This window comes from Enterococcus sp. 2G9_DIV0600 (assembly GCF_002140615.1).
In the GTDB taxonomy this organism is placed as follows: domain Bacteria; phylum Bacillota; class Bacilli; order Lactobacillales; family Enterococcaceae; genus Enterococcus_D; species Enterococcus_D innesii.
In genome coordinates this window covers 2645259-2691245 of the sequence record NZ_NGLL01000001.1, presented here as the reverse complement: position 1 = coordinate 2691245, position 45987 = coordinate 2645259, and the positions used below count along the sequence as shown (strand labels likewise).

The following is a 45987-nucleotide window of genomic DNA, read 5'->3' as shown; positions in this document are numbered from 1 at the left end:
TGAAAAGGTAAAATCTCATACTTATAGTCTTGGTATACAGTCAAAAAGAAATGGAGAAATGTCTATGGGACTTTTACATTTGCTTTATGTAATATTGTATTCAATTATAGTAATTAGCTTACTTATTTCCTATGATTTATTTGGGGAGCGTCAATAATTTTGTGTAAATGATTCTTCCCTACTGCAGATTGTTTCTAATTCTCAATCAGTTGGCTTAGCATTTGTTCGAGCTCGCCTTCGGCCAGTTGGAAACCTTTATGACTGCGACCTAGGAATTTTTGGTTGTGAGTATCAAAAGACGAGACTAAGAAACGTTCCATCGACTCTTCATTTTGGAACTGTTCCTTGCGGTGGCTGTATTTCTTGATTTGCTTATTAAAGGATTCAATCAAGTTCGTAGAGTAAATAGTCTTGCGTATGGCTAATGGGAAATCATAGAAAGTGAGCAAGTGATCGTTCGAAAGAATCGATTCAACCACTTTTGGATAGCTGGTTTTCCATTTTTCCGCAAAAGCACCACGTGCTTCCAACGCCACCTCTTTAGATGAGGCTTGATACACCATTTTAAAATCATCACAGACTTCCTTACGATCATCGACACGCACTTTGTGACTGATATTACGGGAAACGTGTACACAACAATGTTGAAAACGAGCTTTGGGATAGAACCGACTAATCGCTCCTACCATCCCCTTTAAGCCATCCGTGATGAACAGGAGGACATTTTTCAAACCGCGCTCTTGAAGGTCCAATAAAATTTCCTCCCAAATCGTGATGGATTCAGTCGGTGCAATCGCATAGCTCAATACTTCCTTTGATCCGTCCGGGCGAATGCCAACTGCGATATGAATAGCTTCCTTGGCGACGGTTTTCCGCTTTAACGGAATATACGTTGCGTCCATATAAATAGCAGAATAACGGTCATGAAGCTCCCGCCCTTTAAACGCCGTTACCTCTTCTGTAAATGATTTTGTTATATTGGACATGGTTTGGGGCGTGTAGTGATGCCCATACATTTTCTCAATCAAGTCTGCGATTTCCGACATGGTAATACCTTTTCGGAAGAGGTGAATGACGGTCTCCTCTAACGTGTCATTCATCCGTCTATAAGCAGGAACAGTCTGTTGCTTGAACTCACCATTGCGGTCGCGCGGAATCTAGAGATGAAGTTCCCCATACTCGGTCTTGACCGTACGGTCATAGGAGCCGTTACGAGAATTACCCGTGTTAAAACCAATGCGATCATACTTTTCGTAATCTAGGAAAGCCGTTAACTCCGTTTTGAGAAGCGTATTGACTGCTTTCTCCAAATGGACACGGAATAATTCATTCAAATCGCCTTTGTTCGCTAGAGTCTTTAGAATTTCTGTAGTAAAATCATTCATAGGGAAGTCCTCTCTTCTGTGAATGTGTTGTGGTAACTCTATTCTACAGAAGGGACTTCCTTTTTTCTATTTACACAAAATATTTTACACTCTCAGATTTTCCACCAACACTAAATATTATAGAACCTAAAAAATTAAAGTATTTTACCCGTGGTGCTAGTTAATTTTTTCCTAGAGGAAAATGTCTAAACATGTTGGTAAATCAACAAAAAAACGCATATAGTAGTCTCAAAACTCCCAAGAAATGAGGACTACATATGCGTTCATCAAAATATACTGAACATTATACAGATACTTTTATAACATTCAAGGAAATTATGAGAACTGTTTCTAACATATACCACAATTGTGTACCAGATAAGATTAAAAACCGAAGAAATACTGATCAACTGAAGCAACGCGATACAGTGATTATTGCTTGTGTTATATGGGGCATAATTAATGGCTATACTAGCCAAAGAGCCACGTATAGAGCGGTTTGTTCCGTCTTATTTCCTAATGGTGACTTTCCTAGTAGGAGTCGATTCACTCGCTTAAGTTCAAACTTAGCTTACACTATCAAGATTATTCGATACTTTTTCATCAAGAAGCTCACCAAAAGTGAACTAGTCGGAATTATAGATAGTTTTCCTAGTCCATTATGTAAACCAGTTAGAAATAGACAAGCAAAACTATTGAATCAAATAGCCAAAATTGGCTATAACTCAACAAAAAATCTTATTTTTATGGTCTTAAAATTCATATGATCGTTACTAAGACTGGCTTTCCGATTACTTACTCAATCACGAATCCAGGTGTCCATGACGTGAAAGTGTTAGAGACTTTATCGGAAGAAGCGAATCTTCCCAATATCCTAGGGGACAAAGGATATATTAGCCATAAAATCCATGAAAAGCTTGCCCTTAAGGGCATTACTATATCCGTTCCGCCACGTAAAAACATGAATAAATCATAAAAACTAGACCACAGCTTACTTGGAAAACAAAGAAAAACAGTTGAGACTGTTTTTTCTTCCTTAGAAAAATTAGGTTGTCAAAATTTCAACTCACGTTCTGTTAAAGGGCTAAAGAGTAGATTTGAAAGCATATTACTGGCTTACAGTGTTCTATTAAGTCGAGCACAACGACGTTTTGAAGGAACTTTGAGATATTCTTTAGGATATTAAAATTAACTAGCACCACGGGTGATTTATAGTATACTATGTCAAAAGGAGGAGTTAGATGAACAATCAAATCACACTAGCGTATTTAGATTATGATGATCTAGATGCTTTACAAGTTGTAAGTGTTGTCAGTTTTTATGAATCGTTTATCGATGGCGCAGATCCACTTGATATGCAAGGATATTTACAGACACAATTGACAACTGAAATATTGGCAGTAGAATTGGCACAGTCAACCAGTAAATTTATTGGTATTAAGGATCATCAAATACTCATTGGTTATATGAAAGTCAATGATGAAAAAGATGCTATAGAGATTCAACGGCTCTATCTGCTCAAAGATTATCAAAACAAAGGGTTAGGGCAACGGTTACTCGATGAAGCGAATCGTTATGCTAAAACGAAACAAAAACGTTATTTACGTTTGACTGTTTATGAAAAAAATCATGCAGGTATTCGTTTTTATGAACGTCATGGATTTAAAAAAATCGGGATCAAACATTTTCCTTTAGGAAAACAAGATCGTATTTGTCCGATTTTAGAAAAAGAAATCTAAAAAAACGTCCTCACTTTTGATGCTGAGGACGTTTTTTTAGACTGGTAATGGAACCATAATTCGCTTTCCTTTTTGATAAATCGCTAATTCCGTCACACCTTTTGCTTTTAACAGAGCAAAAAGATCATCGAAATGGAAACGGAAATGTTCAAGGTAATGCCTATCTGATCCAACACTAAACAAGGTACCACCACGTGAAAGATATAAATCGATGACATATTCATATAACGCTAAATTGCCATACAAGTAAGCGCTCTTAGCATTTAATTCGAATGCCAATTTATTTTTGATTACTTGATCTAGAATCGGTAAAAACTGCGCTTCATATTGTTTAAATTCAGCAACGGATAGACCAAATACCCGAAAACCATAGTCAAAATGAGCAAAGACATCTGCTTCTATAACAACTAGTGCTTCTGAAAGTTGTGCAAAATACTGAGGAATCACAATAGCAGGATCCATATCTTTGACTTCGTCATCTAAATAATCAAATTGACCATTATGATGCACACTGAGTAATTTTAAATCGTAATCTTTATCGGCTAAATAGTCGATGATCCGATCCTTTTCAGAAGCGATGTAACCGATTTCGATGCCTTTTAAAACACGATTGCCAAAACGCTTATTTAAGCTATCGATTGTTTGACTGTACATTTCATAATCGGGGATATCATCGACTTTATTAACAGGATTGGCTAAGTCAAAATGTTCAGTTGTCACGACGTAACCATCGTAGTTTGTTAAATAGTCCTCATTTCTTGGGAGTTTTGAGACTACTATATGCGTTTTTTTGTTGATTTACCAACATGTTTAGACATTTTCCTCTAGGAAAAAATTAACTAGCACCACGGGTAGTATTTTATATTCTTATATTAAAAAGAAAGATGCCGTTTGCATCTTTCTTTTTTTAGTTAAAAGGGAGAATTTATAAAATTAATGAAGTTTTAGTAATGAATCTATTGAAAAATTTTTTTCCATTAGTAATATTGTCTAATAATCAGAATATTCAGAAAAAGGAGGGGCAATATGTCGGAATTTTTTCAGTGGAAATTAGTTTGGGAATATTTTCCAAAGGTTTTAAGTGCTTTGCCGGTTACGTTGATGATAGTAGCAGTGGCGTCGATTACAGGATTGCTTTTAGGGATTTTACTTGCATTTATTCGTGTCGAAAAAGTGCCATTTCTGAGTCAACTGGCGGCAGTCTTCGTTTCATTTATTCGAGGCACACCGATATTGGTTCAACTGTATGTTGTGTATTATGGTGTACCCGCCTTATTACAAATGATTCAAATCGATGTTTCCTCATGGAATAAAATTATTTTCATCTATATCACCTACGGATTAAATACTGCTGCCTTTCAGTCTGAAACTTTCCGGGCTGCGATTCTAAGTGTACCGGTCACACAGAAGGAAGCGAGTATTGCTTGCGGATTGACGAAAACACAAATGTATCGACAAGTGATTTTACCGCAAGTTGTCCGTGTCGTATTACCTGCATTTGGTACAACTACGATTGCACTGCTGCAAGACACATCGCTGGCTTTTACCATTGGGGTAGTGGATGTTGTCGGCAAAGCGCGAGCGATAGGCGCAGTGACCTTCCATACACTTGAAGGCTATGTCGGTGCGGCGATCTTGTTTATTACCTTAAGCTTCCTCTTAGAACGTGTTTTCACCGGTCTGGAACGTCGGATGAGTTTTTCGAAAACAAAACAACAAACAGCAAAAGTACCACTGATATCATGGACCAAAAAACAGCAAAAAATCAAAACAACATAGGAAAATTTTGGGTAGAGGGAAAGGGAGGAATTCAAATGAAAAAAACGATTTTAGGTGCAATTACATTGGTGACACTTTTGGTTTTAGGGGCTTGCGGAAGCAGTTCTGCCGACACTGCAAGCAGTGGAGCAAGTGATGCAACAGAAATCAAGGTGGGTACTGGGAATGAAGCATTGCCATATGCTTATTTAGACGAAAATGGTGAATATGATGGCTATGATGTCGCCGTCGTTAAAGCAATCGACGAAAAATTACTTGATTATACCTTTACCTTTGAAGGAGCGGATTTCCCAACGACGTTATCAAATTTAGAAAGCAATAAAGTCCAGATGGCTGCCTATGAATATGAAGTCAATGATGAACGGAAAGAAAAATTCGTCTATGGGGATGTTGGGTATGTGGTCTGGGATACGTATATTGTCTCTGATCCAGATGCCGGTACGGTCTACGATAGCTTCGAAGATTTAGCAGGAAAAAAAGTCTATGTGACGACTGCTACTAACCAAGCAGCAATGGCTGAGGCTTATCTGGCAGAAAATCCCGATGCTTTTGAATTGGTTTATGGGGAATACAACAACGAGCAAATCGTACAAGCAGTCACTTCAGGTGCGGTCGATGCAACGTTAGCACCAGAATATCAAGTCGATAATTGGAACAATTCATTTAGTGAAAATCTAGAGATCGGCAGCGAACCAGTCCACAACTCAGATGCCTACTTATTGTTCAACAAAGAAGCTGACCAAGACTTTATTGATGCGGTCAATACAGCATTAGAGGAATTGAAAGCAGATGGAACGATCAAAGAATTATCAGAAAAATATCTAGATGGGGATTACGTCCCAGAATAGGGAGGAATAGCGATGAGTTTTCAATTGTCTATTATGATCGAAGCGCTGAAAACAGCAAGTCATTATATTGGTACGACGCTTTTTATGGCGTTGACCGCACTAGTCATTGGCGCGGTGGTTGGGTTGATCATCGCCTTGATTCGTCTGTATAGGATCAAGATCCTCGCACCAGTGCTGCAAGTGATTGTCACGGTCTTAAAAGGGGTCCCAGTGGTTTTAGTGATTTTAGCGTTATATCTTATTTCTGCTAAACAGTTTGATATTTGGGCGGAGTCGATGCATTGGACTTTGCGATTTAAAGATTTCAACATGGTTTGGATAGCGATCGCCGCCTTGAGTTTAATGTCTGCTATCAATAGCAGCGAGATTTTCAGGGGCGCATTTGCGGCAGTCAAAAAAGGGCAGTTCGATGCAGCCAAATCGATCGGCATGACGAACTTACAAGTCATCCGTCGTGTGCTGCTCCCGCAAGCCTGGCCGATTTCATTGCCCATGTTCAGTAATTTGCTGATCTCGTTGGTTAAAGCGTCGGCCTTAGCTTCCATGGTCAGTGTTGTCGATGTTTTTGCGGCAGCTAAAATCACGGCCCAGCAAAATTATCGGTTTTTAGAAGCGTATGTGGCTGTTGCGATCATTTATTGGCTGATTAGTTTGGTCATCGAAAAAGGGGCACAATTACTGGAAAATCGGCTGTTGCGCAAACTAAGGAGGGCCGCATTATGATGAAAGTAACGGATATCCATAAGCGATTCGGCAAACAAGAAGTGTTAAAAGGGATTGATCTTGATGTCGCTAAAGGCGAAGTAGTCGTCTTATTGGGGCCTTCCGGTTCGGGAAAAACGACCTTCTTGCGTTGTCTCAATTTTTTGGAACGAGCAGATCAAGGTGTGATTCAATTGGGAGAAACCACCACCACATTGCACAAAGCAAGTAAAAAAGAAATATTGACCCATCAACGGCAAACAGCGATGGTTTTCCAAAATTATGCCTTGTTTCAAAATAAAACAGCCAAAGAAAATATCATGATGCCATTGATCGTGACCAAAAAACAAAGCAAAGAAGCTGCCCTGCGAACAGCAGAGGCTTTGTTGGATCAAGTCGGTTTGTCTGAACGACAAGATTTTTATCCTAGCCAACTGTCAGGTGGACAACAACAGCGTATCGGGATCGCCCGTGCGTTGGCGTTGAATCCTAAGGTCATCTTGTTTGATGAACCTACCTCGGCATTGGACCCGGAACTAGTGGGACAGACATTGGCGCTGCTCAGAGAAATTGCGGAAGCCGGTGCGACCATGGTATTGGTGACCCATGAAATGAAATTCGCGTATGAAGTAGCAGACAAAGTCGTTTTCATGGAGAATGGACATATTGTTGAACAAGGCACACCGCAACAAGTATTCGAGGAAACCAAAGAAGAACGAACCAAAGCCTTTTTAGCCCGCTTTACCACACAGCTGGCCGGCTAACAACTATGCAGGGAGGAAATAGAATGGCCTATCAATTCGCACAACGTATCATGACATTAGAAGCATCTCCATTAAGAGAGAATGCAAAAAAAAATATGGAGTCTGCAGCAGCTATTTCCTTTGCTTACGGATTTCCACCGACAGAAGCATTTCCAATGGCTACATTGAAAGAGATCTCGCAAAAATTATATAACGAAGCGGACCCAGAGTCTTTCTTGCAGTATGGGGCATCAGAGGGGTATCCGCGCTTACGGACCTTGATCAAAGAACGTTTGCGTCAATTGTCAAATATCGATAACGAAGAGGAGGTGCTGGTGGTTTCGGGATCGACCCAAGCCATGGATTTGGCGGTAAAAGTCTTTTGTAATGAAGGCGATGTGGTGTTATGCGAGGAGCAAACATTTTCCGGTGCGGTGAATGCTATCAAAGGATATGGGGCGATACCAGTGCCGGTACCGATGGATCTTGCAGCAGAATCAATGGATCTTGACGCTTTAGAAACAATCCTCAAAACAGACGCAAGAGTGAAAATGTTGTATCTGATCCCCACTTTCCAAAACCCTTTAGGCACATCAATGCCATTGGAAAAACGTAAAGCCATTTATGCATTGGCATGTCAATATGATGTGCTGATTTTTGAAGACGATCCTTACGGTGAGTTGTTGTATGAAGGTACACCGATCCCTAAGATGAAAACATTAGATACCGAAGGACGAATCATTTATGCGGGATCTTTTTCAAAAATTTTGGCACCCAGCAGCCGGATTGGTTTTATGATGGCTGCTGGTCCTGCAATGGAAAAATTGATTTTGGCCAAGCAATCCGCCGATTCCCACACCAATTTTTATTGGCAAGTGGTATTGGCCGAATATATGGATCATCATGATTTCGAAGGTCATGTGGCCCAATTGACCTTGTTGTATCAAGAGAAATATGCCCGCATGCTGCAAGCATTACAGGCACTGCCAACGGATAAGCTTACCTTTATCAAACCAACAGGCGGCTATTTTATCACCTGTTTCCTATCGACTGAGATGGACGCAGAGCGGTTCTATGATTACCTTGATGAGGCGAAAGTTGCGGTCATTCCAGGCAACATCATGAGTGTTGCGGGAAAAGGCTATGAGCATTCATTTCGGCTGAATTTTACGAAGCCGACATTGGCACAGATCGATCAAGGGATCGCTTTATTAGGTGATGCGTTGGAATACGCTATGCCGCCAGCATATGAAGGGGTCATTTAGGAGGTGTTGCCAATGAAATTGATTTATTACGGGGTAAGTGAAGAGGAAATTGCTTATATCGAACGGTGGCAATTTATCCACAAAACACCAGTGACGATCGTAATGGAGGGCTTGTCTTGGGAGAATATCCATTTGGCAGCAGGGCACGACGGCATCTGTTTGTATCCTAGTCTGGCTATGCAGCAAGATGAGTCCCTGTACCAACGCTTGCATATTTTAGGGATGAAGCAGTTATCGATCAAATCAACGGGGGTCGACGGTGTTCGTTTTGACTGGGCGCAAAAGCATCAGTTGACGGTCACCAATGTCCCTTCTTATAGCCCAACATCGGTGGGCCATTACACTGTGATGTCGATCTTGATGGCTTTACGCAATATTCCAGCAATGATCAAAGGAAAACTTGATCGACGGTCTGTGATTGGTCGGGAGCTACAAGACGTAACAGTCGGTTTGTTAGGCACTGGTCGAATCGGTGCTCTAGTCGCAGAAGCGATTTATCATATGGGGGGACATGTGATTGCCACTAGTAGGAGTGAAAATCCTCGGTTGAAGGGGATTGTCGAATATGTGTCCTTTGAGACCTTGATTGCTGCATCGGACGTCTTGTCGATCCATATCCCGCTGACAAAAGCATCAGAAGGGCTATTTTCGGCCTCTGTTTTTGCACAGATGAAGCCTGGCAGTTGTCTGGTCAATACGGCACGTGGGGGAATCGTTGATACGGATGCGTTGATTGCCGCACTCGCGCAAGGGCGTTTGTCTGGTGCTGTATTAGACGCTATCGCCAATGAAGAACGGTATTTTTCAGTTGGGTGGGATCAAAATCCTTATTATCAACAGCTGAATCAACTGCCAAATGTGCTTTTGACCCCGCATATTGCGTATTATACCCAATTGGCTGTACAAGAAATTGCAGAAACAGCTTTGAACAATGCAAGAGATATTTTGCTAGAAGGACAATCTGCCAATACGATCGCGCTTTGAGCGATAGAAAAGAAAGGGTGGGAGTATGCTGCAAGCAGAAATCAAAGGATTGAAGAAGTCTTTCGATAAACAAGTCATCTTAAAAAATGTTGGCTTACAAATTGAACGTGGGGAAGTTGTATGCATCATTGGTCCTAGCGGCTCTGGAAAAACGACCTTTTTGCGTTGCTTGAATTTGTTGGAGCAGCCTGATGCGGGGAGTTATTCTATCGGTGACTTCCAGTATGATCTCGCACATATTGGCAAAACCCAACGATTGGAGATCGCCCGCAAAACAGCGATGGTCTTTCAATCCTATGAGCTGTTCAGCCACATGAATGTGTTGCAAAATGTGGCGGAAGGACTACGCACACCACGGCGTTTCCCAAAAAAACTGGCAGAAAAAGCAGCGTTATCTGCCTTAGAAAAAGTGGGTTTGGCAGATAAAGCTATGATGTATCCTAGTCAACTGTCTGGCGGACAGCAACAACGTGTAGGTATCGCCAGAGCGATGGCTTTGACGCCAGAATTATTACTGTTTGATGAACCAACTTCAGCGCTCGATCCAGAACTTGTCGGTGATGTCCTAAATGTCATGAAGCAACTGGCTGATAGTGGGCAAACGATGATCATCGTGACGCATGAAATGCAATTTGCACAAGAAGTCGCGGATAAAGTGATATTCATGGCGGATGGTGTGGTGGTAGAAGCGGGAACACCAGAAGAAATTTTTGAGGATCCGCAAGAAGAACGTACACAGCAATTTTTGACACAAGTACGTTTTCAATTAGCTGTATAGAAGCGAGGCACAATATGGAAAAGGTGAACAGCTCTAGTCGGCTTTGGTCGAAAGATTTTTACTTAGTGATGGTGGTCACGGCACTAGCAATGACAGCCATCACGACCCAAATGGGGACCATGCCGTTATATGTTGCTTCTTTAGGTGGTTCTAAAGCAGTATCTGGCGCCATTGTAGGTGTCTTGGGTCTATCTGCTTTGTTTTGCCGTTTGCCAATCGGTGTGGCATTGGATCGATATGGACGCAAAGTCTTGCTTTGTATGGGATTAGCCATTCTGTTGATTGATTTTAGTTTATTGAATCTGCTGCAGGGGCTATTGATGCTTTTTTGTCTGCGCATCTTGCAAGGGGTGGGCAATAGTTTGCAAGCGACAGCAGCAGCGACGATGGCAGTTGATACGATTCCTGAAGGCAAATTAGCAGTCGGATTGGGGGATTTCAGTATCGCCCAGGCTGTGCCGAGTGCCATCGGCCCGTTGATAGGACTTGCTGTTGTAGAAAATTATGGATTTCCTGTACTTTTTCGGATGGCTGTCTTGTTGAGCGGAACAGCTTTTTTGTTGAGTTTCTTTTTGAAAGAACAGCCCTTTTCACGGAGGAATACGCACTCTGGCGAAGCGAAATCATCGTTACGAGAACTGCTTCGCATCAAAGCGGTTGTGTTTCCTAGCGGTATCCTTTTTTTGATATGCTTTGCCAATTCTGGCGTGGTGGCGTTTATTGCACAATATGCCCTTGAACGTGAGATTATCGGCGCAGGCTATTATTTTACGGTCATGTCGATCATGACGGTCACAACACGGGTCGTATTTCCACGTTTGCTCGCCAAAATCCAAACGGCTACATTGATTTATGGCAGTTTATTATTGATTTTGGTTTCTTTTTGTCTGTTGCCATTTACGACACAGCTCAGCGGCTTGCTTCTGGCCGCGAGTTGTTATGGTGTCGGTTATGCCGGCTTATTGCCTGTGATGAATACGATTGTATTAGAATCGGTGTCTGAGGCGCAGCGAGGGCAAGGGACAGCGGTATTTTCAGCAGCCTTAGATGTAGCTTATGGAGGTGGGGCTTTTTTGTGGGGAATCATCGCCAGTCTTTTTGGCTTTGACATGATGTTTTTTGGGTGTGGTCTGTTTGCTTGTGGGGCGATGATTGTTTATCGCTATTTCCAATTATCTCAGCGTTGATGTTAGGAAATTTAACATACGATGTAATCTGCAACTTGCGCTTCTGTTGTTTTCTCGATAAACTGAGAGAATAATGAGAACGGGGGATGATTATGGATAACTTAGACCGCAAGATACTGAACATCATGCAGCAAAATGCCCGAGTCACTGTCAAACAGATCGCAGAGCAATGCTTTATTTCATCGCCATCTGTTTCTGTGCGGGTACAAAACCTTGAAACCCTTGGGTATATCCGTTCTTATCAGGCACTGATCGACTACCAAAAACTTGGTTATCTGATCAAAGCGTATGTCCATTGCGCAGTGAATGCCAAAGATAAAGAAGCCTTCTATGCCTATATCGCAGACATCCCAAATGTGATCGAGTGTGACTGTATCACTGGAGATTATTCTATGCTCTTGAAGGTTTATTTTAGTGATACGGTCGTCTTGGATCGGTTTATCACAGATTTGCAATTTTATGGGGATACCAAAACCCACATTGTATTTTCAACGAATGTCGGACCACGAGGGTTGCAAGTGCCAGTCGATGACCAGTGACCCCTGTATATAAAAAAAGCGTGCCTGTCTATGTGAGATAAGCGCGCTTTTTGGGTTTTCAGAATTGATATCCTCGAGAGGGAACTGGCGTCGAGAAAACGATTTGGGTGTTGGTTCGACCGAATTTTTGCAAGTCATTGATAAAGCTGTCCAATGATTTCGTAGAAGGGAAAACGACTTTGATTAACATTGAATAAGGGCCGGTGACACAATCACATTCCAACACATTGGGGATCGCCTGTATGAAAGGATAGAAACTTGCTTTTTGCTGTGGTTCGATCGACAGGTGGATAAATGCTTTGATCGGCAAGCCGGCTTGTTCATAGTCAATCGTCGCTTGATAATACAACAATTGCTCGGTTTCTTCTAAATGTTTTATTCGTTGGGAAACAGCAGGTGCAGTGATGAATAACGCTTCACTTAACTTTTTGATCGATAACCGACCATTTTGCTGCAACAGATTCAACAACTTTTTATCTAGTTCATCCAAATACTTTCCTCTTTTCTGTTTTTGTACTGTTTCTCTTTGTTTTTCAAAGTGAAAGGAATCAATTTCAAGGATTAACAAAGAGGTGGCTGAAAAGGCTCGTGTCTTTTTCTCTTATGTGATATTTTATCACATATAATACAAAAAGGGGCGTTTAAATCATGATGAGGATCGAATCAGATACAATTGGCAGTCTACCTATATACGAGGGGGCTTATTATGGTATTCATAGTTATCGCGCAAAAGAAAATTTTGCTTTCACTGATCAAAAAGTTGATCTGACGATGATCAAACAAGTAGCACGTATCAAAGCCGCAGCTGCGCTAGCCAATCAACAATCTGGCACGCTATCCAAAGAAAAAGCACAAATCATTGTGACTGCTGCGGAAGAAATCATCATGGGCAAGTGGGATGAAGAATTTATTGTTGATACATTTCAGGGGGGAGCAGGAACATCCACCAACATGAATGTGAATGAAGTGATCGCCAATCGCGGGTTAGAATTGATGGGGCATAAGAAAGGGGAATATCAATATCTTCATCCCTTAGACGATGTCAATCAAAGCCAATCCACCAATGATGTCTATCCTAGTGCTGGGAAACTGGCTTTGCTTGTATATATTGAACAATTGGCTGAAGCGCTGGTACAGTTGATTGACAGATGGCATATGAAAGCGAAAGAATTTCAGCACGTGGCAAAAATGGGGCGAACCCAACTGCAAGAGGCGGTGCCAATGACAGTAGGGGAAAGTTTCGCTGCATATGCCCACAGTTTGACGCGTTGCCGTGAACGGCTGCACCACTTATCGGCAGAACTATTGACCTTAAATATGGGTGGGACAGCCATTGGGACAGGTCTTAATGCGTCCTATCGCTATCAAGAATACCTCTATCAAGAATTGAACCGACGTTTTCCAAGACCTTTACGGCCAGCGAATGACCTGATTGATAGTACACAGCATACCGACAGTTTCGCCTCGATTTCAGGTGGATTAAAAACGATTGCCATCACATTGAACAAAAGCGCCAATGATCTGCGTCTCTTAGCCAGCGGTCCGCGAACTGGTTTTCATGAACTCAACTTGCCAGCAAGACAAGCAGGCTCATCGATCATGCCGGGCAAAGTCAATCCAGTCATTCCAGAAGTTATCAGTCAAATTGCATTTCAAGTGATTGGAAATGACGGTGCCATCACCTTTGCGGCAGCTTCCGGAGAATTGGAATTGAATGCTTTTGAGCCGGTGATGTTCCATAATTTATTTGAATCATGTCAACTGTTGACCAAAGCGTGTCAAATTTTTGCCGATAAATGTGTGGCAGGTATTACCGTCAATGAAACAGCTTGTTCGAAAGCTGTAAATAACAGTACAGGGACTATTACAGCCCTTTCACCGCAAATTGGTTATGAAAAAGCCACTGCTTTTGTCAAAGAAGCATTGGAAAAAAATTGTTCCATCGAGGAGCTATTAAAGCAAGAAGAATTCTTGCGGACAGAAACTTATCAGTAAGGAAAAACTGAAATATCCATATACCTAAAAGCCTAAAAGCATAAAAAAATAAAAAACTTATCTGTAGTAGGGATTTGTGTCTGGTAAAAGACACTCAATCTCGCTGAGGATAAGTTTTTTAGATTTTTGTCAATGAGTCAAACAAAAGTATGGTAATCCATCTTAAAATTTATATAGACAGAATGATATTCAGTTTAACTCAGGAGAGTGTAAAATATTTTGTGTAAATAGAAAAAAGGAAGTCCCTTCTGTAGAATAGAGTTACCACAACACATTCACAGAAGAGAGGACTTCCCTATGAACGATTTTACTACAGAAATTCTAAAGACTCTAGCGAACAAAGGCGATTTGAATGAATTATTCCGTGTCCATTTGGAGAAAGCAGTCAATACGCTTCTCAAAACGGAGTTAACGGCTTTCCTAGATTACGAAAAGTATGATCGCATTGGTTTTAACACGGGTAATTCTCGTAACGGCTCCTATGACCGTACGGTCAAGACCGAGTATGGGGAACTTCATCTCCAGATTCCGCGCGACCGCAATGGTGAGTTCAAGCAACAGACTGTTCCTGCTTATAGACGGACGAATGACACGTTAGAGGAGACCGTCATTCACCTCTTCCGAAAAGGTATTACCATGTCGGAAATCGCAGACTTGATTGAGAAAATGTAGGGGCATCACTACACGCCCCAAACCATGTCCAATATAACAAAATCATTTACAGAAGAGGTAACGGCGTTTAAAGGGCGGGAGCTTCATGACCGTTATTCTGCTATTTATATGGACGCAACGTATATTCCGTTAAAGCGGAAAACCGTCGCCAAGGAAGCTATTCATATCGCAGTTGGCATTCGCCCGGACGGATCAAAGGAAGTATTGAGCTATGCGATTGCACCGACTGAATCCATCACGATTTGGGAGGAAATTTTATTGGACCTTCAAGAGCGCGGTTTGAAAAATGTCCTCCTGTTCATCACGGATGGCTTAAAGGGGATGGTAGGAGCGATTAGTCGGTTCTATCCCAAAGCTCGTTTTCAACATTGTTGTGTACACGTTTCCCGTAATATCAGTCACAAAGTGCGTGTCGATGATCGTAAGGAAGTCTGTGATGATTTTAAAATGGTGTATCAAGCCTCATCTAAAGAGGTGGCGTTGGAAGCACGTGGTGCTTTTGCGGAAAAATGGAAAACCAGCTATCCAAAAGTGGTTGAATCGATTCTTTCGAACGATCACTTGCTCACTTTCTATGATTTCCCCTTGGCCATACGCAAGAGTATTTATTCTACGAACTTGATTGAATCCTTTAATAAGCAAATCAAGAAATACAGCCACCGCAAGGAATAGTTCCAAAACGAAGAGTCGATGGAACGTTTCTTAGTCTCGTCTTTTGATACTTACAACCAAAAATTCCTAGGTCGCAGTCATAAAGGCTTTCAACAGGCCGAAGGCGAACTTGAACAAATGCTAAGCCAACTGATTGAGAATTAGAAACAATCTGCAGTAGGGAAGAATCATTTACACAAAATTATTGACGCTCCCCTCAAAATTCTTAATCTTGTTCTTTATTTATATTTAAAAATGAATACAAGATAACTTAATTTTGAAAACATTATAAATGAAAGCGCTATTGACAAATATAATTGTTAGATGGTAACATAATTAAGTAAACGTTTACGTTGTTTTTGGTTTTGTTTCTTCATTTTTTTTAGCATTTTAAGTAAACGGTTACGTAAAATTATTAAAAGGAGCAGAGTAAATGAAAAAGATGCATAAATTTTTAACAGGTTCAATTGTATTAGGTAGCATGTTTGCTCTCACCGCCTGCGACGGTGAAACAAACAAAGAAGCCAAAACCGATGCTGATGGAAATATTGTTATGACCATAGGTCAACAAACACAGCCCAACTCTAAACTTCCTGAAGGAGATTCTTACGCGGATAATGCTTACAGAAGACTGATTAAAGAAGAATTAGGGGTTAGTATTGAAAGTGCATTTGAGGCAAATGGCGATGATTTTACAAGACAAGTGTCACTTGCTATCGCTTCGGGTGATCTTCCAGACGTAATGGTTGTTAGTAGAGATGAAATGGAAGAATTGGCAGATAATGATTTAATTGCTGACTTGACCGATGTGTATGAGGAATATGCTAGTGATAACATCAAAAGTATTTACGAATCTTTTGACAATGTGCAAATTGATTCTGCAAAAATTGATGATCAATTAATGGGGCTTCCAGGCACCGCAAATGATTTCGGCCCAAATTTGGTTTGGCTTAGACAAGATTGGTTAGATGACCTAAATATCAAATTGGATGAAGATGGCAACCATGCAATTACGTTGGATGAGTTAGAAACTACAGCGAAAACATTTAAAGAAAAAGACGCAGGGGGAACAGGGAAAACACAAGGTTTAGCATTTGCCAATTGGCTAACTTCGGATAGCCATGGAGGGTCTGGATATACAGCAACAGCCATATTCAATTCCTTCAATTCTTACCCTAAAAATTATTTAGTTGGTGAAGATGGACAATTAGTCTATGGATCAAATACAGAAGAAACGAAAGAAAGTTTGAGTTATGTCAAACAGCTGTTTGATGAAGGTGTCTTAGATGATCAGTTTGGCACTAGAACCTACGACGATATCAATGCCATGATGATCAATGGAGAGCTTGGCATTATACCTGGACCATGGCATTTATCTGATTGGGCATTGGTTCAAGCCAAAACAGCCAATCCTGATGCCACATTTACGCCATATGCAATTGAGAGTAGTGATGGACAAGTAAATGGTGTGAGTAAGCCTGGTGTAGGTGGTTATGTTGTTGTAAGTAAAGATTTTTCTAATCCTGAATTAGTTGTAAAAATTATTAACTTGTTATTTGATGAAGTACCAAATTCAGCAGATATGGAAAAAGATTATCCTGAAATTTATGCCTATGCTCAACAAGCTGTAGATGGCTCAGTTCGACCAGTAAATATTGAAATGTTTAAAAATTTAAGTGAAATATCTGATGCAGTAGAAGCGTCTCAAGCGGCTGAAGGTGAGATAAATATTGATGATATTTCAAGCTTCACTGTAAAAAATAATGCGGAAAAGATCAAAGCCTATCTAGATGATCCAAGCAATGCAGATCCAACAGATTGGGCCGTTTATGCATCTAGATTATTGGCTGTAGATAATGTAATGAACAGTGTACGAGAAGAAAATATCTACAATGAAGTTACGCCATTTACGACATTTGAGACAATCAAAGCAAGTGAGCGCAATGGTGCCCAAATTTCGAAACTAGAAGAAGAGACCTTTATCAAGTTTGTCACAGGAGAAGAATCTTTAGATAATTTTTCTTCTTATGTAGACACGTGGAACAGTCAAGGAGGACAAGCAATTTTAGAAGAGATGCAAAAGCTCGCGGATAAATAAGCGTTTTTTTTAATAAAGGTAGAGCATTTGTTCATTACTACAAATGCTTTACTATTCTTATCAAGTAAGGAGAAAGTGTATGGACAAGCTGGCAGTAAAAAAGAAGAAATTGTTCTCTAAGGACCAATGGCTATTTATCGCAATGATTGCCCCAGGAATAATTTTTCTATTAATCTTCTCATATGCACCAATGTTTGGTCTCGTTATGGCATTTCAAGATTTTGTGCCCGCTCGCGGTTTCTTAGGCTCTGATTTTGTAGGATTAAATAATTTTATCTATATTTTCAATTTGCCAGATATTTGGCAAGTAACATACAATACGGTGTTTATCGCAGTAGGAAAAATTATCCTGAATACAATTATTCCAATTATTTTTGCCATATTGTTAAATGAAATTCGAATCAAATGGATGAAAAAAACAATGCAAACGATTGTGTATCTACCTTATTTTTTATCATGGGTAATCTTAGCTTCAGTCATTCTCAATTTATTTAATTTAGATGGTACGGTGAATCAAGTATTGCAAAATCTGGGCTTTGATCGAATCAACTTTTTGGGTAGCAATACGGTGTTTCCGCATTTGTTGATTTGGACAGACGTATGGAAAGGCTTTGGCTACAATTCCATTATTTTCTTAGCTGCGATTACATCTATTGATCCCGGTTTATATGAAGCAGCAACAATGGATGGCGCTAGCTGGTTTCAACGAGTGAAGCATGTCACGATTCCGGGCATGATGTCCTTTATTATTTTGATAACAATCTTGGCTTTGCCAGGTATTCTAAGTGCCGGATTTGATCAGGTGTACAACTTATATTCTCCGCCAGTTTATGCAAGTGGGGATGTACTAGATACCTATATTTATAGAATTGGATTAATCGGTCGTGATTATAGTTTAGGGGCTGCAGTAGGTCTTGTTCGATCAATCATCGGTTTAATTTTGATTTATGTATCGAATAAAGCTGCCGAAAAAGCAACCAATCGCGTGATGTTTTAATTCGCTGAAGGGAGAAAAAAATGAAGGAAAAATTTGGTATTCGTCAATTTGTGATCTATGTAATTGTTATTCTATTAACCCTATCTTGTTTAGTCCCTTTATTAAACGTATTGTCCCTTTCATTAAGTAGTTCTCAAGCGGCTGCAGGAAATCAAGTTGGGCTTTGGCCAGTTGATTTCACGTGGGCAGCGTACGAAAGAATCATTAATGATACACAGTTTTGGCGGTCATTTGGCATTTCTGTTTTTCGAGTATTTGTTGCGTTGATTTTGAATTTAGTCATGATTGTTACCTTAGCCTATCCGTTATCCAAATCAAAAAAAGTGTTTCGGACAAGAAGATTCTTTATGGGTTTAATGGTGTTTGCGATGTTGTTTAACGGTGGGATGATTCCAACGTATTTGATTGTTCGCAATCTGGGGTTAATCAACAGCGTTTGGTCGTTAATATTACCTGGAGCTGTGCCTATAGGTAGTGTCATTTTGGTGATGAACTTTTTCCGTGGTGTTCCTAAATCACTTGAAGAGTCTGCGTTGCTAGATGGAGCAAATGCATTTGATGTGTTGCGCAAAATCTATATTCCAATATCTTTGCCTTCGCTAGCAACTGTATCTTTATTTAGTATTGTTGGCAGTTGGAATGATTTCTTTGGTGGCTTAATTTATATGACAAAAATTGAAAATTACCCGTTAATGACGTATATTCAATCGCTATCTGTCAATATTGCAGAAACCTTGCAAAATGCTAGTGGTATGACGTCAGAGCAGTTGCAAAGCCTATTGGCTGTGTCGGATCGTAATTTGAATGCAGCCAAAATTATTGTTGCAATTGTCCCATTGTTAGTTATTTATCCATTTTTACAGAAATACTTTGTCCAAGGAATTGTCGTTGGCGCTGTAAAAGAATAATATGAAGCATAATACGGGGATGAAAAAACAAATCAATGGCTTGAACTAAGAACGTAAGAAAGAAAGGAAGTAAATCAATGAACTCTTTTTTTCGAATAGATGGTCCTGTATATAACGTCTTGATGAAGTTATGGAGTCTGCTCGTTCTCAATTTGTGTATGTTAATTGGAAGCATCCCGATTATCACGATTGGTGTAACGATCAGTGCGGCTTATTCAGTTTGTTTTAAATTGCAAGAAGCGAATGATACGCGTATCTTAGGAAATTTTATTTTGGCCTATAAACAGAATTTCAAGCAAGCAATAGGCTTTAGTATTCTTCAAACAATGGTTTTTTTCATTGTTCTAGTTGATTTGAATTACATGATTCATTCAGAACAAAAAAATGTCATTGGGTTAATAGGCGTATCCATTGTTGGTCTGATTCTTTTGTTAAGCAGCCAATACACGTATGGATATATCGCGCGTTTTAGAGATTCAGCGAGGTCTATCTTCATGAACTCTATGAAGCTTTTTATAGCAAACTTTTGGATGAGCGTGATACTGTCTCTCATAACGTTGTTCTTATGCGTTTTGGTGGGAACATCACCCATTGCATTTGTGTTTATTTTGTTTATAAGTATCTTTATTGGCTGTAGTTTTCTTATATTCTTAAAGTCATTATTAGTGTTAAGTGTGTTTAAAAAATATGAATTGTCAAAGGAGCGGTAACATGAGTGCATGGTGGCAAAAAGCAGTGGTATATCAAATTTATCCGAGAAGTTTTCAGGATAGCAACGGTGACGGGATTGGAGACATTCCAGGTATTATTTCGCGGTTAGATTATTTGCAATTTTTAGGAATTACGGCCATTTGGCTATCTCCTGTATATCAATCGCCCAACGATGATAATGGGTATGATATTAGTGATTATGAAGATATTATGAGTGAGTTTGGTTCGATGGATGATATGAAAAAACTAATTCATGAGGCCGATAAAAGAGAAATAAAATTAGTGATGGACCTTGTTGTCAACCACACTTCTGATGAGCACGCTTGGTTTGTAGAAGCAAAAAAAGGCAAGGACAATCCATACCGTGATTATTATGTATGGAGAGACCCAATCAATGGTGGGGTTCCCAATGACTTGCACTCAACATTTAGTGGAAGTGCATGGACATTGGATGAACAATCAGGACAATACTATTTACATCTTTTCAGTAAGAAACAGCCAGATCTGAACTGGGAAAACGAAAAAGTTCGTCAAGAAGTGTATGACATGATGAATTTCTGGTTAGACATGGGGATTGGCGGTTTCCGAATGGATGTGATTGATTTAATCGGAAAACTACCAGATCAAGGCATCACAGGGAATGGTCCACTTTTACATACCTACCTACAAGAAATGAATCAAGCAACATTTGGCTCTCTTGATGTGATGACTGTGGGGGAAACATGGGGGGCAACACCCGAGATTGCAAAATTATATTCGGATCCTGAGCGAAAAGAGCTTTCGATGGTTTTTCAATTTGAACACATCGGGTTAGATCAACAAGAGGGGAAAGATAAATGGGATCTAAAGACACTATCTATAGGTCAATTAAAGAAGGTTTTATCCAAGTGGCAAACATCGTTGGGCCATCAAGGATGGAATAGCCTCTTTTGGAATAATCACGACTTACCAAGAATTGTTTCTCGCTGGGGAAATGATAAAGAGTATCGTGTTGAAAGTGCAAAAATGTTTGCTATTCTTTTGCACATGATGAAAGGAACACCTTATATTTATCAAGGTGAAGAAATTGGAATGACAAACTGTCCAATTTCTTCTATTGAAGAGGTAGATGATATCGAGAGTATTAATATGTATAACGAGCGCTTGGCTCAAGGGTATACTAAAGAATCCATTCTATCATCGATTAATGCTAAGGGACGTGACAATGCACGAACACCGATGCAATGGGATGAAAGTGAGAATGCTGGGTTTACAAAGGGAACACCATGGTTACATGTAAATCCAAATTATCCAATGATTAATGTTAAGGAGAATTTAGCAGATACGAATTCAATTTTTTACACATATAAAAAATTAATTGAAATGCGTAAAGAGCATGAGATTGTAGTATGGGGCGAATATGAACTAATAGAAGGAACACCGGAAGAAGTATTTGCCTATTATAGATTATTGGACGGAGAAAAATGGTTAATCGTTGCGAATTTTTCAGCATATAAGAAAACGTTTATGTTATCAGAAGCAATTGAAGAAGTACTTATTCATAATTATCAAGATACATTACCTAAAATAGGCGAACTATCATTGAAGCCTTATGAAGCATTTGTTGCAAAAATTTAAAAATTATTAGAAGGAGACTAGAATGACTCAAACAGTTTTTCAGGGGAAATATTACCGAATAACTCTTTTAACGAATCAGTTAGCTCGTATGGAATACAGTGTAGAATGACAATTTGAAAACCGACCTACCCATACCATTGTCAATCGAATATTTGAATAACCGGAAGTCTCATTTTCTGAGACCGAAGACCAATTAGACATTCATACGCCGAATATAGACCTGTTTTATGAGAAAGAGAAGGAATCTAATGAATATACTGTCTCAATGGATGTACGTTTTGCAACAGGGTATATTCATCATTGGCGCTTTGGTGACAATGAATGGAATTTAAAAGGAACTACTCGAACACTGGACGGAGCAGACGGGGAAGTGCCCCTGGAAAATGGTATCCTGAGTCGGAATGGAGTCACAATGCTTGATGATGCAATATCCTTTGCGTTAGATGAAAGGCATCACCCTGTAAAGCGGCAAGGAAGTGAAGTGGACTATTATCTTTTTGCTTATGGGCATGATTATTTCCAAGCACTAAAAGATTTTTATCATTTGACTGGAGAAACGCCATTGTTGCCGCGTTATGCGTTAGGAAATTGGTGGAGCCGTTATTGGAAATATACGGAAGAGAGTTACCTCAGCCTGATTGAGCAATTTAAAGACGAAAAGATCCCTTTGTCTGTTTCGGTTATTGATATGGATTGGCATTTAACAGAAGTTCCTGAACGGTTTGGGAACGGTTGGACAGGGTACTCATGGAATCAACAACTATTTCCAAATCCAAAACGCTTTTTGAAAGCACTGCGTGACCGTGGCCTTGCTATTACATTAAATGTTCATCCAGCTGATGGCATTCGCGCATTCGAGCATGCCTATCCACGGGTAGCGACACGCTTACATCTTGACCAAGAAATAGAAGAGTCTGCTCGATTTGATTTAAATGATGAAAACTTCCGCGTGAGTTACTTCGAGGATGTACACCATCCAATGGAAGAAGATGGTGTTGATTTTTGGTGGATTGATTGGCAACAAGGAACAACAAGTGAAGTTGCTGGTTTAGATCCGCTTTGGCAGTTGAACCATTATCATTTTCTTGATCAAGCAAATCGTAAGCACGATCCATTGATTTTATCACGTTATGCCGGCCCTGGGAGTCATCGTTACCCTATTGGTTTCTCAGGAGATACCGTTATCACTTGGGCATCTCTTGATTTTCAACCGTATATGACAATAACAGCTTCTAATATCGGCTATTCATGGTGGAGTCATGATATTGGTGGCCATATGTCAGGATACAAGGATGAAGAATTATCGTTACGGTGGTTACAGTTTTGGTGTCTTTAGTCCAATCAATCGATTGCATAGTTCGTCCAGCGCGTTTACTAGTAAAGAGCCGTGGAACTTTGAACCGACAATTGCCACAATTATGAAAGATTATTTACAACTTCGTCATGCTCTGTTGCCTTATTTATATACGGCAAATGTACACACACACGAACAAGGTGAGCCGTTGATGCAGCCTATGTATTACCGCTATACGGAAATAGATGATGCCTATCGTACACGTAATCAGTACTTCTTTGGGTCAGAATTGTTGATTGCACCAATTACTCAACAAATGGATAAAGCGACAAAGCTAGGAAAAGTAGATGTCTTTTTACCACAAGGGGACTGGTTTGATTTTTTCAGAAATTGTCGTTATGAAGGCGATACGACGATCACCATGGATCGTCCGTTAAATAACATTCCTGTTTTAGCAAAAGCAGGGGCAATTTTGCCACTGGACGCACATCCTGAAGAAACGAAGGCGAATGAATTACCTGCAACAATTCGTTGGGAAATCTTTCCAGGGAGTAGCAATCAGTATGAATTAATTGAGGATATAAAGGGTTTGCGTTGCATCACCCGTGTTCAATTGGATAATGATGCACAAACGTTAATGATTGAAACGAATGGGGAAAAGAGCATCTTATCGAAAAATCGCCAGCATGAATTCCACTTACGTGTTACAGATGAAGTACAAATAAATGGAGATGTGCGCTCATCTATCTACGATAATCAATCAAAAGAACAGATCATTTTAATTCATCAACCAGAAAAGCAACAAACTTTCCAACTTGCAGGATTTGCTTATAGCAAAACACAAATAAGTGAGCAAGACGTATTTGATATTTTAAAACGATCCAACATAGAAAATGAAACCAAGGATCAATTATGGGCACGCTATCAAAAGGAAAAAAGTAAAAAGAAACGATTCAATTTATTTTCGCAATTGCCTTCCAGTGATTTATCACAAGCGTTATTTGAATGTGAATATACAGATCAGCGTATGGACTGAGTATCCACTAGCCGAATTATATTGATGGCCGCCTTAACTTGTTGCAAATAGTAACAGGTTGGCTACATTATAGTTCGAATTTTTTTGATAGAACGGCATTTCTTCAATAAGATATTGAAAGGAGCAAATATGAAAAAGAAATATTGGAGAGTAATGAGTGTAGCGTTAACTATTGTCGTAGTTTTTGGAGTGATTGGAATGATTGGAATGAGTAAAGAAAAACAAGGCAATATTTCAATTGATAACGTATCTGCAAACAAATCAATGTATCAGCCTGGGGAGAAGGTAAACGTAACTATCTCACTAAGAGATGAGGCCAAGAAGAATCAGGGATTCTATGAATTAGTAGTGACACATTTGGGAGAAATCGTGGCCCAACAAACAGATGCATGGCAGACAATCAACGGTCGAGGAGAGCTAAAGATTGAGTGGGAGCCACCACATACCGATTTTAAAGGATATCTGTTGCAAATCAAAGTAAATAACGAAGCAGGTAAGACAATTACACAGACAAATAAGGCAATTGATGTCTCTAGCACATGGACAAAATTTCCGAGATATGGGTATTTGACGAATTTTGATAAAGATATTGATACAAAAGCAATCATTGAACAAATGAGTCAATGGCAATTAAATGGTATTGAATATTATGATTGGAAATATCTTCATCATCAATTAATTCCTGAAGATGGTTCAATGGAATGGCAAGATTGGGCAGGACGAATAATTAGTGGAGAAACAGTCAAGCGTTATATTGCGGATGCCAGAGCCAAAGGCATGACAAATATGTCATATAATATGATTTATGCAGCGACCAATAATTATGCTCAGTATGGTATTAAAGAAGAGTGGGGATTATGGTATGCAGAAGATCACGATGTTGGTAAAAATAAAGGGGATCGTTTTCAATTTTCAATGGGGGCAAGTCCTACCGGCCAATCCAATCTTTTTTTCTTTGATATACAAAATTCCGAATGGCAAGACTATATTTTATCAAAAAACTTAGAAGCCTTACAGATAATGGGTTTTGATGGTTGGCATGGAGACACCGTCGGCGAATGGGGCAAAATGTGGACCTATGACATGATTGGGGACGAGACCAAAGGTATTTATGTTAAAGATGGTTATAAAGAATTCTTAGATAAGGCAAAAGACGAATTAGATGGCTATCAATTATCATTTAATCCCGTAGGTGCTCAAGGGATTGAACAAGTAAATACATCAGCTGTTGATGTTTTATACGCAGAAATTTGGCCATGGGATACATCGAGTGATGGAGAACAGTACAATACCTATCAAAGTCTAAAAAATGTGATTGATAAATCAAGGGCTCAAAGTGGAGGCAAATCTTTGATAATTCCCGCATACATGGAATATGACTATGCAGAAAGTGTGATAGATGAGCCTTTTAATTTGTCAGCTGTGCTTCTAACAGATGCTGCCGTATATGCAGCAGGTGGGTCACGTATAGAGATAGGTGATGGCGATAAAATGCTATCTAATGAATATTTTCCTAAGCACAATTTGTATATGTCTGATGAACATGAAGAACGTCAAAAAGAATTACAGAATTTCATTGTTGCATATCAAAATCTTTTACGAGATGGATTAGAAGATAATGGACATCTGATTGAAGTTGTTAACCATGAGCATTCAAAAGACGGACAGCCGAATAAAGTCTGGGTATATAGTAAGTCAGGGAATGGTTTTGATACCATTCAAATGATTAATTTGCTTGGTGTGTCAGATAATGATTGGCGCGCCAATGAGGGCAAAAAGGAGACACCAACTATAATTGAGGATGTGACCATTAAGTATTATACGGATGCCTCATTTGAAAGTGCTTGGGTGACTTCACCAGATCCAGCATATAATTCTGTTGCTAAAGAATTAAAGATGGCATATGGTTCTGATACGCAAGGGAACTTTATTGAAATCACAGTTCCCTCATTGGAATATTGGAATATGATTTATTTTCGTTCTACAAAAAAATGAGAATCAAGCGAATACTTTTGCTGTTAAGCATGATTCTACCTTGAAAAGGTAAAGTATAATATGAACCAACTATTCTTCATTGTGAGATAATTGAAGAACAGTTGGTTTTTTCTACTAAAATCGCTCGAATTTTCTAGATATTTGTGTAATACTATAGCTAATAACGTAAGCGTTTACCCAGGAGGTTTTTATGCATTATACAATTAAAGATATTGCCAAGAAGGCGAATGTCTCGATAGCTACTGTTTCCCGAGTGATTAATGATCGTGGTGGATATAGTGAAGAAACAAAACAAAAAATTTTAACTATTGCGCACATGCTAGGATACAGTCCGAATAAATCCGCAGTATCCTTAGTAAGTAAAAAATCCGAACTAATTGGTATTATTATGCCACAGTATGCGACTACTTTTTATGGAGATGTTATCAGTGGTATCGAAGATGAGGCGTATCAAAGAGGATACAATGTTATATTGACCCACGCAGGTCTAGATGGATCCAGAATGAAGGAAAGTATAACGCTTATGAAGGAAAGAAATGTTGATGGATTTATTATTTTCTCTGTGGACTTATCAGCCGATGAAGTTAATTTGATTAAGAGCCATAACATTCCGTGTGTTTTACTTTCGGCAGACACGGTGAGTGGCGATATTCCTTTTATTAAGGTCAATGATGAAGAGGCGATTGCTGATGCGACTTCTTATTTAGTCAAGAAGGGAAGTCGAAAGTTAGCTTTGATTGGTGTAAATCCATCAGATCGTATTGCGGGTATAGCACGGATAAAGGGATTTAAAGAAGCATTAATCCATCATCAAATTGAATACTCTGATAGGGATATTTATTTTGGTGATTATAGTTTTGATACTGGAAAGCAGAATATGAAGGAAATTATTCACGCAGGTCTCGCCTATGACGGAATTGTCTGCGCCAGTGACGAGACAGCATTGGGAGTAATGTCAGCTTGTTCTGAAGCAGGAATTAAAATTCCCAATGAACTTTCAATAATAGGTTATGACAATTCATTAGCTGCAAGAATGAGTACACCAGCATTAACAACAGTGTCACAACCTTTTCATGAGATGGGTAGTGATGCAATTGGTATGTTACTAAAAATCGTGGATAAAGATGAAAAAGTAAAATCCAAAATTGTAAAGCACAAAATTGTAGTAAGAAATTCTGTTAAGTGAAATCACTCTAAAACGATAATTAAACAATGCAAAAATAATATTTAAATTTTTAAATTAATGTTAATGCCTTTTCGCTAGTTTAATAGTTTGAAAGTTCTATGTAAATCTTTTGAAACCAATGCGACACAATCGGATTGTGTCTCATTGGTGAAACGGGCGCTATCCATTGTGGCTCTAAGAGAAATGCACGTTTCTTTTTGAGCCTTTTTCTTTCACTCGTTTTAAATAAGACATATTACATGTTGTAATGGGATTAAGTCTTATTAGAAGGAAGAGAGAAAATGAAGACAGTTGAACCTATTCGAGACAAAAAAAAGATCGATGCCATGAAAGCAATTTTGGCTTCAGGAAAATATGGCCAACGAAATTTGGTTCTTTTTTCAATCGGGATCAATACGGCGTATCGAATTTCTGATTTGCGTCAATTAAAACTGGCCGATGTGTTAGAAATTACTCGTGGCTAAGTAGTGGTAAAAGATCGACTATCAATGAAGGAACAAAAAACGGCGAAACACAATTCGGTGTACATTTCCAATAAATTGCGAAAAACGATTTTAGAATATGTGCAGCAAGAATTTCCGGAGCAGCTCCTTCAGCAGGAATTTGATCACTACTTGTTTCCAAGTCGCAAAGGAACAAACGAACCGCTCAATCGCCAAAGTCTTTGGCGAATCATTCATGATGCTGGAACTGCAATCGGGTTAAAAGATATTGGGCCGCATTCGATGCGGAAAACGTTTGGCTACTTTCTCTACAAGCAAGGAACCAAAACAGAAATCATTCAATCGCTGCTTAACCATTCCTCCCAGCGTGAAACGTTACGTTACATAGGGATCACGCAAGAAGATAAAGATACCGCAGTGAAAAGTTTAGATCTATAATTCGAGTTAACAATGGAAAGTGGAGAAATGTAATGGAATTTTTGAAAAAAAATAAAAAATTTGTAGCGTGGGCTTTGTTGGTTACACTTGTCCTAATCCCTTTATTTATTCAAGTGCTTATTAATTGGGACACCATGAATAATGGATCAGATGATGGATGGTTAGGTTTTTGGGGTGGATATCTTGGATCTATTATTGGAGTCGTAGGAGCCTTAATCGTGATTCAAATCCAGTTGTCCAATGATAAGGAGCGTTTTGACAAGGAGACAAAAGCTAAAAATAAAGAGTTAGCAGAAGATAAGAAGCGCTTTGAATTACAAATTTTAGCTAGAGATAAAGAGCTAGAAGAAGAGAGAAAGGCTAGAAAATCAGAGCAAGTAGATAATACCTTCTTTAACTTGTTATTGCTTTTTAATGATCAAAAGAACACACTCTTGAAAGATAATAACCATTTTGAAGAATTAAGAGAAAGTATTTTTGATAATAGTGTTTTGGAATTAAGAAGAATGGGAATCGATAAATTATATGAGTCTAGTGATGAATTAATTTCAATTTTGGAGAACATGATTAAAGAATTCGATATTGATTTTAATTCCAGAAAAACACAATATTCTCAGAATGTTCTAGATTGTTTAAGTGCTATCAGGAAAGATTACATAAACCAGACAGCATATCTTCATAAATTTCATGTAGGTGAGGAAGACTATGAAGGTATCAAACCAGAAATCGATATGCTACAAGTAGTTTTTATGATTGAGGATGATTTAATTCAAAATATTAAAAATAAAAGGTTTGCAGAAAGACCACAAACGCTTAATTACAATTTAAATAAGCTAATTAATGAATTACAAGCTGTTTCCAGAGTCGATTTCCTTGATTCAAAATCAAAAAAGAATTTGGAAAAATTTATAGGAAAACTATTGCCTTACACGGATACTAGCAATTTGAATTTATTAGAATTACAATATAAAAAAGTTGCTATTGAAAACTCTATCAATGGATATTACGCTTCGATTGACTCCTTCTTTTCTATGATTTTAAGAATTTTAAGCTATATCCATGCAAATGTAGATGAAGAAGAAAATGAAGGATTAAAAAGAGATTACATCAGTTTCTTACGAGCAAATATCAGTGAGATACAGTTAGTTATTCTGTATTATTTTGCCTATTATGCCGATAGAGGTGCTACTTTGAATAATGAACTATTAGAGACGTCATTTTTTGGTGAACAGGATGAATTGAGCAGTTTTTATAAGGCGTATTTTTTCCAAAAAGAGTCGCTTATATGGGGGGAAGAAGATTTAAAAAACATGCAGAAATTTTGCGTAAAAATTCTATAGTAATTGTGGAATAGAGCATATTAAGAACAAAAAATACGCACCAATTCGTTGAACTGTTATCAATTTTTGAGGAAAGGAAAAGTGGAGATAGAATGGATGATAAAGATGATTTTATGAAAAGTGAACTAACGTTTATAGATTTAATTGATACTTCACAAGCTGAAAAAAATTCTTAGAATTACTTGAACAGAAAAAAACATATTTTTTAAATGGTCCATGGGGTTCCGGAAAAACAACCTTTCTAGAAAATGTAGAAAAAATTGAAAGAAAAAAGAGAAATTGGAGATCACAAAAAAAGTTTATCTTTCTTGACCTATGGAACTTAAAAGATGATAGATCTACTATTCACATAGCAGCTTCTAGAATTAACCGAAAAATTTATCTTCTTTTTAGAATGGCTATTATTTCCTCAGTTGTAATCTCAATTTTAATGACACCCGCGTTTGATTTGGGACTTGGGCAGAAATTTTTAATACAAACGTTCAGACTACCAATTACTATAATTGCATTGTTTGTTTCAGTCTGGCAATTGCTTAAATTTAATAGTGATAGATTCTATACTGCATTATACGATTCGTGTATCGGAAGTTATTTATGTAGAAATAAAGTATTAATTATTGATGATTTTGATCGCATTTCTCCTGACACTCAAAAAAGTGCATATAAGCTTTTCAATGTATTAAATAATAAACTTCCTATTGTTTTTGTAGGTGATTTTGAGAATATAATTAATAATGAAAATGACTATCTAAGAAAGATTATTGATCAAAGGGTTGAACTTCCTTATGTTTTACATCCTCAAAAAATTTGGGGAGACTATTTTGAAAGATTGGGTACTATCTTTGATTTAGAAATTAAAGAAAGCTTAGCAACAATATTTATAGAAGATAATAGAAATTTACGTGACTTAGATCAATTTAGTTTTTACCTAAAACAAGAATTAATAAAATACAAGAAGCTAGGACATACACAAATTGAACAACAATTGGCAATTATTTATTTGTACTTATTTTATCCAGATAAGTACAAAGATACCCTTAAATCAAAAAAATTTTTAGGATCTGTGGAGTATCAAAAATATAAGAATGATGAAAAAAATCCTACACGTAGTTACCAAAAAAAACTGAAGACTTACTTTCAGATATACTTGAATATAATCAAAATTATCCCCAATGCTTCATTGATAATCCTGAGGGCTATTTTATTTATGAAAGTATCTCTAGCTTATCCATTGTAGACTGTGAAGAGATATTAAAAGATTCGGAACTTCTGAGAAAGAATATAAAAGGAGTAGAATCTTTTAATGACGATTTTTTCCATTTCATTAGAAGTAGGTTTGAAAATTTTGATTCTACTATGAGAGATAACTTATTACATCTGTCATGAGTTGACTGCAGAATCAGAAGATCTTGAAGTAACTGTCACTTATTCGCCAAACATGATCGAATCTACGGAGACCAAAGAGGTCAAGCAAACGATCCATTATGTTAATGAGGACGGTAAACAAGCCGCGTCAGACAAGACGGACACTGTGACTTTTACACGGACAGTGACAACGAATGAAGCAACAGGTGACAAAACTTTTGGTGAATGGCAAGCCAAAGATGATGATACAACGTTTGATGAAGTGAAAAGTCCTGAAATCAAAAACTATCACGCAGACAAAACAAGCATTGAGGAAGTCACAGGTTTGACAGCAGAGGACAAAGATCGCGAAGTGACTGTCACTTATTCGCCAAACATGATTGAATCTACGGAAACCAAAGAAGTCAAACAAACGATCCATTATATGTATGAAGACGGCAAAGAAGCCGCGTCAGACAATGTAGACACGGTCACGTTCACACGCACAGTGACAACGAATGAAGCAACAGGGGAAAATACCTATGGAGAATGGCAAGCCAAAGATGATGATACAACGTTTGATGAAGTGAAAAGTCCTGAAATCAAGAACTATCACGCAGACAAAACAAGCATTGAGGAAGTCACAGGTTTGACAGCAGAGGACAAAGATCGCGAAGTGACTATCACTTATTCGCCAAACATGATTGAATCTACGGAAACCAAAGAAGTCAAACAAACGATCCATTATATGAAGGCAGTGCTGTTTTTAAAAATAGCTACAATCCCGCAAAAGGAAGTGTGGTTCTAGAAGCAAGTAAAGAATTGACTGGCAAAGCACTAAGTGCGGATGAATTTCAATTCCAGCTGTTGGACGAACAAGGGGAAGTGCTCCAAACCAAGAGCAATGATGCCAACGGAAAAATTTACTTCGATGCAATCGACTATGACCAAGCAGGCACATACAAGTATACGATCCGAGAAGTCGCAGGGACAGATAGCACGATCACCTATGACCAAACAGAATACCATGTAACCGTAAATGTGGAAGACCAATCTGGACAATTAGTGGCAAGTCCAGCGTACCAAGAATCGATTATTTTCAAGAATACTTATGTATCACCAAAACTTGGGAAAGTAACTCTGAAAAAAGTAGACAGCGAAACAGGAAAACTACTGGCAAATGCAGAGTTTGAGCTGCAAGATTCGAAAGGAAATATTGTACAAAAAAACATAGTTACGAGCAAAGATGGAAAGGTTGAGATAAGTAATTTAGAAGTAGGAGAGTATCAGTTGATTGAAACCAAAGCACCGAGTGGTTATCAAATTGATAAAACACCGATCAAATTTTCAATAAATGATCGCTCCACTAATATATCGAAGCCAAAAGTGTTAGAAAAAGAAAATAAAAGGATAAAAAAATCAGACAGTGCTGCTCTGCCTAAGACAGGAGAAACTGCAGATCAACGATATGTTCTCGTTGGATTGTTTTGTATTATTGGTTTCATCTTGTTAATGATATTTAAAATTTTAAAGGTCAAGAAACAATCTTAATCTTGCATACTATGAATGAGAAAAAGAGCTATCAAATAAGATTAGTCATATCAACAAAAGGAGCTGGATTCCCCAGCTCCTTTTATAATTGCTTTATACAGCTCAAAAAGTGGTGATAGTCACTATTTTGCAGGATTGCTTGTTGAATATCTTCACGATCCATCAACTCTAATAAAAGACTATAGATTTCTTCGGTATCTTCATATTCGTCTTTTTGAATCGCAAAGAGAAAGACGAATTTAACCAAATCACCATTTCCCCAATCAACGCCGTCAGGAATGATCGCCACTGAAACGGCTGAGCGTTTTGCCATCAAGGTCATGGGATGGGGGATAGCAAGCCACTCGTTAATATTGGTCTGATTGATTGCTTCTCGTTTTTTCACACTGTCATAAAAATCTTGGGGCACAAAATCTTTTTGGTACAGTTGCTGCGCCATTTTCTTTAGTAAGGTTTCTTTATCTGCATGATTTTCATGAAGAAAAAATGCTTTTTGAAACAATGAATAGATACCATCTTTTGATTCACTGAGCGTTTCAATGAACGGTTCGATTTTGCCAATTTCTTTATCTAGCTTGGCCATGTTGATGTAAATAGAAGGAACCGAGAACTGTTCTAATGGAACGGTTGTGATCACAAAATCAATGGCAGAAAGATCACATTGTTGTAGCTCGACGTAAGAAAAGCGATCAACGACTTCGATCGTTTCTTGATAGTGCTTGATAATTTTTGCTTCAATAATACGACTCATGGCTCGACCGGTTCCGCAAACAAGGATGACGCGATGTTTATGATGATTTCTGATGGAACTCCTTTCCATAGCACCTGCGATGTGCAAAGCGATATAGCCGATCTCATCAGGAGAAAAATAAAAACCGTGTTTCAGGCTTACCGTTTCTAAATGAGTCAAACATAAATCATAAGCCTGTGGAAAAGATTTTCTGATCGTTGCCAGCAATGGATTGCTACGGCGTGCATCCATTAGATTCATGTTGATAAAGCCCTCAATATGAGATGTCAAATCGTCTATTAGCATCTTGTCTGTCTCTAACGCATAGTTTGACGTCTGTTTGATCGCAGTTAATAATTCTTCCACAATGGCTTTCGCAGTTTTCGTGGAAGAATCGCTTGCATCGCCTGTTTCAACTAAACGTGGTGCATTCATCGCAAGATAGTAAATGAAGTATTGTTTTTCTCCAGCAGTCAATTGTATATCAAATGCATGATCGATTTCTTCTAAGAAGTGACCAACAACTTTCTGGGCGTCTTCTTTGAGCGCGGGCACGTGCAAGGGAAATTCGTTGATCTGATGGCCAGCTATAAAGCGACTGATTGCTAAAGCAAAATGAGAAAGAATGTTTTTATGATAGTAGTCAGAGTCTAACAAGTCTAAGGGCGCCAGATGATTTAATGACAATTCTTGCAAGCGGGTCAGATCAATCGTATCAAACAACTCAAGTTCCATTTCCGTAAAACCCACCAAATACTCTTGGAGATCTTTTTCAATCAAAAGATCACTGATTGCTTGTCGCTTGGCGAATTCGTTACCCAAGACTTCAAAGCCAATATTTGGACGATTTACTATTTTTAATTGATAGGTCGCTAAATTGTCTCGAGCCGTTTTTAAGTATGAGTAAAAGGTGTTTTTACTAATAAATAATCGATCAAGAAAATCATCTAAGGATAAAGGGTTTTCATTCTTAAATAAAAGGAAAAGTAGATAGGCTTGTCGTTCTTCACTCGTAGTTAGAAAGGACTCGGTAGTCGACATACTTTCAGTCCACCAGTCATGAAATCGTTCTTTTGAACCAATAGACAACAAATAGCCTTGCCCTCGAATCAACTTGATGGAGGCACCCACATTTGTTAACAAATCATTCAAATTTGCAATGTCGGTCCGAACCGTTCGCTCAGAAATCGAGAAGCTTTTTGTTAACTCCTTCATTGGTAGCGGCGCCGTTTGTCTAGTTAATACTTCCATTAGATCATCTAATCGTTGATAAGCAAGTTTTGACACTTGTTTCACCTCCGTGCTCTTTCTCATCATACAATAGAAAGAATAAGAATGAAATGCTTCACCAGTACCGAAAATTTCCAGAAGAGTTGGCAATCATTTTGGAAAACGCTTTACTAATGATTGCCACTTGAATTGGAAATTTGTTGTGTTTACATCGTGAATTAGAAACCGTAAATTAAACGTGTACAGAAAATAAACCACAGGAATTACGCTAATGGTTTCATGATAAAGGAAAGGAGCAGATGAGATGGATTTTCAGGAAAAAAATATTCTCTTGAATGTGGCTGTTACATCAAAAGAAGAACTGTTTCACGTAATTGCGCATCATGCCTATGAATCAGGGATCGTTACCAATGCAGCAGATACATGTGCGGCATTCATTGAACGGGAAGCACAATATTCAACCGGCTTACAAGAAGGCTTTGCTATTCCACATGCAAAAGCTGAACCGGTTTTGGAACCGACCGTTTTGTTCATTCGTTTAGAGCAAGCCATCGAATGGGAAACTTTCGATGATTCGACAGTCAAAAATGTGTTTGCTTTGATGGTTCCTAAAAAAGATGAAGGAACGGTGCATCTGCAAATGTTGAGTCGCCTAGCAACTGCATTGCTTGAAGAGACATTCATTCAGCAGATTCAACAATCAGAAGACAAAGCTTATTTAGCAGAATTGATCAAAAAGGAAATGATGGGAGAGAAAATTGTATGAAAATAGTAGGAATTTCCGCCTGTCCAGCAGGATTGGCACATACACCGATGGCGGCAAAAGCTTTAGAAAAAGCAGGTGTGAAACTGGGCTATGAGGTCAAGATCGAACAGCAAGGTTCGTTAGGACAAGTCAATGAGATCACTGCAGCCGAAGCAAAAGAAGCAGATTTCTTGCTTTTAGCGACTGACCAAAAAGTTGTTGGGATGGAACGGTTTGAAGGGAAACCGCAAATTCGAGTAAATATCAATACGTGTATCAAAGCACCGGAAGCTGTGCTGAAGAAATGTGTCGCTGCTGTTGAACAAAGAAACGCAAACTAAAGGAAAGAGGCAAGGATGATGAAAAGAGTTCTAGCAGATTTAAAAGGCCACTTGATGAGTGGAATTAGTTTTGTACTGCCATTGATTATTGGTGCTTCACTGGTTGTTGCCATTCCGAAAATGATTGCTCTTGGTATGGGAATCACAAGCTTAGATCCATATGCTGACACGGAAGGCTTTAAACATGCGCTTTATTTGATTGAACAAGTAGGGTGGACAGGAATCGGCTTGATCAATACTGTCTTGGCTGGTTTTATCGCGTATTCTGTTGGAGATAAGGCTGCACTAGGTGCCGGCTTTATCGGTGGTGCGGTCGCTTCTAGTACCAATGCTGGGTTTTTAGGGGCAGTTATTGCTGGGTTCTTAGCAGGATACTTAGTGAAGTGGGCGAAAGAACATATCAAATTACCGGAGTCGTTTGCTGGTGTGATGCCGCTGGTAATTTTACCTTTGATTGCTACATTGTCCGTAGCAATCGTCATGGGCGCTTTACTCTCTGAGCCATTGGCGTGGATCAATACTAGTTTGGTTGAATGGATCCGAACCATGATTGAAAATGACGTTAACAAAATTTTACTGGCAGTCATCATGGGGGCAATGATTGGCTCTGACTTAGGGGGACCTGTAAACAAAGCTGCTTGGATGGCAGGAAATGTGTTACTAGCGGAAGGAGTCTATTTACCAGCCATCATCGTGAACGTTGCGATTTGTGCGGTACCATTTGGATATGCCTTAGCAACTTTGTTCCACAAAAATCGATTCAACAAAGAGCTACTGGATGCTGGGCGTAATAACTTTATTATGGGGTTCATCGGAATCACAGAAGGAGCAATTCCGTTTACATTAGTCAATCCATTACGGCTTGTGCCGATCAACATGTTGGGAGGTGCAATCGCTTCTGGTTTGGGGATTGCATTAGGAATGTATGACAAAATGCCGCCAGTTGGGGGAATCTACGGCTTCTTCACTGTTGGAAACGGTTGGGCGTATTTGATTGGACTATTTGCAGGAGCAGCCTTCATCGGTTTTGTTGCGCCTTTATTCGTGAATTTCAATAAGCAAGAAGAACAAACAGAAGATATTGCCCTCGATGATATTGAAGTGAGCTTTGAAAATTAAGCAACAAGGCTGATTAGCTAAATAGTAGCAAAAGAAAAGGCACGAGCAGGTGATTTTTCAAGAACGCTTTAAGGTATCTGACAAGGACAAGACTTGGGGAAGAAAACAAGAGTATTTGAAGAGAAATGATTTTCAAAATTCGAAGCATTTATGTAAGGATCAAATTACGCGTACTAGATGGTAAAAAAATTGAGAAAAATTAATAGGCACGAACGACACCCATCGTTACGTGCCTTTTTTAATCACGGGAGAGGAATGATTGAATGAAAAAAACAGTACATGTCGTACCCCACAGTCATTGGGATCGCGAATGGTATTTTACGACGAGTCGCTCGAAAATCTATTTGATGCACGATCTAAAAAACGTCATTGAACAACTAGAAAAGGATGATCCTTATGAAAGTTTCATTTTAGATGGACAGGCTTCTCTGTTAGATGATTACTTGAAATGGCGCCCACAGGACAAAGAAAGGATTCAACAACTTGTTCAACAAGGGAAATTGATCATTGGCCCATGGTACACACAAACCGATCAATTAGTGATCTCGGGAGAAAGCATTGTTCGAAATATGTTATATGGCATGAAAATTTGTGAAGCATTCGGAACCTACATGAATGTCGGCTATGTGCCAGATTCTTTCGGACAAGCAGCTAGTATGCCACAAATCTATCGAGAGTTTGGTATCACTGACACGATGTTTTGGCGCGGTGTCAGTGATGACGATGTTAAACACACAGAGTACAAATGGCGTGGAGAAGATGGTTCTGTGGTCAATGTTTACCAGATCCCAAGTGGGTACTACATTGGCGGTGCCATTCCTGAACGAGAAGCAGAATTAGCAGAGTTCTTACATCAAGAACCGTTTAAAACGACTTGGGGACGCAGTGCAACGGACCAAGTGTATTTTCCAAATGGTTTCGACCAAGCACCAGTTAGAGAAAATCTTCCAGAATTAGTTGATCGAATGAATCAACTGTATCAGGATGAGTATGAGTTACAATTTTCAACGATTGAAAAATACATTGCTGCGGTCAAAGCACGACATCCTGAGTTGGAAGAAATCGCTGGTGAACTGATCAACGGCAAATTGATGCGAATCCACAAAACGATTTTTTCTTCACGTCCTGATTTGAAGGCGATGAACACTCAGATCCAACATTACTTAGTCAATGTCATGGAGCCTATCTTAACAATGGCTATGCAATTAGGATTTGAGTACCCTGTGGAAACAGTCATAGAGATTTGGAAGTTAATGTTTGAAAATGCGGCGCATGATTCGATTGGTTCTTGTGTTTCTGATACGACCAACGAAGATATCTATATGCGCTATAAGCAAGCGCGAGATATTTCCATGAATCTTGTCGAATTGACGTTACGACAGATTTCTACTGCAATCAACAACCCACAAGCAAAAGAAATTACTTTTACGCTTTTCAATACCTATGACACAAAACGTAATGGGGTGATCGAAGCAGAGGTCTATTTGCCGCAAAAAGAATTTGCGATCCTTGACCAGTCAGGACAGGCGTTACCTTATACGATTTTAGAGCTTACCGATCAAACGGAGTATGTGTTGAATCAGGGGAACATATTAGATCCAGTCAAGGAGATCTATTTGCCGGAGAAAGTCTTTAAAGCAAAAATTGCCATAGAAACGACTGACGTGCCGAGTATGGGGTATACCCAGCTGACAATTGATTTAAAAGGTGATACAAGCGCACCATTGCAAGAGATTACAACCAATACGATCGAAAATGAGTACTATCAGATCACTGTCAATAGCAATGGCTCGTTGGATATTCTAGATAAAACCAATCAGGTACTTTATCAAAATCAAGGGATCATTGAAGAAAATGGCGACGATGGTGATTCATTCAATTATTCACCACCTGTGAAAGATTTTGTGATTTCATCAATTGATGCGCAACCAACGATCTCGATTCAGCAATCAGCAATCTACCAAAAGATTGATGTGGCATTCACGCTGAGGGTTCCGAAGGATTTAGCTGAACGTGCAGAAAAGAAGGTCTCGGCTTCACTGCCGATCCAATTGACGATCGTGTTGAAAAAACAATCGCAACAAATTGATTTCAACTTAACGGTTGAAAACCAACAAGTGGATAGTCATCGGGTATGTGTGCTATTTGATACCGGAATTGCCTCGAAATTTTCGCTGGCTGACCAACAGTTTGGTACGTTGCAGCGCCCCGTTGTTTTTGAAAAAGAAATGGCTCTTTGGGAAGCCAATAAAGAGCAATGGAATGAGCAGCCGATCGCCATAGAAACTTGTCAATCGTTTGTCGGTTTATTCGATGCATCCCATGGCGTAGCAGTCATGCCCAAGGGTGTACGTGAATATGAGATCGTAGGGAAAGCGTTTGATACGATTCGCTTAACGATTTTCCGAACCTATGGCTTCATGGGGAAAGAGAATCTACTGTATCGACCAGGGCGTGCTTCAGGAGAATCAGTGATTGCGACACCAGCTGCGCAGTGCCACAAAACGATGCATTTTGATTTCTCTGTTGCTTACTTTGCTCAAGGATTTGATCAAGCAAATGTTGCACAGAGTGCCAAACAAGCAATAACACCGATCACTCTTTATCAATCCGCAGAATTCCTGAATTCCCGCTTGATATTTACTTTAGGACCGGTTGAACCAACCTTACCGGCAAACTTTAGTCTTTTTGAGATCAATGGCAATTTGACCCTGAGTGTATTGAAAAAAGCCGAAGATCGTCCAGGTTATATTTTGCGTCTATACAATGGGCTTTTAGATGAAGGAGGACACGCGACGATCACATTCAACCATCCAGTGAACGTAGTAGAAACAGTCGATTTAAAAGAAGCTACAAAAGAAGCACTTGTTGTGGAAAAGAATGTAGTCACTCTTGAAAAGATAGGCCATGCAAAATTTGTGACATTGTATGTTGAGTAATCACTACTGAGAAAAAGTCACGCGAAGCGGCGAGTCCGCTTGTGTCATAGAAAAGTGAAAAAGGTTCGTAAGTCTTATCAAAGTATTTACGAGCCTTTTTTAATACTAATGCGAAACAGACGAGAATCTTTGTAGGTTAAATGCCAATAGCGAATGTATACCTAAGCCATCCTTTCCAAGCTGTGCAAAAATCTCTCCTCTGTACGAGTTGCACGAAAGGAGGAAAGTCAGAAGGCAGCTTGTCGGTTTTCTTTTAATTCTTATTTCAATCTCAGTTTATGTAGTTTTTGGTATTTCACATCATCGGCGCAGAACGGGCTTTCTTGACAAATAAGCATTCTAAAAATATAGTTGAGTCAAAAGCTGCAAGACAGGAGAATATCATGAAAATTAGAGCCGCAGCATTGTCTGATCATAAAGAACTAACTCATTTGTCGAAAGTACTAGGCTATCCAATCGAAGAAGAAGTATTGATCGAGGGTTTAAAGAGGATCTTAGCTGAGGAGGACCATCTCTTACTGGTCGCTGAAATAGGGGGAAAAGCAGTTGGAATGATTGAAGCACAGCCGTATTCAACAGTTTATTCTGCCGGGCGATTTTTTAATGTCCTAGGTTTGGTAGTGGACGATCAAGTGCAAAAGCAAGGGGTTGGGGGGGAACTACTGTCGGCAATTGAAGAAGAAGCCCGACAGCGAGGAATGCAAGGCATTCGATTAAATTCGAATGTCAAACGCCATGCTGCCCACAGGTTTTATGAAAACCATGGCTACCACAGCAGTCATGAACAGAAACGGTTTATCAAGGAATTATAAAAATACAAAGACGCTGGAGGAGTGACAAACGACTCTTCAGCGTCTTTTTTTGTATTCACTTTAATTGGTTCAAAAGACTAATATTTATGGAATCAAAGCCAACAACAGTCGTTTAATCTCCTCATAAACCTCTCCGGTTTCCGGTGTCACACGCTGACGATTCTGAATGATAAAAAGATCACGATAGCGGTACTCTGGATCAAGTTCCTGCCAAGGCAACTCTTCTGGTAATGAGAGTTTCGAAATGATCGATTTGCCGATGTTTTGTTTTAGTAGGGACAAAATCACTTCACTGTTATTGGCTTTGATGATTTGCGGATTTAGGTGCTGTGCGTATAGATAGGTTTCGTTAATGTAGTACATCCCCGAGTCATTTTCCCGCAAGACCCAAAAATCAGAAGCGAGGTTGCCTGCTAACACCAATTCATCACGATAAACGAATTCTTTTTGGATCAATGGCGAAACGATTGATTTTTCAATCAGGCCGATATGGGCTTTGTTTGATTCGACGGCATCGATCACTTCTTGCGAATTCATGATTTTGATTTCAAAGGCAAATGTTGGAAATTCTGCAATCAGCTGTGCCATGATGCTGGGCAGTAAGTAAACGGCGGTGGTATTCGAACAAGCGAGCACACACTCTGTTTTAAAATTTTTGGCGTCTTTGGCTTGCGAAAAAATAGTGGACAATGAGCGGAGAGACTCGACCACACGAGGATACAAAAACTCCGCTTGGCTGGTGGGTAAAATCAATTGTTTTCCTTTACGTTCAAAAAGTTTGAAGCCAAGTTCCGCCTCTAATCGTTGGATTTGCAAAGAGATCGTTGGCTGAGTTTTATAGAGCTGTTTTGCGGCAAGACTAAAGTTTCTCGTTTCATAAACAACAATGAAGGTTTTGAGCAATTCAATCATTTTGCGGACTCCTTTATTATTAATAAAATTTATAATTAGTATTTAAAAGTACAATTTTACAAATAGTTATCAGGTGATTATAGTATAAGTGTAGAGAAAAAAGAAAGCAAATTTAATTGAAATTTTCATACGTTTAGAAAGGATGAGTTGATGAAAACATCGATTCAGCATTTTTTGCATTCATTGCCAATCCCGATTTGTGGCTTGATTTTAGGCACTGTGTCTTTGGGGAATTTATTGTATTCAGAAGGAATGGAGACGGTTGGAAATGGGTTTTGCACCCTTGGTATTTTCATCATGGGGCTCTTCCTTCTGAAAGTATGCTTTACATTTAAGCACACGATGTCAGAGTTACAAAACCCAATCGTTGCTTCGGTGGCGCCAACCTTTACGATGGCGCTGATGGTGATTTCCACTGTTTTTGAACGGGTCATTCCCGATGCAGTGGTGAATGATCTGCTCTGGTGGGGGGCTATCGGCTTACATTTTGCTTTAATGATCTATTTTGTTGTCGTGCATATTTTGCCTGTCGACCTTTCGCTGGAATACATTTATCCAAGCTGGTTTATTACCTTCGTCGGGATTGGCGTAATTCCCAATACTTCTGCTGTCTTTTTTAAAGAGCTAGGAGAAGTGATCGTCTGGATCGCATTGGTATTGTATTTTGCGCTTTTGCCGATTATTTTAAAGCGAATCGTCCATCAAAAGCTGACGGAACGGGCGGCAGTTCCTTTGATCACGATTTTAACAGCGCCAGGTTCTCTTTGCTTAGCAGGTTACCTTTCCGTATTTGAACAAGGCTCTGCTTGGTTTGTCGCCTTTATGCTGTTATTGTCACAAACGATTTATTTCTGTGTTGTCGCTTATATGAAAAACATGCTGGCAGTCGGCTTTTACCCAAGCTATGCGGCATTTACGTTTCCTCTTGTGATTTCAGCGACTGCTATGTTCAAATCAGCGCTGTTTTTTGCGAATCACCCACTGATATTTGGGTTTCTACAAGCCTTAACGATTATTGAAACAAGCTTTGCCGTGATTGTCGTCAGCTATGTGTTAGGAAAATATGCTGTTCATTTGTATCAGCAAACCAAAGCGCTGATTGCCGGTCATAGTTACTAAGGAAGCACAAAAGATCATCCATTTTTTAAGAAAATGCGTAATCTACGCAAAACAATAGCACAAGTATTTGAAAAGAAAAGGAAGGGATCGCACATGAAAAGTACACGCAGAAAAGTTGTCGTTGTCGGAACAGGTTTCGTTGGAACGAGCATTGCGTATTCCATGATCAATCAAGGACTGATTAATGAATTGGTCTTGATCGATGTCAACCGGGACAAAGCAGAAGGAGAAGCCCTCGATTTGTTAGATGGTATGTCATGGGGGCAAGAAAACATCAAAGTTTGGGCGGGAGAGTACTCGGAATGTAAAGATGCTGACATCGTCGTTATTACCGCAGGGGTCAACCAAAAGCCAGGACAAACACGGCTTGAATTGATCGATGTGAACGCCGAAATTATGGCAAGCGTCACAAAACAAGTGATGGCTTCAGGATTTGATGGCGTGCTTGTCATCGCTTCAAACCCAGTCGATGTCTTAACTTATCAAGCATGGCGTGTGTCCGGTTTGCCAGCCAATCGTGTCGTTGGTACGGGAACGACCCTCGATACCACAAGACTTCGAAAAGAAGTGGCAGCAAAATTAGCCATCGATCCACGGAATATTCATGGGTATATCATTGGGGAGCACGGTGATTCGGAAGTCGCTGTCTGGTCCCATACAACGATCGGTGGGCAACCGATCGTAGAATTGATCAAGCAAAAGGATCGTTTGACCGTTGCCGATCTAGCGGTTCTTTCTGAACGAGTAAAAAATGCCGCCTATGAAATCATTGATCGAAAACAAGCAACTTTTTACGGAATAGGGATGAGTGTCGCAAGAATCGTTCGAGCGATCTTAAATGATGAGCAAGCGATTCTACCGGTTTCTTCCTACCTTGATGGAGAATATGGCATCAACGATTTATTCACAGGGGTTCCTGCAGTTGTGGACCAAAACGGTGTTCGCGAAATTATTGAATTGACGCTTACTCCTGAGGAAAAACGGCAGTTTGATACTTCGTGTCATCAGTTACGAGCAGTAATTTCCACAATTGGACAAAGCAAAGTCAGCTGATCTCTAGAACACCAGTAATGAAATCCTCGTGTTCATTTTTGCCAAAGCATGGTTCGACTATTTACGGTCGGCCATGCTTTTTTTACATCTAGCCAAGAATGTTAAAAGGAAATGGCTTATTTTACGCGAAGCACCCAGTATTCAACTCTCTTTTTTCTTACTCCTTTAGAAAAAAACAGACTCAGTGAATGACAGAAAAAGAATGATCGATCAACCTTACAAACTTTCCGAGTTGTAAAAAGTGACAAAGTGTCACCTTGTGTGGTATTCTTCAAAAAGTGACACTTTGTCAATATTTGGAAAACAGGAGGAAAGAGCAATGTTTCTGGCTATAAAAGAAATGCGTTATTCAAAATTAAGATATGGGCTGATCGTAGGAATCATGTTTTTGATCGCCTATGTTGTTTTTATATTGTCTGGCTTAGCAACCGGACTTAACTGGGATTTTAAAAAGGCCATCGTCGACTGGGATTCATCCGCGATCGTTTTATCAGAAGATGCGAATGACACATTTGCGGCTTCGCAATTGACGAGAGGGGATTTAGACCGTGTAGCAGGGACCCAAAAAGCCCCGATTGGTTTATACAGCAGTGTCATCACGGTCAACGATGAACAAGTCAATGTGACTGTTTTTGGTACACAAGACGATGCGTTCTTGTTACCAGAAGTCTTAGAAGGTAAGCAGTTTTCAAAAGAAAATGAGATCACGATTTCAGAAAACTTAGCAGAAGAAGGTATCAAGGTCGGGGATCAAGTGAAAATCGGACGCTCAGATGAAACCTTCAAAGTCGTTGGGATCACCCCAGAAACGTCTTATACGGTGTCACCAGTGATTTATACTTCCCTCGATACTTGGACGAAAATGAAGTTTGCTAATCAACCATTTGCATCTGACAAGGAGCAGCCCATCAATATCATTGTGACCAAATCAAGTGATCCGAAAGTCGATAACCAAGAAGGAACACCGCTCAAAGTGTTGGCAACGGAAGACTTTATTGAAAAGCTTCCTGGATTTTCTGCCCAAAACTTGACCTTAAACGCCATGATCTACTTCTTGTTTGTTGTTGCAACGGCAATCGTGGGAATTTTCATGTATGTGATCACCCTACAAAAAACGGCGATTTTTGGTGTGATGAAAGCCCAAGGGATTCGGACCAGCTTTATTGCTAAATCAATTATTGCGCAAGCATTTATGGTCGGTGTGATCGGGGTAGCCCTAGCCTTTGCGGCGGCATACGGCACCAGTTTATTTTTACCAGATGCCATGCCATTTTTCTTTGAATTAAAGCAATGGCTGCTTTATAGCGGCATCTTGATTCTCGTGGCAGTTCTAGGCGGCTTATTCTCCATTCGGACGGTCACAAAAGTCGATCCAATCACGGCAATAGGAGGGTAACAAAGATGAAAGACATTTTAGTAATGAAGGATATTATAAAAAAATTTGGCAAGCAACATACGGAAGTAACGGCATTAAAAGGACTGAATTTTCATGTTCAAGAAGGGGAGTTTGTCAGTATCATCGGCCCTTCTGGTTCAGGGAAAAGTACTTTTTTGACCATCGCTGGCGGCTTACAAAGTCCAACATCTGGAGAGATCATCATCAACCAGGTGAACTTTTCCCAATTAAATGAAAAGCAACGAGGGAAGTTGCGTTTTAAAGAGATTGGGTTTATCTTGCAAAGCTCGAATTTGATCCCTTTTCTAACGGTAAAGGAACAATTTTATTTGGTCGACAAAGTTTCAGGAAAAGCCAAGGAAAAGGAACGGATTGATGAATTGCTTGCTTCATTAGATATTCTCGACCTTCAAGACAAGTTTCCCCGCGATTTATCTGGTGGGGAACGTCAACGAGTAGCGATCGGCAGGGCGTTGTTTAATGACCCAAGCTTGATTTTAGCGGATGAACCAACTGCCAGCTTAGACACCGATCATGCGTATGAAGTCGTGAAGTTATTGGTGAAAGAAGCACATGAGAAAAAGAAAGCGACAGTCATGGTCACCCACGACGAGCGAATGATCCAATGGAGTGATCGCATTTTCCGAATGGAAGATGGCAATCTCATCGAACAAAACGCCCCATCAAGAGAAACTGCACAAGTCTGAGTGGAAAAGTAGAGGGATTTGTTTATAATAGAGGGAGTAGATTGCGAATGATGGAGGAGAACCCCTTGCCAAGTACAACATTTTTTCATTTAAAACAAGAGAAAAAAGAAAAAATCGATGCCGTGCTTTTAGAAGAATTTTTCAGCAAGCACATCAGTCAAGTCAAGGTCTCTGCCATTGTCGAAAAATCGCACATTTCTAGAGGGGCGTTTTACAAGTACTTTCAAAACTTAGAAGATGCCTATGACTATGCGATCACCAACTATTCCAACCAAATCCATTCTGCGATTTTTACGTTTATCAATCGCAACAAAAATGATTTTTTCAAAGGGATCGAAGAATACTTGGCTTGGTGCAGTCAATGGTCACCTGAAGATGATCATTGGAAAATGATCCACTTATGTACTCAAAGCAATGCCTGGACGAAGCGCGATGCGATCCCTGACGATTCGCCCATGATTCGTCAGTGGTTGGAGCTGTTGGAAGAAAATCGCTTCGCGATCCATGATACGCAAGAAGCCGTCAGTTTCCTTTACTTTATTATGGCGGTCGTGATGGATAGTCTGACAGATTTTATTTCGAATGAATGGACCGCAAAAGAGCTGATCAAAGATTTTCGCTATAAGGTGCAATGGATCAAGTATGGAATCAAAGAGCACAACAAAGAGGACAATGAAAAA

General features: G+C 39.4%; 35 protein-coding genes and 6 pseudogenes (1 of these 41 cut by a window edge). 36 read left to right on the top strand and 5 right to left on the bottom strand.

Annotation, left to right across the window (positions count from 1 at the left end; translation table 11 throughout):
* Positions 1-194: 194 nt before the first annotated feature.
* Positions 195-1385, bottom strand: a pseudogene (locus A5870_RS12900) (IS256 family transposase).
* 257 nt (positions 1386-1642) lie between these two features.
* On the opposite strand from A5870_RS12900, the pseudogene A5870_RS12895 reads away from it, so the two are divergent.
* Positions 1643-2550 (top strand): annotated as a pseudogene (locus tag A5870_RS12895) (IS982 family transposase).
* A gap of 55 nt (positions 2551-2605) precedes the next feature.
* Positions 2606-3103, top strand: coding sequence for a GNAT family N-acetyltransferase (locus tag A5870_RS12890; protein WP_002295755.1), 498 nt, complete (start codon positions 2606-2608; stop codon positions 3101-3103).
* A 36-nt stretch (positions 3104-3139) separates the two neighbouring features.
* Here A5870_RS12890 and A5870_RS12885 read toward each other — a convergent pair whose 3' ends face one another.
* Positions 3140-3823, bottom strand: a complete 684-nt coding sequence (locus A5870_RS12885; protein ID WP_086293228.1) for a PHP domain-containing protein — start codon at positions 3821-3823, stop codon at positions 3140-3142.
* A 306-nt stretch (positions 3824-4129) separates the two neighbouring features.
* Here A5870_RS12885 and A5870_RS12880 point away from each other — a divergent pair, with 306 nt between their 5' ends.
* The 9 genes from A5870_RS12880 (at position 4130) to A5870_RS12840 (ending at position 11928) form a co-directional block, all read left to right on the top strand.
* Positions 4130-4882: an amino acid ABC transporter permease gene (locus A5870_RS12880; protein WP_086293226.1), complete on the top strand. Its 753-nt coding sequence runs from the start codon at positions 4130-4132 to the stop codon at positions 4880-4882.
* Between the two features lie 35 nt (positions 4883-4917).
* Positions 4918-5730: a transporter substrate-binding domain-containing protein gene (locus tag A5870_RS12875; RefSeq protein ID WP_074536903.1), complete on the top strand. Its 813-nt coding sequence runs from the start codon at positions 4918-4920 to the stop codon at positions 5728-5730.
* A 12-nt stretch (positions 5731-5742) separates the two neighbouring features.
* A complete protein-coding gene (locus A5870_RS12870; protein WP_021150492.1) occupies positions 5743-6453 on the top strand; it encodes an amino acid ABC transporter permease in 711 nt (236 codons plus the stop codon).
* Positions 6450-7196 (top strand): amino acid ABC transporter ATP-binding protein, encoded by a 747-nt coding sequence (locus A5870_RS12865; RefSeq protein ID WP_054114517.1) that lies wholly within the window; start codon positions 6450-6452, stop codon positions 7194-7196. The genes A5870_RS12870 and A5870_RS12865 overlap by 4 nt, the downstream gene beginning before the upstream one ends.
* Positions 7197-7219: 23 nt before the next feature.
* Positions 7220-8440 (top strand): aminotransferase-like domain-containing protein, encoded by a 1221-nt coding sequence (locus A5870_RS12860; protein WP_005470347.1) that lies wholly within the window; start codon positions 7220-7222, stop codon positions 8438-8440.
* 12 nt (positions 8441-8452) lie between these two features.
* Positions 8453-9424: an NAD(P)-dependent oxidoreductase gene (locus A5870_RS12855; RefSeq protein WP_005470349.1), complete on the top strand. Its 972-nt coding sequence runs from the start codon at positions 8453-8455 to the stop codon at positions 9422-9424.
* A 25-nt stretch (positions 9425-9449) separates the two neighbouring features.
* Positions 9450-10202: an amino acid ABC transporter ATP-binding protein gene (locus A5870_RS12850; RefSeq protein ID WP_021150487.1), complete on the top strand. Its 753-nt coding sequence runs from the start codon at positions 9450-9452 to the stop codon at positions 10200-10202.
* Positions 10203-10216: 14 nt separating this feature from the next.
* A complete protein-coding gene (locus tag A5870_RS12845; RefSeq protein ID WP_086293224.1) occupies positions 10217-11389 on the top strand; it encodes an MFS transporter in 1173 nt (390 codons plus the stop codon).
* A gap of 92 nt (positions 11390-11481) precedes the next feature.
* Positions 11482-11928, top strand: coding sequence for an Lrp/AsnC family transcriptional regulator (locus A5870_RS12840; RefSeq protein WP_005470356.1), 447 nt, complete (start codon positions 11482-11484; stop codon positions 11926-11928).
* 58 nt (positions 11929-11986) lie between these two features.
* On the opposite strand, the gene A5870_RS12835 is transcribed toward A5870_RS12840, so the two are convergent.
* On the bottom strand, positions 11987-12418 hold the full coding sequence (locus tag A5870_RS12835) for an Lrp/AsnC family transcriptional regulator (RefSeq protein ID WP_003125427.1): 432 nt from the start codon (positions 12416-12418) through the stop codon (positions 11987-11989).
* A gap of 158 nt (positions 12419-12576) precedes the next feature.
* Between A5870_RS12835 and A5870_RS12830 the strand changes: the two genes are divergently transcribed.
* From A5870_RS12830 to A5870_RS12760, 15 genes and pseudogenes are all read left to right on the top strand, one after another.
* Positions 12577-13923 carry an aspartate ammonia-lyase gene (locus A5870_RS12830; RefSeq protein ID WP_086293222.1) on the top strand — a complete coding sequence of 449 codons (1347 nt, stop codon included), beginning with the start codon at positions 12577-12579 and terminating at the stop codon, positions 13921-13923.
* A 297-nt stretch (positions 13924-14220) separates the two neighbouring features.
* A pseudogene (locus tag A5870_RS12825) lies at positions 14221-15411 on the top strand (IS256-like element ISLgar5 family transposase).
* 268 nt (positions 15412-15679) lie between these two features.
* Positions 15680-17344 (top strand): extracellular solute-binding protein, encoded by a 1665-nt coding sequence (locus A5870_RS12820; RefSeq protein WP_086293220.1) that lies wholly within the window; start codon positions 15680-15682, stop codon positions 17342-17344.
* Positions 17345-17423: 79 nt separating this feature from the next.
* Positions 17424-18341 carry an ABC transporter permease gene (locus A5870_RS12815; protein ID WP_086293217.1) on the top strand — a complete coding sequence of 306 codons (918 nt, stop codon included), beginning with the start codon at positions 17424-17426 and terminating at the stop codon, positions 18339-18341.
* Positions 18342-18361: 20 nt separating this feature from the next.
* Positions 18362-19249, top strand: coding sequence for a carbohydrate ABC transporter permease (locus tag A5870_RS12810; protein ID WP_086293215.1), 888 nt, complete (start codon positions 18362-18364; stop codon positions 19247-19249).
* 77 nt (positions 19250-19326) lie between these two features.
* Positions 19327-19959: a YesL family protein gene (locus A5870_RS17805; RefSeq protein ID WP_086293213.1), complete on the top strand. Its 633-nt coding sequence runs from the start codon at positions 19327-19329 to the stop codon at positions 19957-19959.
* 1 nt (position 19960) lies between these two features.
* Positions 19961-21577, top strand: a complete 1617-nt coding sequence (locus A5870_RS12800; protein WP_086293211.1) for a glycoside hydrolase family 13 protein — start codon at positions 19961-19963, stop codon at positions 21575-21577.
* A gap of 22 nt (positions 21578-21599) precedes the next feature.
* Positions 21600-23907: pseudogene (locus tag A5870_RS17865) on the top strand (TIM-barrel domain-containing protein).
* 129 nt (positions 23908-24036) lie between these two features.
* Positions 24037-25902 carry a glycoside hydrolase family 66 protein gene (locus A5870_RS12790; RefSeq protein ID WP_242596039.1) on the top strand — a complete coding sequence of 622 codons (1866 nt, stop codon included), beginning with the start codon at positions 24037-24039 and terminating at the stop codon, positions 25900-25902.
* A 190-nt stretch (positions 25903-26092) separates the two neighbouring features.
* Entirely contained in the window at positions 26093-27088 is a 996-nt protein-coding gene (locus tag A5870_RS12785) for a LacI family DNA-binding transcriptional regulator (RefSeq protein WP_086293208.1), read from the top strand.
* A gap of 281 nt (positions 27089-27369) precedes the next feature.
* Positions 27370-27969, top strand: a pseudogene (locus tag A5870_RS12780) (tyrosine-type recombinase/integrase).
* A 32-nt stretch (positions 27970-28001) separates the two neighbouring features.
* The gene (locus A5870_RS12775) at positions 28002-29309 is read left to right on the top strand and encodes a putative phage abortive infection protein (protein ID WP_086293206.1); all 1308 of its coding nucleotides are present in this window, start codon (positions 28002-28004) and stop codon (positions 29307-29309) included.
* A gap of 214 nt (positions 29310-29523) precedes the next feature.
* Positions 29524-30546, top strand: a pseudogene (locus A5870_RS17670) (P-loop NTPase fold protein); the annotation flags it as partial.
* A 150-nt stretch (positions 30547-30696) separates the two neighbouring features.
* Complete coding sequence (locus A5870_RS12765; protein WP_242596038.1) at positions 30697-31461, top strand: mucin-binding protein; 765 nt, start codon at positions 30697-30699, stop codon at positions 31459-31461.
* A complete protein-coding gene (locus A5870_RS12760) occupies positions 31452-32204 on the top strand; it encodes a SpaA isopeptide-forming pilin-related protein (protein WP_086293202.1) in 753 nt (250 codons plus the stop codon). Before A5870_RS12765 ends, A5870_RS12760 begins: the two co-directional genes overlap by 10 nt.
* A gap of 82 nt (positions 32205-32286) precedes the next feature.
* Here A5870_RS12760 and A5870_RS12755 read toward each other — a convergent pair whose 3' ends face one another.
* Entirely contained in the window at positions 32287-34221 is a 1935-nt protein-coding gene (locus tag A5870_RS12755; protein WP_060792678.1) for a BglG family transcription antiterminator, read from the bottom strand.
* 247 nt (positions 34222-34468) lie between these two features.
* Here A5870_RS12755 and A5870_RS12750 point away from each other — a divergent pair, with 247 nt between their 5' ends.
* From A5870_RS12750 to A5870_RS12730, 5 genes are all read left to right on the top strand, one after another.
* Positions 34469-34930: a PTS sugar transporter subunit IIA gene (locus A5870_RS12750; RefSeq protein ID WP_086293200.1), complete on the top strand. Its 462-nt coding sequence runs from the start codon at positions 34469-34471 to the stop codon at positions 34928-34930.
* Entirely contained in the window at positions 34927-35250 is a 324-nt protein-coding gene (locus A5870_RS12745) for a PTS fructose transporter subunit IIB (RefSeq protein ID WP_005225262.1), read from the top strand. Before A5870_RS12750 ends, A5870_RS12745 begins: the two co-directional genes overlap by 4 nt.
* Positions 35251-35268: 18 nt before the next feature.
* Positions 35269-36369 carry a PTS fructose transporter subunit IIC gene (locus A5870_RS12740; RefSeq protein WP_015509121.1) on the top strand — a complete coding sequence of 367 codons (1101 nt, stop codon included), beginning with the start codon at positions 35269-35271 and terminating at the stop codon, positions 36367-36369.
* A 263-nt stretch (positions 36370-36632) separates the two neighbouring features.
* Complete coding sequence (mngB, locus tag A5870_RS12735; protein WP_086293197.1) at positions 36633-39308, top strand: mannosylglycerate hydrolase; 2676 nt, start codon at positions 36633-36635, stop codon at positions 39306-39308.
* A gap of 383 nt (positions 39309-39691) precedes the next feature.
* Positions 39692-40120, top strand: coding sequence for a GNAT family N-acetyltransferase (locus A5870_RS12730; protein WP_086293195.1), 429 nt, complete (start codon positions 39692-39694; stop codon positions 40118-40120).
* Positions 40121-40204: 84 nt separating this feature from the next.
* On the opposite strand, the gene A5870_RS12725 is transcribed toward A5870_RS12730, so the two are convergent.
* A complete protein-coding gene (locus tag A5870_RS12725) occupies positions 40205-41032 on the bottom strand; it encodes a LysR family transcriptional regulator (RefSeq protein ID WP_081118354.1) in 828 nt (275 codons plus the stop codon).
* A gap of 150 nt (positions 41033-41182) precedes the next feature.
* On the opposite strand from A5870_RS12725, the gene A5870_RS12720 reads away from it, so the two are divergent.
* From A5870_RS12720 to A5870_RS12700, 5 genes are all read left to right on the top strand, one after another.
* Positions 41183-42151, top strand: a complete 969-nt coding sequence (locus A5870_RS12720) for a TDT family transporter (protein WP_086293193.1) — start codon at positions 41183-41185, stop codon at positions 42149-42151.
* Positions 42152-42244: 93 nt separating this feature from the next.
* Positions 42245-43204, top strand: a complete 960-nt coding sequence (locus tag A5870_RS12715) for an L-lactate dehydrogenase (protein ID WP_077453596.1) — start codon at positions 42245-42247, stop codon at positions 43202-43204.
* 319 nt (positions 43205-43523) lie between these two features.
* On the top strand, positions 43524-44600 hold the full coding sequence (locus A5870_RS12710) for an ABC transporter permease (protein ID WP_086293191.1): 1077 nt from the start codon (positions 43524-43526) through the stop codon (positions 44598-44600).
* Between the two features lie 5 nt (positions 44601-44605).
* Positions 44606-45307, top strand: coding sequence for an ABC transporter ATP-binding protein (locus A5870_RS12705; RefSeq protein ID WP_077453594.1), 702 nt, complete (start codon positions 44606-44608; stop codon positions 45305-45307).
* 47 nt (positions 45308-45354) lie between these two features.
* On the top strand, positions 45355-45987 hold the 5' portion of the coding sequence (locus A5870_RS12700; protein WP_086293189.1) for a TetR family transcriptional regulator. 6 nt of this gene lie beyond the right edge of the window; the window shows 633 of its 639 coding nt (coding positions 1-633); it begins with the start codon at positions 45355-45357; its stop codon lies off the right edge, out of view.

What these genes read in the sequence shown, in the direction of transcription:
- A5870_RS12830 (WP_086293222.1), top strand. Translation starts at nt 12,577, where the DNA reads ATGATGAGGATCGAATCAGATACAATTGGCAGTCTACCTATATACGAG.
- A5870_RS12875 (WP_074536903.1), top strand. Translation starts at nt 4,918, where the DNA reads ATGAAAAAAACGATTTTAGGTGCAATTACATTGGTGACACTTTTGGTT.
- A5870_RS12745 (WP_005225262.1), top strand. Translation starts at nt 34,927, where the DNA reads ATGAAAATAGTAGGAATTTCCGCCTGTCCAGCAGGATTGGCACATACA.
- mngB (WP_086293197.1), top strand. Translation starts at nt 36,633, where the DNA reads ATGAAAAAAACAGTACATGTCGTACCCCACAGTCATTGGGATCGCGAA.
- A5870_RS12880 (WP_086293226.1), top strand. Translation starts at nt 4,130, where the DNA reads ATGTCGGAATTTTTTCAGTGGAAATTAGTTTGGGAATATTTTCCAAAG.
- A5870_RS12840 (WP_005470356.1), top strand. Translation starts at nt 11,482, where the DNA reads ATGGATAACTTAGACCGCAAGATACTGAACATCATGCAGCAAAATGCC.
- A5870_RS12855 (WP_005470349.1), top strand. Translation starts at nt 8,453, where the DNA reads ATGAAATTGATTTATTACGGGGTAAGTGAAGAGGAAATTGCTTATATC.
- A5870_RS12720 (WP_086293193.1), top strand. Translation starts at nt 41,183, where the DNA reads ATGAAAACATCGATTCAGCATTTTTTGCATTCATTGCCAATCCCGATT.
- A5870_RS12845 (WP_086293224.1), top strand. Translation starts at nt 10,217, where the DNA reads ATGGAAAAGGTGAACAGCTCTAGTCGGCTTTGGTCGAAAGATTTTTAC.
- A5870_RS12790 (WP_242596039.1), top strand. Translation starts at nt 24,037, where the DNA reads ATGAAAAAGAAATATTGGAGAGTAATGAGTGTAGCGTTAACTATTGTC.
- A5870_RS12865 (WP_054114517.1), top strand. Translation starts at nt 6,450, where the DNA reads ATGATGAAAGTAACGGATATCCATAAGCGATTCGGCAAACAAGAAGTG.
- A5870_RS12870 (WP_021150492.1), top strand. Translation starts at nt 5,743, where the DNA reads ATGAGTTTTCAATTGTCTATTATGATCGAAGCGCTGAAAACAGCAAGT.
- A5870_RS12705 (WP_077453594.1), top strand. Translation starts at nt 44,606, where the DNA reads ATGAAAGACATTTTAGTAATGAAGGATATTATAAAAAAATTTGGCAAG.
- A5870_RS12740 (WP_015509121.1), top strand. Translation starts at nt 35,269, where the DNA reads ATGAAAAGAGTTCTAGCAGATTTAAAAGGCCACTTGATGAGTGGAATT.
- A5870_RS12800 (WP_086293211.1), top strand. Translation starts at nt 19,961, where the DNA reads ATGAGTGCATGGTGGCAAAAAGCAGTGGTATATCAAATTTATCCGAGA.
- A5870_RS12785 (WP_086293208.1), top strand. Translation starts at nt 26,093, where the DNA reads ATGCATTATACAATTAAAGATATTGCCAAGAAGGCGAATGTCTCGATA.
- A5870_RS17805 (WP_086293213.1), top strand. Translation starts at nt 19,327, where the DNA reads ATGAACTCTTTTTTTCGAATAGATGGTCCTGTATATAACGTCTTGATG.
- A5870_RS12890 (WP_002295755.1), top strand. Translation starts at nt 2,606, where the DNA reads ATGAACAATCAAATCACACTAGCGTATTTAGATTATGATGATCTAGAT.
- A5870_RS12860 (WP_005470347.1), top strand. Translation starts at nt 7,220, where the DNA reads ATGGCCTATCAATTCGCACAACGTATCATGACATTAGAAGCATCTCCA.
- A5870_RS12775 (WP_086293206.1), top strand. Translation starts at nt 28,002, where the DNA reads ATGGAATTTTTGAAAAAAAATAAAAAATTTGTAGCGTGGGCTTTGTTG.
- A5870_RS12820 (WP_086293220.1), top strand. Translation starts at nt 15,680, where the DNA reads ATGAAAAAGATGCATAAATTTTTAACAGGTTCAATTGTATTAGGTAGC.
- A5870_RS12815 (WP_086293217.1), top strand. Translation starts at nt 17,424, where the DNA reads ATGGACAAGCTGGCAGTAAAAAAGAAGAAATTGTTCTCTAAGGACCAA.
- A5870_RS12715 (WP_077453596.1), top strand. Translation starts at nt 42,245, where the DNA reads ATGAAAAGTACACGCAGAAAAGTTGTCGTTGTCGGAACAGGTTTCGTT.
- A5870_RS12850 (WP_021150487.1), top strand. Translation starts at nt 9,450, where the DNA reads ATGCTGCAAGCAGAAATCAAAGGATTGAAGAAGTCTTTCGATAAACAA.
- A5870_RS12750 (WP_086293200.1), top strand. Translation starts at nt 34,469, where the DNA reads ATGGATTTTCAGGAAAAAAATATTCTCTTGAATGTGGCTGTTACATCA.
- A5870_RS12725 (WP_081118354.1), bottom strand. Translation starts at nt 41,032, where the DNA reads ATGATTGAATTGCTCAAAACCTTCATTGTTGTTTATGAAACGAGAAAC.
- A5870_RS12810 (WP_086293215.1), top strand. Translation starts at nt 18,362, where the DNA reads ATGAAGGAAAAATTTGGTATTCGTCAATTTGTGATCTATGTAATTGTT.
- A5870_RS12730 (WP_086293195.1), top strand. Translation starts at nt 39,692, where the DNA reads ATGAAAATTAGAGCCGCAGCATTGTCTGATCATAAAGAACTAACTCAT.
- A5870_RS12710 (WP_086293191.1), top strand. Translation starts at nt 43,524, where the DNA reads ATGTTTCTGGCTATAAAAGAAATGCGTTATTCAAAATTAAGATATGGG.